This is a genomic window from Pedobacter sp. GSP4 (assembly GCF_051857575.1).
Classification (GTDB): Bacteria; Bacteroidota; Bacteroidia; order Sphingobacteriales; family Sphingobacteriaceae; genus Pedobacter.
Genome location: NZ_JBPZIR010000010.1, coordinates 194,031 through 250,520, shown reverse-complemented (window position 1 = coordinate 250,520; position 56,490 = coordinate 194,031). Strand labels below are relative to the sequence as shown.

Genomic DNA, 56,490 nt, shown 5'->3' with positions numbered 1-56,490 from the left:
ATGGACTATAATTACCATCGACCACACCAGGCATTGAACTTCAAATCTCCCATCGATTTATTGCAGGAAAGTTGAGGACAAAATTATACTTTTGAATGGTCTGAAAAACAGGGGAGCTTACACCTTGAAGATTGTATTTATGAAAGTGGAAAATATGTTTCAGGAAAGGAGTGGTACGCCAATGGGCAGTTGCGTTATGACAGTGCTATTGATAACGTTATTTGGGATGCTGACGGGTTATTAATTCGGAAAGATTGGATTTATTTTTATAAGAACGGTAATCCTATGACAAAAAGCGATGAACTTGGAAGTTATCGCCTTTCTCCTAATGGAGATGTTGTCATCTTTAATGCGGTTTTTTCAGAAGATAATTCTCCATGTAAAATTCAAACTATTTTTTTTGATAAAATCATTATAAGGTTTTTATCAGATTTATTTGAGAGAAAATACACCCGTTATGACGATAATCGTGACGCTACGAGCGGACTAGACCATCAGATTAGTCACTACACTATTTGTTTATATCTCGAAGGTTATAAGGATAAAGCAATTGCCGTAGCAGAAAAAATAATCAGTGATGCAATTAAGAGACAAAATGAAAATCGCGTAAGTATATCAGATGAATCAGTTTTAATTCATAACTATACCTCTCTTAAAAAGCACTTACAAGATGATAAAATAGTTGAATTATATGGTTATCACACAAATAAATGTGCGGAAATTAAATTTGACTAATGATATTGGCATTTGACACATTTTACTTTGAGGATAAGGCTCAAACTATTTGTTTAAGTTTTGCAGAATGGAAATCTGAACGAGAAACAGCTATCTATTCTGATATTGTTTTTGGGATTGAAGATTACATTTCAGGAGAATTCTACAAAAGGGAGTTGCCATGCATCTTAAATCTTATCACTAAAATTGATTTAACCCATGTGGAGTTTATAATAGTGGATGGGTTTGTTTATTTGGACGATGATAAAAGATTAGGATTAGGTGGTCATTTATATGAAAAACTGGGGCAAAAAATACCTGTTATAGGGGTTGCAAAATCAGATTTTGTGGCAATTCGTAATAATAAAAGCGCTGTTTTACGAGGGGAAAGTAAAAAACCTCTCTTCTTAACTTCTATAGGGATTGATTTACAAGAAGCTTCAAGTTTTATTAAGGAGATGCATGGTGAGTTTAGAATTCCTAAACTTCTAAAAGATTTGGATATTTTGACTAAAACCGTGTGATAACAATTGATTGCGTTCTCTCAAATGAGCAGTTAGAGTAATTTTATTAAAGGTAATCTCCAAGATATAATAAGTATTTTCAGTACTACATTTCGTACTAGTACTAAATTTTATATTCTTTTCTGAACAATCAGCTCATCTTTTTTGTTAGGTAAATAATTAACTTATCTTTGCCCAGCAATATTTAAAAGCACTATAACAAGTTTAATAAATATTTGCCGAAATAAAGTATGCCAGTTGCCGGTTAACACTGTTGAGGACGCATTAGAGTATTTACAATAAAATAATTTAAATGAATATTTCACCAAACTCTGTAGTAGCGTTAACTTACGAATTGCATACTACTAACGAAGAAGGACAACAAGTTTTTGTAGAAAAAGCTGATGAACAAAATCCTTTAGTATTTTTATATGGCGTTGGCATGATGTTGCCTAAATTTGAAGAGCATTTAACCGGTTTAAAAACTGGTGATGAGTATGGTTTCGAGCTATCTGCTGCAGATGGTTACGGAGACATTGATCCAGGTGCTTTTGCCGATCTTCCAAAAACGATGTTTACTGAAGCTGGTGGCGAGTTGCCTAATGTTGGTGATGTTATTCCTTTGCAGGATAATAACGGTAACCAGTTCAGAGCAGGTGTAACAGCTGTTCATGATGAAACCATCTCAGTAGATTTAAACCACCCAATGGCTGGTAAAAATTTAGTTTTCAACGGTGTAATCCTTAACGTGCGCGAAGCTACTCAAGATGAGCTGGCTCATGGTCATGCACATGGAGCTGATGGTCATTCAGGTCACTAATTAAGATATAAACTATCATTTTAAAGGAAGTCAAGTTTTATGGCAATATGCTTATAAACTTGGCTTCTTTTTTTATATCACTTTATATATCCTGAAAAACCTCTTCTAAAATAAGTTTGAACCCGGGCATAATCGATGTGCTTACCTCTTCGCCTTCGGTAAGCAGTTTGGTTGGCTGAAACTTCCCGTTATCATCAAGAATATACCTGAAAAAAGTTTTTTCCGAAGGGCTTACAATCCAATACTCTTTAACGCCTGCTTCTTCATAAACCTCATATTTGTTGATCAGCTCCTTTTTATTGTTGCCGGGTGATAAAATTTCGACAACAATATCCGGTGCGCCTATGCAGCCACGTTTATCGAGTTTACGATGATCGCAAACCACTACAATATCTGGCTGTACTACCGTAAAAACTTCTTTATCTTCTGGGCTTTTCTTCGTTAAGCGGACATCAAATGGCGCAGTATAAACATTGCATTGCTTCCCTTTGAGGATATTGTAAATAGGGCCAAAAATATTGGTTAAAACACCCTGATGAAGACGGGAAGGAGCCGGACTCATTTTAAACAAGTGGCCCTTGATGATTTCCAATCGTTCATCAAAAGTAAAGCGCATGTAATCTGCGTAACTGTAATATCCAGAAAAATCTACCTCATTAAGTGTTTTAATTGCAGGTAGCTCTTCTTCAGTTGGATACGGCTTGTTACTTTTCATAAAATTTATTCTAATCCTGAAAAACCTCTTCTAAAATAAGTTTGAACCCGGGCATAATCGGTGTGCTTACTTCTTCGCCTTCGGTAAGCAGTTTGGTTGGCTGAAACTTCCCGTTATCATCAAGAATATACCTGAAAAAAGTTTTTTCCGAAGAGCTTACAATCCAATACTCTTTAACGCCTGCTTCTTCATAAACCTCATATTTGTTGATCAGCTCCTTTTTATTGTTGCCGGGTGATAAAATTTCGACAACAATATCCGGTGCGCCTATGCAGCCACGTTTATCGAGCTTACGTTCATCGCAAACCACCACAATATCTGGCTGTACTACCGTAAAAACTTCTTTATCGTCTAGGCTTTTCTTCGCTAAGCGGACATCAAATGGCGCGGTATACACTTCACATTTATGGCCATTTAAGCTATTGTAAATGGGTACGTAAATTCTTCCCAGTAATTTTTGGTGGATTCTGGAAGGAGCGGGACTCATTTTAAACAAGTGGCCCTTGATAATTTCCAAACGCTCATCAAAAGCGAAACGCATGTAATCTGCATAACTGTAATAAGCAGAAAAATCTACCTCATTAAGTGTTTTAATTGGAGGTAGCTCTTCTTCAGTTGGATACGGCTTGATATTCTTCATATTAGGTATTTAACCAAATATAATAATTATCTAAATTATCCTAAAAATCAATTTTCAACCTTAGTCCACCATTGGTAAGGTTAAGGTTTTCTTTAGAAAAACTTTTCATCGGCAACCTTAAAAACGGCTCGATAGCAATGTTGTTCTTTTTCGATATTTTCTGCTTATAACCTAAAGAGAAATTGTAAAAACCAATGTACTTATCCGGATCAATATTGGTTTCTGGCTGTGGTTCGGTGGTTTTTTCCTGTACAATCAGCATTTTCTGATCGGCGATGCCGTTTGCTGAAGAATAAGACACATTTTGTACCTGGTTAACAATGTAGTTGTTCTCTTGCGAGTTATTTAAAACGGCCAATGCCGAAACTCCGATACCGGTATACAGTTTATCACTGATGTTATATTTTAATTCCAATGGGATGTTAATTCCGCGCACCTTAGCATCAACCGATGCGAGGTTCCTGCCTGTTAAAGTTTGTGGTGCAGAAGCATTTAAAGATTCGGTTGTACTTATTGAGGCGTAAGAAACCCCCGAGCTTATGGCCAGTTTGTTGGCTATGGCATACGATAATGAAAAACCATAGTTCATATTTACCTTATTATCATTTCCCATGGCGGGGGCAACGTATACATCAGGCTGCCATTTGGAAGGTTGGTTGGTTTTCGAAGCTGCAAGGCCTTGGTCTGCACGGCTATCATGGGCCAATAATTCCTCAAATGTTGTTTTTTTAATGGGTTGTGCCTGTTTCTTTTCCCTCCAAATATCAAAATCTTTTGGTACATAGTTAGAGTTAGAAAGTGCAATATTTTTCATGCTATTATCCAACATATTGGTGCTTGGTAAAACCTTTTCTTGAAACGCATTCGCAATGATATAACCGGTTTGCACTACGGTTGAAATTTTGGAGTTGGTACCATTTACCACTGACTTAGCCATTGCAAGTTCATTTGCCTTAATAATATCCACTTTTGATGTAGAAACCGCATCATTTTTGGTAATAAGGTCAGTATTTTTATCAATACCTGTAGTGGTTTGTTTCTCTTTCTGTTGTGTTTTGGTTTTATTGGCAACTATGTTGTTTTTTTGGTTATTGGTATTAAGGGCAAAAAACACCCCGCCAAATATTAAAATTAGGGCAGCCGCCGCCCATACAGGCCAAAAATGAATCCCCCGTTTTTTCTCTTCCTTTTCAGAAAAGCGCTCCCAGGCACCATTGGAGTATTGTTCCTCGTGGTTTTGAAGCTGCGATGTAATATGCTCAATTAATTCCTTATCCATTTTTTTCATATGAATTAACCAAGGTATTTAGGTAAAGGGTACGTAACTTATTTTTAGAGCGCGTAAGGTAAACGCGGCTCGAACTTTCGGGTATGTTCAGCATCTTCGAAATCTCATCGTGTGCAAATCCTTCAATCTCATATAAGTTAAACACCAGTCTCTGCGTATCTGGTAAGTAATTTAGTAAATTCAAAATATCGTTAACATGAAGTTCTGAGGCCACCGAAACCTGGGTAACCGGGTGTTCGTTTTCTGCCAGATCATCAACATAAAATTGAATTTTTGAACTCCGTATTTTATCTATAGCTGTTCTCGAAGCAATCTGAGCAATCCATCCCTTAAAAGAGCGCTGCAGCTCTTCGGGGTTTTTAGGCGGTTTAAAATTGCCAACGTGCTTAAAAATCTTGATAAAGCTGTCGTTTACAAGCTCTTCGCTATCTGAAGTGTTTTTGGTATACCTTAAAATAATGCCCATTAAATAGCCATAAAATGATTTGTACATCATTTCTTTACAGCCATTGTCGTTTTTTACACAGCCTTTTAAAATTTCCTCAAAACTGAGTATTTTTTTTGCCACCCCTGTAAAGGACTATTTATTAAAGGTTTATCATGATTAATTGCTTGCAAATTTACGAAAATAACACCACCCAATTTTTTGAGTGGTGTCAATTTTCAATCTCACAGGTAGAGTGATGTGCTATTTGTTTGTCATAACTGATAAGCCAAGTCCTGTACTATCTGTTTTACTTGATAATCCTTTTGCCCAAATGGTATAAATTTTTCCTTTTTCAATTTTAACTGCCGGCAAGCTAACTTTAACGGTACTGCCCTGTTTCAACTGGAAAGTATAGCTGTCGTTCGGTGCAATATTGCTAAAAGTGGTAAATTCTTTAAATGCTTTTGCTGGAAATAGTGGGGCCTCTGTTCCGGCAATAGCCAACTCGTAAGTTGCTGTTCCGGGGCTAAGGTTTACAAATCTTACTTTGGCTTTATCTGCATCTGGTGCTTTTAAATCATCTTGAAGCACTAACAGCTTGGTCGATTTTAAGGTATCTACCACAAAAACCGAATAAAAAGATCCAGAATTTAAGGTTGCGGTTGCAGTTGTTAAATATTTTAATGTATCTTTTTTAGCTACACCGATTAACCTTGTACCCGGATATGCAGCATAGTAGCCTAAATCTTTGGTATAGGTAAAGCTGTTTATTTTTTGGTTATCGAGTATAAAATCCAATGCAGCTGTTCCTGGTGAGGCGTGTACAAAACCAATTCCTGCAGCCTCTATCGGGTCATTATTAAAATCCTTTTTACAGGCAGTTATGGTTAATGTAATTGCTAGGAGAGAGAATATAATTTTTGTGGTGATGCTAAAGTTTTTCAAATTCGTTTTCATTTCAGTGTTTAAATCAATTTTTATGAACAAAATTGGTTAATGGCCATTAACACTTTTTTCTTCTAAAACGATTAATGAAATGAAAACGCTACAGCTGAAATTATTTTTTTGAAATTACTGTATATGATAAGGCTTTTTGGTCTAATCTACGGTGATATCGCCATTTACAATTAATTTGCTCTTTACGGCATGGCCGTTAACTTTTGCAGGTACAAAGGCAAGATCGTCGGGGTGCAATTTGGAAAGATCCATAATTTCAGCTTTGTTGTAAGATAAAGAAGAAATTTTTACCTCGAAGTTCGTCAGTTGACCGCTATCGCTGATCGTAAAAATATAGTTTAACTTATGAAAACCCTTGATGTTCTTTACTTCATTCGGAATACGAAAGCGTGAGGTTAAAAAGTACATCCCATATAAATGCCCGCCAATTTTGGCCGGATAGATAACTTTATCACCTTCTTTTAGTGAGTCGATTTCGAACGTTAACTCTTCAATTGGAGCGTTGTACTCAAGTTTTTTGGTAGAATAATTGTATATCTGCTCAAGTGTATCCAAGGGACAGAAAAAATGCCAGCGGCCTATCCGTTCATTGTTTTTATACATACCTGTGGCAAGTTTCTTTTTGCCCGAAAGGATTGTTGCTATGCCGTTTTTAACACCTCTTTGCGATTTCAATTCTGTAGAATGCTCAATAAAGCCGCCGCGTACATAGCGGTAATGTGTATGTGTAGAATCGGTTTTTTGGGCTGAAACAGAAAAACAGATCAAAGAAAGCAGGAGAGAGAGGAGCGTTTTCATCGTTTAAATTATGGTATAAAGAAAAAGAGTTTTGACATCATATCAAAACTCTTTTTCCATTTAAGATCTTATTGTATTAAGCGTACATTTCTTCGCGCAGTTTTGCAACATCTGAGCTGTTAATGTATTCATCATAAGTCATTAACTTATCAATAGTGCCTTTTGGTGTAATTTCTATAATGCGGTTGGCCACCGTTTCTGTTAACTGGTGATCTCGTGAAGTAAATAAAATGGCACCTTTAAAATCTTTCATACCATTGTTCAATGCCTCGATAGATTCCAGGTCCAAGTGGTTGGTTGGCTCATCAAACATCAATAGGTTGGCCTGTTGTAACATCATTCTAGAGAACATGCAGCGCATTTTTTCACCTCCAGAGAGCACCTTAACATTTTTAAGTACTTCTTCGCCCGAAAATAACATACGGCCCAAGAAACTGCGTACAAACTGCTCGTCGGCATCTGTTCCAGAATATTCGCGCAACCAATCTACCAGGTTTTCATCTTTACCTGCAAAATATTCAGAGTTATCGTTCGGAATATCGGCAGTACTGATGGTTACACCCCATTTAAATTCACCTTTATGGTCAGCATCGCGACCGGTTAGCACATCGTAAAATGCTGCGGTAGCCAAACTATTCTGCGATAAAACAGCAATTTTATCCCCTTTATTTACCATAAAAGTAACTTTATCGAATAAAATGCCATCGTTTCCGGTTTTACCTAAGTTTTCAACCTGTAAAATCTGGTCGCCAGCCTCACGGCCTGTATTGTTGAAAATAATTGCAGGATATTTACGGCTCGATGCCTTAATCTCAGTAATATCGATCTTATCTAAAGCTTTTTTACGCGAAGTAGCCTGTTTTGATTTTGAAGCATTGGCACTGAACCTTCGGATAAATTCCTGTAGTTCTTTTACCTTATCTTCCATTTTCTTGTTCTGGTCGCTACGCTGTTTTAAGGCCAGCTGACTAGATTCGTACCAGAAAGTGTAGTTACCGGTGTAGATACTCATTTTGGCGAAGTCGATATCTACAATATGCGTACAAACAGCATCCAAAAAGTGCCTATCGTGCGATACTACCAATACAATATTCTGGTAATCGGCCAAAAAGTTTTCCAACCAGGCAATGGTTTCGATGTCCAAATCGTTCGTAGGCTCATCCAGCAATAAAATATCCGGATTACCGAATAACGCCTGAGCCAATAACACACGTACTTTTTGTGTATTATCCAACTCCTTTAACAGTTTATAGTGGTTATCTTCAGTTATGCCCAGGTTGCTTAACATGGTTGCTGCGTTGCTTTCCATGTTCCAACCATCCATTTCTGCAAAAAGATTTTCCAGTTCTCCGGCACGTTCGCCATCTTTCTCGGTAAAATCTTCTTTCATGTAAATGGCATCTTTCTCTTTCATAATGGCATAAAGTTCCTTATGGCCAATCATTACCGTTTCCAATACCGAAAACTCATCAAATTCGTAATGGTTTTGCTTTAAAACGGCCATTCTTTCGCCAGGAGTAAAGGCTACACTGCCCGAAGTTTGGTTAACCTCTCCCGATAAAATTTTAAGGAAAGTAGATTTACCTGCACCATTAGCCCCAATTACACCATAGCAGTTGCCTTGGGTAAATTTTAGGTTAACATCTTCAAATAATGTGCGTTTGCCGTATCGTAACGATAAATTAGAAACTGAAATCATGCTATAATTGAAATAAGCCGCAAAGATAGGGAAAAAGGTTGAGGGTAGAAAGGCAGAAGGTTGTTGATTGTTGGAAAGTTGTGAGGTTTGAGGTTGAAAAGTTTGGGTGGAAAATGGAGGGTTCTGTTCTTTGTCGGGGGGGGGGTCCCGTTATTCGCTTTACTCCGTTGCACTGCGTGTTCGCTACTACCGGGTTTAGTTAACAAAGGTTGGTGCTTTTGGCCAATTTGTTAAAACCCACCGCTTAAAAATAATACCTGCCTAAATGGTCTTTTTAGCAGCATTATTTTGTATTTTAGGGCTACACACAAAATGAAATCAATATGAAAAAATTAACACTAGGCATTCTCATGTCTGCTTTTTCCGTCGTGGTTTACGGCCAAACTTCTCAGTATAAATACAAAGTAGACTTTTATGGCGATACCATACTGGTTGATGGAAAAGATAATCCCATTGGTAAACAAAAGAAAGATTTTTTTGGCAACACCATTGTTGTAGATAAGGATGGTAAGACTATTGCCAAGCAAAAGCAGGATTTTTTCGGCAATACCATTTTAGAAAATGAAGCCGGAAAAATGGTAGGCACACAAAAGAAAGACTTTTTTGGTAATACTGTATTAGAAACTGAAAAGGGGCAAAGCCTGGTAGAAAAGCCTTTAAGCGGTATAGTGCCCGGGGATGGAAAAACAGAAATAACCACTAAACAAAAGACCGATATTTTTGGCAATACCATTATTGAAGATGATCGTGGGCAAACCATAAGTGTTTATAAAAAAGATATTTCGGGCAACGTTGTAATAGAAGATGGTAAGGGACGCACCATTGGTAAACAGAAAACCGATATTTTTGGCGATACCGTTATCGTTGATGAAAGGGGCAACGTACTTACCAAACAAAAGAAAGATATTTTCGGTAATACTATAGTTGAAGATGGCAGCGGTAAGAAAATAGGGACTTATAAAACCGATATTTTTGGTAATAAAGTATTTGTTCCGGAACATTAAAACTTATTGATCACCTCGCAGTTTTTAAAAGCTGTGAGGTTTTTTTAACCAAAAGCTTATTTTAGCGGCATGCAAAACGGTATCCTGCTCGAAGCTATAAAAACAACACTCCAAAAAAGTAAGGTAGAAAAACTGGCTGCAATAGCCTCTGAAGAAACCTTTTCGGTAAAAGAACTGATTGATTTAAGTTTTTACCACGATGAGCAGATTGGCTTTAGATCGGCATGGATTTTAGAAAATGTTTATACCAACCATCAGCAAAGGTTTTTGCCTTATGCACTTTACTTTTTAGAAAAATTTGAGCATCAAGGCAATTTGTCGGCACTTAGGCACTATGTTAAAATCTTGGCGTTTATGACCAAGAAAAACGCATCGGCAGGGGTTAAGGAAATCATGGCAAATTATGATACCGATCATGTGGTTGAAATTGTTTTTGCCTGGCTTATTGATGATCACATTCCGGTGGCCGTAAAATCTCATTGCCTCAATATTTTAGCCAATTTAAATACTAAGCACAGCTGGATAAGGGAAGAATTGCTTCAGACCATGGATTTTTTGATAGATAAAGAAAGTATAGCGTTTTTTGCAAAGGTAAAGCAGATTAGGAAACAGCTCTCAGTTGGCAGTTAGCAGTTTTTCAGTTCTCAATTTTCATTTGGGAGTTTCATGCCTTCAGCCTTCAACCTTGTATCGGTTAGGATAAAGTCAAATCTTTCAGAAGAGATTAAATTTGTCTTTCCCTTTCAGCTTTAGTCTTTCAGCTTTTAGCTACTTTTACCAGATGAGTACAACATACGATATCGTTTCAAAAGTAATAAAAGAACGCCGCAGTATTTTTCCTGCTAGTTATATTAAAAAAGAAATCCCTGTTGAAGTGATTAACCAGATTTTAGAAACGGCTAATTACGCGCCAACACATAAATTAACAGAGCCCTGGCGTTTTGTGGTGATCAGAAAAGCAGGCTTAGCTAAGTTGGGCGAAGAGCTAGGTCGTTTGTATAAAGCATTGGTAAGTCCACAACAGTTTTTACAGAAGAAATACGATAGTTTTGCCGAAAAAACGAGTCAGGCAGATTGTATTATTGCCATCAATATGCAAGTAAGTGGTAAAATTCCTGAATGGGAAGAATTGGCTGCTGTAGCCTGTGCCGTGCAGAACATGGCGCTAACCGCCGAAAGTTTAAAGGTTGGTGCCTATTGGAGTTCGCCGCCATTGATTGATGATCTGGGCAGTTTTTTAAATTTAAAGGAAAACGAAAAATGCATCGGACTGTTTTACATGGGCTATCATAACGAAAAACCTTGGCAACCAAACCGTAAGCCGATTGAAGAAAAAGTAAGCTGGATAGAGGAGTAGTTTTTAGACTATGGTCCATAGTTCATAGTCTTGAGTCTGGTTTAGGCATTATTAGTTTGGAATTATTAACTTCGAACTGCCGTATTTGGGTAATTTATATCATTTGAAATTAAGAAGTTAAGCTGATTTAGAGTAACTTCAAAAACTTAATGTTCTTAATGCCTTAATGGTCCAAAAGATAGTAGTATTAAGCAGTTAAGGTTAAGATGATGTCGATGTTGCTATTGGTTAATATTCTTTCGACCATTAAGAAGTTAAGCTGACTAAGAGATAACTCCAAACTTAATGTTCTTAATGCCTTAATGGTCCAAAACATAATATTATTAAGGAGTTAAGGTTAAGATGATGTCGATGTTGCTATTGGTTAATATTCATTTGACCATTAAGAAGTTAAGCTGATTAAGGATTAACTTCCAAAACTTAATGCTCTTAATGCCTTAATGGTCCAAAACATAATATTATTAAGGAGTTAAGGTTAAGATGATGTCGATGTTGCTATTGGTTAATATTCATTTGACCATTAAGAAGTTAAGCTGATTAAGGATTAACTTCCAAAACTTAATGCTCTTAATGCCTTAATGGTCCAAAACATAATATTATTAAGCTGTTAAGGTTAAGATGATGTCGATGTTGCTATTGGTTAATATTTATTTGACCATTAAGAAGTTAAGCTGATTAAGGATTAACTTCCAAAACTTAATGCTCTTAATGCCTTAATGGTCCAAAACATAATATTATTAAGCAGTTAAGGTTAAGATGATGTCGATGTTGCTATTGGTTAATATTCTTTCGACCATTAAGAAGTTAAGCTGATTAAGGATTAACTTCCAAAACTTAATGCTCTTAATGCCTTAATGCCTTAATGGTCCAAAACATAATATTATTAAGGAGTTAAGGTTAAGATAATGTCGATGTTGCTATTGGTTAATATTCATTTGACCATTAAGAAGTTAAGCTGACTAAGAGATAACTCCAAACTTAATGTTCTTAATGCCTTAATCGTCAACAAACTAGTTGCTATGAAGAAGTTAAGAATTATCCATTTTACCAATTCCATCTTTAGGTATGCTAAACCCTCTTGATCACTATTTTGAACAAAAAGACGAGCCTATTAAAAGCTGTTTGGCATATTTAAGATCGTTTTTAATGGCCTATGCCGATATTACAGAGCATTGGAAATATGGAATGCCTATTTATTACCATAAAGGAAAAATGTTCTGTTATCTTTGGATCCACAAAAAGCTCCATCAGCCGTACATTGGTTTTGTTGATGGGAATAAAATTGAACACGAAGAGCTGTTGCAGGAGAAAAGAGCCAAAATGAAAATTCTATTGATTAACCACCTTGATGATATTCCGAAAAAGAAAATCGAGGCTATTTTAAAATTAGCTTTTGAGCTACGGAGTTCTCCTCCTTTGAAGGAGCGTCCGTAAGACGTGTAGCTATTATCCATCCAACATCTTCCATCACCCATTTTCCATTACATCATATGTCTACATTAAAAACCCAATTGTATCAGCTTTGCTTAAATTTTATCCAAAAAAGGATAGAAAATATAGAATACTCATTGCAGCAGGCCAGGCAAGCTTCGAACGATGATACAAAAAGCAGCGCAGGCGATAAATATGAAACCACGCGCGAAATGATGCAACAGGAAATGGACCGCAACAATAAGCTTTTGTACGAGGCAGGTCAGCAGAAAATTGCCCTGCAACAGATAGAAAATGTAGATGCGTCCAAAGTGGTTAAAAACGGAAGTTTGGTTTTAACTTCTGAAGGGAATTTCTACATCAGCATTAGTGCTGGCGAATTAAATGCCGATGGACAGCAATTCTTCGCTGTATCCCAGGCTTCACCAATTGGCCGGTTTTTAATCGGGAAAGCTAAAAATGAAAGTTTTAAGTTTAATGGCAAGGATTATTTAGTGAAAGAGATATTTTAAGTGCGGTTCTATAGATCACTGGTGCAATAATATAAATCTCGGGTGTAGTTCTAGATCGCGGGTACGTTAATGATAAACCGAGGTGCGTTAATGATAAACCAAGGTGCGTTAATGATAAACCGAGGTGCGATAATGATAAACCAAGGTGCATTAATGATAAACCAAGGTGCGATAATGATAAACCGAGGTGCGATAATGATAAACCAAGGTGCGATAATGATAAACCGAGGTGCATTAATGATAAACCAAGGTGCGATAATGATAAACCAAGGTGCGATAATGATAAACCGAGGTGCGTTAATGATAAACCGAGGTGCATTAATGATCAACCGGGGTGCGTTAATGATAAACTAAGGTACATTAAATGATAAACCGAGGTGACCCTTGCTAAAATAGCTTAAGGCTCTACTGATTATTTAATTCCATTTTAACACCCCGGTCTGCGATAACCCCTTCTAGTAGAGGAAATTACAAACGCTATTCTCCTCCTTCGGAAGAGTGCCAGATGGCCAGGAGCTTAAATAAACAATAGTTTTCAGTAGGCAATTTTCAATTTGCAGTTAGCATTTTCAGCTACTTAATCCCCATACGCTGTGCAAATTCGGGAACCAAAAAGGTTTTTAGCTCGGCAAAAGGTATAAAAACTACAATCTGTCCTTGGGCATAGCTCGCTACTTCGTAGGGGTTGTACATAAAGGCAAGTCCATTGGCATTGAAATAAAAATTCTTGTTCGGCTTTATAAAATTATCAAACAGCACAGTGCTTAAAGCATCTTTTGCCTTGATATTATAATCTTTGCGGAGATTACGTTCTAAAATTTTGGCTAAGCTATTGGTATCTATCTTTACAATATCGCTCAGCAACAGTTGCTTTTTGTTCTTCACATCTAAACAGTACATGGTACTGCCATAATTGCCATGCGCGCCACCAGTGTAAGCATCGGCTAAAAAATCGATCACTACGTAGCCATTATCGTTATAAGTGACTGATTGCTGGCTATTGTTGGTATAGTTCATCCAGGCCTGATAATCATCATCCCTGCCATTTTTTTGCTGTTCGGCAACTTGGGTTTTATAGTCTTTAAAATAAGCACTTGCAATGTTTTTAAAGCCCGTTTTACGGTCAACAGTTGGTTTAATACCTATTATTTTTTTTAGCTCTGTATTTAACCAGGTGCCAAATTCGTCTTTGCTGGTGCTTTCGAGGTACTCGAAGCTAATTTGAGCTACTGGCGATTTTGCCTGGTTGGGCAGAGCTTTAACCGAATCTTGGTAAATACCTGCATTGAAAGCGTAACTGTTTTCCGGATATTTTTCTGTCAAAGCAATCGGGAATTTTTTGGTTTTATCGCCACTTTCCCATGTTCCGTTAAAGCCGTTTCCATTCCACTTTAAAGCTAAATGGGGCGATTTAAAATCCTGGGTAAAGTACGATTCGTAAAAACTGTATTCCGTTAGCAGAATACTATCTTTTCCTACCAGGGTATCGGTTGATAAGTTGAGCCATGAACCATCATAATAATAAGTTCCGCTAACATCGTCATTTACTTTTTGCAGGTGTACCACCACCTTTTTGCCGGCAATTGTACCTTCCAATCTTTTGTAAAAACTTTCGGTAAGTTCTGTTTTTATATTGGCGGTGCTATCTGCTGTTTCGATAGTATTGCCCGTGTTTTTTGGATTGTTGCAGGCATTGAGCACAACCATTACGAAAACACATAGGAGAAGAGAATATTTCATAGGTTCAGGATGTTTTTTAAAGTTGAAATGTTTAAAGGCCGTAAAGTTGCAATATTTTATTTTCTGCTGACCTTAACCTTTAAACATTGCTCAATATTTAACCCCCAAAACTAAGATTTTGTTTTATTGAAGCTTTTGTTAATACTGTAATACAGGTTTTTTGCGGTGTATCTTCCCGGATCAATTATCCTTCTAATGGTGTAAAGCGGGTAGTTTTCGTCTCTTGCGGTTGATAGGATAAATGCGGCCTTAAAGCCATGTTCTTTTAACTTATGTAAGGTAGATGATTTTGAAACGCCGTAAGGAAAAGCAAAGTATTCTACCTTTTTGCCGGTAATCTGCGCTAGCTTTTTTGTAGGTTCATCAATCTGTGTTGTCCAATCGGCATCGGTAAAAGTTGCAAAATTTTTATGGTCGTAGGTATGACTGGCAATGGTATTCCCCTCATCAGCAAGTTGCTTAATCTGCTCCTTGGTCATGTAATTAATCCTGCCTTTTCGCCCAATGGATACTGTCATGATAAAATAAACCCCTTTAAAACCATATTTTTTCAACGTGGCATTTCCTATGGTAAATTGATCTTCGTCGGTATCATCAAAGGTAATCATAATAGGTTTTTCTGGCAGTTTGGCGCCATAAACCAGGTAATTGTACAACTGATCGGGCAGGATGGTATGGTAACCGCTATCGGCCAGCATTTTAATGTGTTCGCGAAATTTATCAGGGGCTATAATATCATCGTGCGCCCTTTTACTATCGCTGGCAATATTGTTCCTGATCTGGTGGTAACAGAGTACGGGAACTTCCCTGCGGGCCAATATGGTTTTGTTATCGGCAGGCTTGGTACTGGCTGAATCTGTTGTTACCTGATCGGCAGTTGTTGCTTTGGCCGTAGATTTTTGTTTCGAAGCCCCATTAGACTGGCAAGCGCCTAAAAACAAGCTAGAAATGGCACCAATAAGCAGAAAACTTTTCATAATCTTTCAACAATGTGTGATTTAAAAGCTGTTTTTAATGCTGTTGCTTAATGTTTTTGGCGACCAGTAACCACTCGCAATAATCCTACGGATGGTAAACAAAGGATCTTTTTCATCACGTTTGGTCGATAATTGGTAAGCCATTCTGAAACCGCGTTTTTTGAGTTCAGGTATACCTTCTGCATTCCACAAACCAAATGGATAAGCAAACTCGGTCATCTTTTTGCCGGTAATTTCTTCCAGTTTTTTGGTTGGTTTATCTAACTGCTCTTCCCAATCCTTACCCGCGTATTTTTTAAAGTTTTTATGGTCGTAAGTATGGCTGCCGATAATATTTCCTTCATCAGATAGTTGTTTAATCTGCTCTTTGGTCATGTAATCCACAAATTTGCCTTTTCTGCCGATAGAAACCGTCATGATAAAATAAACGGCTTTGAAGCCAAGTTTATCTAAAGTAGGGCGCACAATGGTAAACTGGTCCATGTCTGTATCATCAAAAGTAAGCATAATGGGCTTGCTCGGTAATGCAGCACCTGTATTAAGGTAGGCGTAAAGCTGATCGGGTAAAATGGTATGGTAACCGCTATCGGCCAGCATTTTCATCTGATCTTTAAAGTTCTGGATTTCTACAATATAATCTTTACCTACTTTTCCATCAGTTGGTTTCCAGTTCCTTACCTGGTGATAACATAAAATAGGCACCTGTTTTCTGGCGAGGATGGTTTTGGCATCAGCCACTTTTATTTTTGATACATCTACAGGGGTTCCGGTAGCTGCAGCGGTTTTGGTGCTTTGCCCGGCAGCATCTTTAGCGGTAGCACTTTCTGTTTGAGATTTAGATTGGCAGCTGGCAAATAAAATTATTCCGGCAGTTATAATGGTTAAAAAGTTGTATTTCATCGTTAGTATATATGGCTACAAAACTATAAAATCCATCAATTATTTAACCATCAAAATAAATTGTGTTAATAATTATTTTATGTAAAGAAAATAGCGCTAACTATCGCTTTTATTACATATTATTTCCTGCTTAATATGCTTTAATTAAATAATTTAGCGGTTCAAACAAATTTTAATGAATAAACTTTATAAACTCCTGCTCTGTGCGCAGTTTTTATGCTTAACTGTAGCTGCACAAAACAAAACATTTACCATAACCGAAAATATTCAGCCTCAGCCAAAGGCGAATTATCAGCTTGCTTCGCGTTTTTCGCCAAATAAACTGAAAAAAATGGTGTATTCTACTTCGGTAGATCCGCATTGGCTAAAGTTGAGTAACCGTTTTTGGTACACTTTCGAAAGTCCTAAAGGTAAGTTCTGGTACCTGGTTGATCCGGCCACCAAAAGCAAAAAAGTAATTTTCGATAATGCTAAGCTGGCATCTGATATTACCTTGGTTGTGCGCGATCCGTTTGATGCAGAGCACCTGCCTTTAGAAAACTTAAAATTTGCTGCTGATGAAAAAAGTATCTCTTTCGAGGTTAAAAGCAGTGTTGATGAATTAAAAAAGGATAGAAAAGATAAAAAAGCCGCAGATTCTATGCAGAAGAAAATATTTTCTTTCAAATATGAACTGGCAACAGCCAAATTAACCGAAGTGCCCAATTTTAGCAGGCCTAAACCTAAACCGGGCTGGGGTTCTGTGGCGCCAGATTCATCGGCCATTATCTTTTCGCGCAATTACAACCTGTACTGGATGGATAAGGAAAACTACAAAAAGGCTGTTAAAAACGAAGACGACAGTACTATTGTAGAACATCAACTGACCAAGGATGGTGTTAAGTTTTATTCGTACGGAAGTGATGGCGATGGCGAAAACAATGTAGAAAACGAAAAAAACAACAAAAAGCGCCGTGGTGCTTATGTGCTTTGGTCGCCCAATTCGAAATATTTTGTGTTGGATAGGACTGACTCGCGCAAGGTGAAGGATCTTTGGGTAATTAACAGTGTAACCCCGGGCCGTCCAACTTTAGAAACCTATAAATACCAAATGCCGGGCGAAACAGAAGCCCCGCAGGATGAGGTTTTACTGTTTGATTTTGCAGCCAAATCGTATAAAAAGCTAAATGTTGCAGCGTTTAAGGATCAAAGCGTTTCGGTATGGAGCAAACCATCTTTAAATAAAGACCGCGATAACGAATTCCGTCCTTCTATTTGGTTAGGTAACGATAGCCGTTTCTATTTCTCGCGTACCAGCCGCGATTTAAAGCGCATTGATATTGGTACGGTTGATATTGCTACCGGAAAAGTTAATCCTTTAATTGATGAGCGCTTTAATACCTATGTTGAGGTAAACCGTCCGGGTTTGGTAAACGATGGCAAAGAACTGATCCACTGGAGTGAAAGAGATGGTTGGGCGCATTTTTACCTTTTTGATGAAAACGGTAAACTTAAAAACCAGATTACCAAAGGAGCTTTCCACTGCGAAAGTATTGTAAATATCGACGAGAAAAAGCGCATACTTTATTTTACCGCAAATGGGCGCGAAGGTAAAGAAGACCCATATTACCTGCACCTCTACAGCATTAATTTTGACGGTTCGAACATGAAGCTTTTAAATGCAGGCGATTTTGATCATGCTTCGAACATGAACGATAACAATACTTTTTTTGTTGATAATTACTCGAGGGTAAATACTGCACCAAAAGCTACGCTTTACGATGGCAGCGGAAAAAAAGTAATGGATCTGGAAACCACTGATTTATCTTTGCTGGTAACTGCAGGTTATAAATTTCCTGAGCCCTTTAAAGTAAAGGCAGATGATGGAATAACCGATTTATATGGTGTGATGTACAAACCATTCGATTTCGATCCGAATAAAAAATACCCTATAATTGAGTATGTATATCCAGGTCCACAAACCGAGGCGGTAAACAAAGCCTTCAGCAAAAGCATGGACCGCACCGAGCGCCTGGCGCAATTTGGCTACATTGTAATTACAGTGGGTAACCGTGGTGGTAATCCTTCGCGTTCTAAATGGTACCACACTTATGGTTATGGAAACCTGCGCGATTACGGTTTGGCGGACAAGAAAACTGCAATTGAGCAATTGGCAGCTAAATACGCCTATATAGACGAATCGAGAGTAGGTATTACCGGGCACTCTGGAGGAGGTTTTATGTCTACAGCTGCAATGTTGGTTTACCCCGATTTCTTTAAAGCAGCGGTTTCGAACGCAGGTAACCACGATAACAGCATTTACAACCGCTGGTGGAGCGAAAAACACCATGGTGTAAAAGAAACCATTTCTTTAAAAGGCGATACCTCATTTAAATATAGCATTGATAAAAATCCAGATCTAGCGAAGAACCTAAAAGGACATTTGTTGTTGATGCATGGCGATGTTGATAACAATGTGCATCCTGCAAACTCTATCCGCGTGGCCAATGCGCTGATGAAAGCTGGCAAACGTTTCGATTTCCTAATTATTCCCGGTCAGCGCCATGCCTTTGGCGATATGACAGAATATGCTTTCTGGAAACTGGCAGATCATTTTAACAAATACCTAATCGGCGATTTTTCAACCCCAAGCGATGTAGATCTTGTTGAAATGGACAGGGATATTGAGCAGAACGGAAAATAAGCTGTATTAAAAAATTAAACCACAGATTAAAAGGGTAAACACAGATGCGTATAAAGCTGTGTTTACCCAATTGACGTGGTTGGTGCGCTCAAAAATCATAAAGAACGGATAAGCCTCTGCCGCCATGGTTCGTGTCCTCACGAACCGATTTAAAAGGTTGAACATCAATAATACACCTCAATCTGTAGTTATCTGTCTGCATCTGTGGCTAAAAAAGGAGAGAGCACTCCAACAGCCATGGTTCGTGTCCTCACGAACCATAATAAAATGATGCATATAAATAAGTCTTAAAATCTGTGTTTATCTGTGCGCATCTGTGGATAAAAAAAGAGGGGATTTGTTTTTCACCTTTCAACCGCCATGGTTTGTGTCCTCGCGAACCATTATCATTTAGAAAATAGGGTGTTGTAAATTATTATCTGATTAATATTTATTGAAAAGCAATCACTGTAGTACTTCGGTTATTCCAGTCCTGCTCTTGCCTATAGTCCCGATTGGAAGGAATCGGGAGCTATTCGGCGCGATCAGGTTTATTTAACTCCATGCAGCATTTCAAATTCAACAGCCATGGTTTGTGTCCTCACGAACCACTTCAAAAGGTTGAACATCAACAATGCACCTCAATCTGTGTGCATCTGTGGCTAAAAAAGGATAGAGCACTCCAACACCCATGGTTCGTGTCCTCACGAACCATAAAAAAAGGATTTATATAAATAAACCTTAAAATCTGTGCTTATCTGTGCGCATCTATGGCTAAAAAGGGAGAGGATTTGTTTTTCACCTTTCAACGCCTTGGTTCGTGTCCTCACGAACCATAAAAAGGGCGCATACATAAAAAGGGCGCATATAAATAAGCCTTAAAATCTGTGTTTATCTGTGCGCATCTGTGGCTAAAAAAGTAGGGAGCAAGCCAACAGCCATGGGTCGTGTCCTCACGAACCACAATTGGAAGATCTGCGTTAATCCGTGTCCACCTGTGAAAACAAGAAAGTCCTGAAATTATTCAGGACTTTCTTGTTAAGGTAATTCCGCTTAAATTTTATTTGTAAAGGTAGTTCACGGCAATTACGTCGTTTGCATTAAAGGTGCGGTTACCACCATTAGAGCATGCCAACATAAACGAAGCTGCATCAGGACTAGAAGGTGTGCCAGGAATCCTAACAGCACCTACGTTTGACTGGCCTTCATTGCCTGCACCGCTCGAACCACAGCTAAAAGCACGGTTCATGTAATCGGTATGGCGGAAACCAATACAGTGGCCTACTTCGTGCTGGATCACAGAAGCGAGGTACAATAAATTAGGATTGGCACCATAAGCTGCGGCATTGGTGTTCATTCTGATCTGATTAAATGGCTGGCCCGAAGAAGTAGGGAAGCCTGCAGAACCCAAGGTAATAAAACCGCCACTCGGACCTTCGTTAAAACCAACTACATTAATGTTTCCGGTTGTTCCGGCGCTGGCCCTTTGAAAGGTGATGCGCAGACCTAAAGAGTTGTATCTCGAAATCATGGTATTAACCGCATCGCTATACACTTGAGGCAAATTGGTTACCGATACTGTAATTACGCGTGGCAACGATTTAACAATATTTGTGGTTCTGTACTGTTCCGTTTCTGCGATATTTAGGTTTGCACCGGTAGAAATTTCGGTCAGGTTATCGTCTGTTAGCAGGATATCTCCTTCAACAAGATAACCCTCATCTATTTTACGGATGTTATCGGTACTAAAGCCTAATGATTTGATCTGTGAAAGAGTATTTACCGAAATATCAGTTTTGTTTTCCACTGCATTTTCTGTATTATTACTCTTACAAGAGTATAGTGTTGTGAACAGCATGCACACAGCGGCAGCTGATAAAAATTTTGTTTTTTTCATCTTGGTTAGATTTGAAAAGGGATGGTTGAATAAGTTAGTTAATAATAATTTGCGAATTACCTTATAAATACTAATTTAGAGAAGATTTATCATGTAAGCAAAATTTTACAACAAAATATTTTTTGAGAGTCACTAATGTATTTTTAGTTATATGTATATGTCTGTGTGTATTTCGTTTAAACGCACAGGTACAACCTGGTGGAATAGAAAAAAACTTTCAAAAATTTAGCTCATCGAAAGTTAATTTTAAAGAATTACAGCCTGCTGAACTGATATTGGTTAGGTTTAACCATGCCTTAACCGCTGATGAAATCCGTTCGCTGAACCCCAAAAAAAAGCTATCTGCCGATTACTTTATTGTAGAAAAAAAAGCAGTTTCAAACCTCAACGAAACTATTATTTACCAGGGCCAGGCGAGTGGGTTATGGAAAGCAAGCGATGGTTTAATCAAAGCACTTAATAAAAGCGGCAAAAAAAGTGATTCTTTACTGGTTCGATTGGTAGTTAAAAACATCGCTACTTTATCAAAGGCGCTTAAACATTTAAAAATGACTTCGAGCGACGTATCCAATAATATCTTTACGGCTTCTATTCCGATTATAGCGGTAAGTGATATACTGGAAGATGATAATGTTTTATATGCGGACATTATACCGCTGCCCAAAACCGAAGTGGTTATCAACGGACTCGATCTGGGTTTAAACCAGATTGCCAATGCCCGTAGCCTCTTTGATGGAATTGATGGTACTGGGGTAAATATTTCGCTTAAAGAGGAAATGTACGATCAGACGGACCTTGATCTTTTGGGTAAAACCGTGCCAGGTGCCAATACAAATGGCAAAATAACTTCGCATGCTACAACTATGGCTACACTTGCCATCGGGAGCGGCAATTCGTTTATCCGCGGACTTGGCGCAGCACCCAAAGCCAAAATTGCCTATTCTGATTTTATTAACCTCATGCCAGACCTGGCTACTGATTTAGGTAAACTTCAGATCAGGGTTCAAAATCACTCTTACGGTACCGATATCGATAATAATTATGGAATTGAAGCGGCGGCCTATGATAAGCAGGTATTTGAAACGGATACAATAATCCATGTTTTCTCTGCCGGAAATAAAGGCGTAGCTACCTCTGCAAGCGGGTTTTATCAGGGATTAGCAGAAAGAGCAAACCTTACCGGTAATTTTAAGCAAGCTAAAAACCTGCTGGTAATAGGGGGTATAAACAGGGAAAATGTTTCTGAACGGTTAAGCAGCAAGGGCCCAGCTTATGATGGACGAGTAAAACCCGAACTTGTGGCCTTGGGTGAGGATGGAACTTCGGGCTCTGCGGCCATTACCAGTGGCTCGGTTGCACTGGTTGAACAGTTATACCGGCGGAAATTTAACAGGGCACCTTCGGCAGCACTAATTAGGGCTACCTTGGTTAATTCAGCTGATGATTTAGGTACGCCACAGGTAGATTATGTGTACGGTTTTGGTAAACTGAACGTAGCACAATCGTTAAAAACAATTGATGAAAACAGGGTTGGTGTATATACGGTGGCCAAAGGGCAGGATTTGGTGCTTCCCTTAAATGTGCCTGCCAACGTAGCCGAAGTAAAATTAACCATATCGTGGAATGATCCTGCTGCGGCAGTAAATTCGGCGCAGAGCTTGGTAAATGGTTTGGATCTCAGTATCGAAAGCCCATCAGGAGAAATTACCCTGCCCTGGGTGTTAAACAGTGCTGCAAGTTTAAGTGCGCTTGCCGAACCTGCAGTGCGTAAATTAGATCTGATCAACAATACCCAGCAGGTCACTTTAGGAAACCCCTCAGCTGGGAGCTTTAAAATCCATGTAAAAGGAAACCGGATCACTCAGGGAACGCAGCAAAATTTTGCCTTAGCTTATCGTTATACCCTTAAAAATACTTTTTCTTTTATTACGCCCGAAAAGGAAGGCCATCTCTTTGCCCGAGAAACCAATTATATCAGGTGGGAGAATACCTATGCTTCCAAAACAGGTAATTTATCCATCAGTTACGATGATGGTAATACCTGGAAACTACTGGCCCAGGGGGTAGATTTAAGTACAGGCTTTTACAGTTGGAATGCCCCTGATCTATTTTCGAAAGCCGTTTTAAAAATGGAAGTAGAGGGAAATGTGATTTTAAGCCAAAATTTTGTGCTTTCTGCACCATTGAGTTTAAGGGTAGGTTACGCCTGTAAAGATGGTGTGGTGTTAAATTGGAGTCCACAACCGGACGCTAAAGATTATACCCTATACGGATTGGTTAATAACCAGTTGGCTCCCGTTTTAACAGTTACTGATACAATTGTGAAACTGGATCCAAGTAAAATTGCGGGTAAGTATTTTGCAGTAGGGGCAAATGGCACTGGTTTTACCGGTTTAAAGAGTTATACTATTGATTATACGCAACAAGGGATTTCCTGCTATGTAAGAAGTTTAACTGCTGCAACAACAGATGAAGGCAAAATAAAACTCGATCTGAGTATTGGTACTACGCTCGACATCAAAAACATCATGTGGGAAAAACAAACCGGTGTAAATACCTATACTGTTCTACAACAAACACCGCCTGTTCAAAATCAGCTCGATTACAGCATTTTCGATGAGAAACCAAAACTTGGCATCCAGTTTTACAGGGTAACTTTCGAAACAGCCAACGGAAGATACACCAGTGATCTGGTTTCGGCTGTGTTCCTTAAGGAAAGCGACTTTTCTTTTTATCCCAACCCGGTATCCGATTACCTTACTATTTTGAGTGGATCATTTGAGGATTACAGCCTATCTATATTTAATATGCTCGGACAGAAAGTTTTTGACGAGAAAGCCTCGGGTACCAACCGCTTTGCTTTGAATACTTTGGCCGGTGGTGTGTATGTGGGGGTAATTGTTAAAAACGGACAGCAGATGAAGAAATTTAAGCTGATCAAGAAATAAGGAATAAAACAAAAAGCGCCCCGATTTAAAACCGGGACGCTTTTCGAAAAAAAGTCATTAGTTAAATGCTTCCTGCCGGAAGTATTTAATTAAAAGTGAAACTGTACACCTAATTTTGGTGCGAAAGTATTAGCTTCTAAACCGAAAGAGTTGCTGGTAGTTTTAGCACCTGTAGCTTCTGCTTTGATTTGGTTGTTTGCATAACCTAAACCGTTAACTGATACTTCGATACCAATTCTTTTGGTTGGGAAGAAAGCAAAACCAGGAGCAACATTTACACCGATAGAAGTTGTTGTGCCTAATTTAGCACCTGTATCGCCATTAGCATCAACTGCCTTTACAGTACCAAAAGCCATAGGAACTGATAATTGTCCGAAAAATTTGAATTGCTCAGATAAACCAACATAATAACGGCCAAAAGGCGAAACCTGGAAAGCACCGATTTGGTTTGGCGTTGCGCCGCTTACGGTTTTAGAATAAGTATAACCTACACCAGTACCGATTGCAAAGTTGTTGCTTACAAAATAACCAACACTTGGTACTACGCTAAAGTCGATGTCTGATTTTGCTGCGCCTTCTACTTTTGTAGAATTGAAACCAACATTACCGCCTAAAATGAATTTTCCTTTTTCAGTTTGTGCCTGTGCGCCATAAACTAAACCTGCTACTGCTACTAAAGATAATAATAGTTTTTTCATTGTTTTATTAATTATATTTTGTGTTAAAACATAGTCATTTTTACTTTTTTAATATCTGACTATATTTGGCTAAAAGTCAACACTTGTGCCAAAAATCATTGTCTAAGTCATTAAAAAATCAGATTTTGGCCAACTGCTTAATTCATAAACAGATATAAAATTAAGGTTAACTCAATATTATTTTCGTGTGACCAAAAATCAATCGATTGATTAATTTTTTGAATATGACAAATTGACAATCTGACTTTTTTTGTATAAATGTCAGGTTTTTAAGCGGTATAATTGACAGGATTTAAGACGCAAAGCAACGTTGTATTTTGGCCTTAATGCGATGTAGATTTAAATGAATACGGTAGAATTAACTCGAAAAAAATGGGTTTAAATTAGAAAAAGGTTTGACTTTAACAAGGACAAGCTGTTCAACAGGAGAAAAATATAATTGTTATTTTTGGCCAATAAGCATTTGCCATGACCGAGAACACCTCCAATACTACAGCAATCATTGAGAAAACGGTATTTCCGATACTATTTGCATTAAGTTTTTCGCACTTATTAAATGATACCATACAATCTTTAATACCGGCAATTTATCCGATTATTAAAACCAGCTACCATTTAAGTTTTTCGCAGATCGGATTAATTACCCTAACCTTCCAGTTGGCCGCCTCCCTGCTCCAGCCTTTTGTTGGCTTATATACCGATAAAAAGCCCCAACCATATTCATTGGCGGTTGGAATGGGTTTTACATTGATTGGGCTGATCTCGCTTTCGCAGGCCACTCATTTTTATACCATATTGCTTTCTGTTTGCTTTATTGGCATAGGGTCCTCTATCTTTCATCCAGAAGCCTCACGTATGGCGCATGCCGCATCAGGTGGTAAACGGGGATTGGCACAGTCGGTTTTTCAGCTTGGGGGCAATGCAGGCAGCTCGTTGGGCCCTTTATTGGCCGCTTGGATTATAGTGCCCTATGGCCAGTTCAGTGTAATCTGGTTTTCGGTTATTGCACTTTTGGCCATTATTATTTTAAGCTATGTGGGCCGCTGGTATAAAGGCTTCATGCTGTCAAGAAGTAAAAAGATCAATATACAGAGTGTGGTTAATCAGTTTTCTAAAGGCAAGGTTATATTTTCTGTATGTATTTTATTGCTGTTAATCTTCTCCAAATATTTTTATATGGCGAGTTTAACCAATTACTTTACTTTTTATCTGATTGATAAATTTCATGTTTCAGTTCAAACCTCGCAGGTTTACCTGTTTGTATTCCTGTTTTCGGTTGCGGCTGGTACATTGTTGGGCGGACCGATTGGCGATAAAATAGGACGCAAATACGTAATATGGGCGTCTATATTGGGTACAGCACCATTCGCACTGTTATTGCCACATGCCAATCTGTTTTGGGTAGGTGTGCTTATTGTGCCGATAGGAATGATTTTGGCCTCAGCCTTTTCGGCCATATTGGTTTATGCACAAGAACTGATTCCGGGCAAAGTAGGTTTGGTTGCAGGCCTGTTTTTTGGATTTGCCTTTGGCATGGGCGGAATCGGATCGGCCTTATTGGGCAAACTGGCCGATTCTACCAGTATTGAATATGTTTTTAATGTATGTGCCTTTTTGCCCTTGATAGGCTTGCTCACAGGCTTTTTGCCAAATATTGAAACCAAAAAGAAATAAAAAAGAGGCTGCATCACATTGTAGGGTTGTCATCCTGAGCCTGCCGAAGCACATCATTAAATTAAGTGATAGCATTTCGACAAGCTCAATTTGACAATTTGAATAAGATTTATAGCTTATGATGCAGCCTTAAAACCTTACTGTTGAGGAGTTAAAATAGGATATAGATCTTAAAGCCAAGGTTGTTGATGAAACCTTGTGTATTTAAATTGAAATTTGTGGTTTCGTTTGAGTGGTAGTTTTGATTTGTAGATTCTGTTTGCTTTAATTTGCTATAACGAAAATCTGCGCTCAATAAAGAAGTTTCTAAGGCAAACCTTTGAGATATAAACCAGGTAATTCCACCATAAGCGCCAATACTATATTGATTATTTATGTCGGTGCTGGCTTGGGGATAATATGGTTCTATGTTTGAGTTTTTTATTTTGCTATAAGTATAACCAGCTCTACCGCCTGCATAGGCAAAAAGTGTTTTTACTATAGGGAAGTAATGTTGATAATTTAAATTTCCACCATAGCTTTTTTGCTGTTGCCCAGAATAGTTGTTGCTATATTTATCAAGTCCATAGGATAAATCCAGCTCAAATTTACTGTTGTCTTTAAAGAAATATCCATAGCCCAGCGTAAAAAAATTGTTTTGAGTTTTGTTCTCGTAATTGTTTCCCTGGGAACTATTGTCCCTGCCTTTGTTTGTGTAAGTGTTAACGCCGAAGCTCAGTGCATTTGTTCCTTTTGTTTGGGAAAACGCAGATAGCGACAATCCCGCTGCCATAGCAGCAAGTAATAATTGTTTTTTCATTTTCATTTGTGTTTTTGTGTATTCAATGATAAACTAAAAAATCCAAATAAAACTAATTTTTTAGTTAAATAATTGTTAAGATATTGATGTTCAGAAGATAAAAATAGGTGGCTTAGTGCTAGTCGGGATTCCTCAGTTGTTGGCGGTTAAGTTTTTCAATAAAGTAATAGCTATCTAAAGCATCTTCCGATGCTGAATCATCATTTTCATTCAGGATTGATTTTACTTTACCATCGCTTTTTTGAGAGCCGCTGTTATTGTACTCAAATTTGATATTGCCAATTGATTTGATTTTTCCATTTTCGGAGCTAAATACAGAATTATAATATTCAATTCTTATACCATCAATAGATTTGATTTTACCATTCTCTGAGGCGAATACACTATTATAATATTCTACTCTTTTATTGCCGATTGATTTTACCTTTCCATTTTCGGAACTAAATACAGAATTATAATATTCAATTGTAGTACCATCAATAGATTTGATTTTTCCGTCCTCAGAAGGGAACACACTGCTGAAGTATTCTATTTTGCCCCGAAATCGCTGCGCATTTGCCTGATTGTAAAAACCCAACAGAAATGGTAGGCATATAGCGGTTAGGTTTAAAATTTTGATTGATATATTTTTCATGAGACGTTAAGATTAAAAATGAATGTTGATGGTAAAAGTTGGTGTGAAATTCTGCAAAGCCAATCGGAGGTTGTTGGTTTTATCGTAATTGTACAGCGATTCGGAAGCGTAGTAATTCTGGTGAAAGAAAGTTACGATAGGGAATGAGAATTCGATGGTTGAATCGTTAGAAAGCAGGTAAGCAAAGCCTGGACTAATGCTAGCCCCAAAACCTTTTACCCTGGCATCGGTACGGATGAGGTAGCCCTCAGCATCAATCCGGTTAAAAGTATTTATCTGCATCAGCAGATTAGCTTGAGCGAAGAATTTAAAACGCTCTTTAACATCAACATATTTGCGGATAAAAGGGGAGAAGCCGAAACTGAATTCTTTAGGGCCGTAACGGTCTTCGTATCTGCCATCTTCTTCATCCCATGAGATATAGCTTTCGCCCCTGAGCTTGGATAGGTTTAAAGGGATTTCCAATCCAACGGCTAGGTTGTTGGCAAAGAAATAGCCTCCTCTGGGTGTAACTGTAAAAGTATTTAGGCTGTTGGATGAACTGTTTTGTTTGGAGGTTCCAAAACTGAGGCTTAAGCCGGCAAAGCCGGTTCTTTTTTCAGTTTGGGCATAGCAGCGCCAACTGACGGCACATAGCAATGCCATAACGATTAATTTAGGTTTCATTTTATTGTTATTTGTGTGTATTCAATAATAATGATTATTGATTTAAAAAACAAGAAAATGAACTATCGGATTAGTTACGTAAAGCTTTATTTTTAAGTGGATTGTAAATCCATAGTTTGGGGATCTGGATTGCAAATCCAGACCAACGGTGAAATGAACTATCAGATTAGTTACGTAAAGCGTTATTTTTAAGTGGATTATAAATCCACAATTCTAGGATCTGGATTTCAAATCCAGACCAACGGGGAAATGAACTATCAGGTTAGTTACGTAAAGCGTTATTTTTAAGTGGATTATAAATCCACAGTTCTAGGATCTGGATTTCAAATCCAGACCAACTGGAATCCAGACCAGCTGGGATCTATTGAAGCAGATCTCTGCATTTGACTTCTTTAAGTCCGATAGCTATCGGATCGAGATGATGACGACTGTTCTGAAGTTATAATTCTGAACAGCATTGGAAGATTAAACAAAAAAAATCCCATAGAAATTAATCTATGGGATTTCATTTAATTGTTATGTTTTAACCTGCATTTTGGTTCAGGAATACAAAATTATGATCAAACATATCTAACTTAATTTTACTGTCCTTATCTATCTTGCCCGCCAATATCTCTTTCGACAGTTCGTTTAAGATTCTTTTCTGGATAACTCTTTTTAACGGTCTGGCACCAAACTGCGGATCGTAACCCAATTGTGCTAACCAATCTAGAGCTTCATCACTTGCATCCATATCTATACCCATTTCGGCCAAAGTTTGCTGTACATGTTTAAACTGTAAGCTCACAATATTCCTGATTTCGCTGCGGTTTAAAGGGGTAAACATAATCAGCTCATCAATGCGGTTTAAAAACTCTGGGCGGATGGTTTGTTTCAATACCTCAAACAGTTCGTTTTTGGTTTTGGCAATTACTTCATCACGGTTTTCGTCGCTTAAATCTTTAAAATTATCCTGGATTAAATGCGCACCAATATTAGAGGTCATGATGATGATGGTATTTTTGAAATTTACCGTTCTGCCTTTATTATCGGTTAAACGGCCATCATCTAAAACCTGTAGTAAAATGTTAAATACATCTGGGTGGGCTTTCTCAATCTCATCAAGCAGTACAACCGAATATGGTTTACGCCTAACGGCTTCAGTTAACTGTCCACCTTCATCGTAACCTACATATCCTGGAGGCGCCCCAATCAAACGCGAAACAGCATGGCGTTCTTGATACTCACTCATGTCAATACGTGTTAAAGCATTTTCATCATTGAATAAAAATTCGGCCAGGGCTTTTGCCAGCTCGGTTTTACCCACACCTGTTGTGCCTAAAAAGATAAAAGAACCAATTGGTTTGCGTTTATCCTGCAAGCCTGCACGCGAGCGGCGTATGGCATCCGAAATGGCTTCGATGGCTTCATCCTGCCCGGCCACACGTTGGTGTAGCTCGTGCTCCAAATTCAATAATTTTTCGCGTTCGCTGGCAATTAATTTGGTAACGGGAATGCCGGTCCAACGGCCAACTACACCTGCAATATCATCAGCCGTAACTTCTTCTTTAAGCATACGGCTATCGGTTTGCTGGCTTTCCAGATCGGCTTTTAGTTTTTCTACCTTATCCTGTGCCTCTTTAATTTTTCCGTAGCGGATTTCGGCAACCTTACCATAATCTCCGGCACGTTCCGCCTGTTCTGCTTCCAGTTTAAAATGTTCAATCTGCTCTAACTGGTTGTTTACGGCATCTACCAAATCTTTTTCACCTTGCCACTTGGCTTTAAATTCGTCACGCTCGGCCGATAGGTTGGCGATTTCTTCTGATAACTCCTGAACTTTTCTGTCGTCCTTTTCGCGTTTAATGGCTTCGCGTTCAATTTCCAACCGCATAATTTCGCGGTCTAATGCATCTACATTCTCGGGCACACTATCCATTTCCATACGTAGTTTGGAAGCAGCCTCGTCCATTAAATCGATGGCTTTATCGGGTAAGAAACGGTCGGCAATGTACCGCTGACTCATTTCAACCGCTGCAATAATAGCTTCATCTTTAATCCGCACTTTGTGGTGTGTTTCATAACGTTCTTTCAATCCACGGAGGATAGAAATGGCATCCTGGGTATCAGGTTCTTCTACCATTACCTTTTGGAAACGGCGCTCCAAAGCTTTATCTTTTTCTAAATACTTTTGGTACTCATCCAAAGTTGTTGCACCAATGGCACGCAATTCTCCGCGGGCTAGGGCCGGTTTTAGGATGTTTGCGGCATCCATCGCGCCTTCGCCACCGCCTGCTCCAACCAAAGTATGTATCTCATCAATAAATAAAATGATATCCCCGTCGCTTTGGGTAACTTCTTTTACTACCGCTTTTAAACGTTCTTCAAACTCGCCTTTATATTTTGCACCGGCAATAAGTGCGCCCATATCCAGGGAGTAAACAGTTTTGCTTTTTAAGTTTTCGGGCACATCGCCTTTAATAATCCTAAAGGCAATTCCTTCGGCAATAGCTGTTTTACCTACACCCGGCTCACCGATCAGGATCGGATTATTTTTGGTACGGCGGGATAAGATCTGAATTACACGGCGGATTTCTTCGTCGCGGCCTATCACCGGATCTAATTTTCCACTTTCGGCATATTCATTTAAGTTCCGTGCATATTTGCTTAAGGCCTGATAGGTGGCTTCTGCATTCTGATCGGTTACACGGCTATCGCCACGGAGCGCTACTATTGCTTTTTTAAGGTCTTTTTCGTTAACACCCTGTTCTTTTAATAATTTAGAGGTGCTATCGTTAGCTGCCAAAATACCTAACAAAAGGTGTTCTACAGATACAAATTCATCTTTAAACTCTTTTAAAAATGTTTGCGCCTTTTGCAGTACGCTATTGGCATTTGATGACAGATAGACATTGCTTCCACTTACTTTCGGGAACCTGGCTATCTCGGCATCTAAGTTTTGATTTAACGAATTTAGGTTTACGTTTAATTTCTTCAATACATAAGAAACCACGTTTTCATCAACAGTAAGCAAACCTTTAAGCAGGTGTGCTGTTTCAATAGCCTGTTGCTGGTTGCCCTGGGCTATTTCAGAAGCCTGTTGAATTGCTTCCTGGGCTTTTATTGTAAAATTGTTGAAGTTCATATTCCCTTTAAGGTCAAAACAAATGCCACAGCGATTTTGATTTTTATAATCGGAAATTTTGTCGTGATGATTTGATTTGTAATGACTAAATTGCTGATTTTTAGTGTTTTGTGCTGAAAAAATGTCGTGTTGTTGGTCAAGACTCGTTAGGAATAAGGATTAGCGGATGTGTCGCAGTCAGACCTCGCAGGTTTTTAAAACCTGCGAGGTCTGTAAAGATTCTTCTCTACGTTCAGAATGACAGATCCGTTAAAACCTGAGAGGTCTGGATTAATTTTTTGCTTTATTTTCAATCACATACTTGCCGGCAGCCAATTCTATTTTACCGTCAGTATTAAGTTTTCCATTCACATAAACGTTCCTATCCCGGGTAAGCGGTAAGTTCATGCTGGCAGTAGAATTGGCCGGGATGGTGATATCGTATCTAATGCCGTTAGCCGTTTTTTTCCAGGCACTGGTAATCTTTCCATATGGGCCGATATGGCTGGCCTCAAAAGCATCCAAACCTTCCATTACATGCGGATCCAAGATGATGTGCTTAAAACCAGGCTGCTTTTCGTCTGGCCTGATCCCTCCAGGTGACTTATATAACCAGGCACCAATTTCGCCAAACATAATGTGGTTCATAGAAATATCAGATTTGGCATCGATCGGCCAGTTTTCGTATAAGGTTGTGGCGCCGTTTTCCATCCACCAGCCCCAGCTAGGGTAAGTTTTTTGTGCAGCAACTTTATAAGCCATATCGGCATATCCGTTTTCGCTCAGGGCATTTAAAATGGCTTTTGTGCCCAATAAACCAACATCTAGGTGAAAACCATCGGCTTCAACACGTTTGGCTAAATTTTCAGCCACTAAAGCAATTGATTCTTCGGGAACAATTTTCCAATACAGTGGAACGCTCATTTCTGTTTGTATGCCTGTACCATAAATTCCTTTTTCTTTGTTCAGGTATTTGGCATTGAATGCCTCTTTTATCTTTTTAACCAAAGCGGTATAACGCAGGTAATCGTCGTTCTTACCTAAAATTTTAGCGGCTTTTGCCAAAATTACAGCGTCGGCATAATAATAACAGGTTGAGGTTAGTTCTACAGGTGATTTAGATTTTACCGGAATCCAATCGCCCAAACCCCATGTGGTTAAGCCGGTAGGGTAGGTTTCGTCGATGTGGTTCACGTATTTTTTGATGTTTTCGTAGCAATCGGCCAATAGTTTTTTATCGCCATAAAACAGGTATACATTCCAAGGGATAATGGCAATGGTACTTGTCCAATCTGGTCCATTTCCCCATTCGTAGCCCCAGCCATCAGTAGGGATAATAGATGGCAGTACGCCGTTAGGCTGCTGCTCATCGCGGTGATCGGCCAACCACTTTTCGTAAATGGTAATCCCATCAAAGCCGTATAAACCAGTTTCAATGGCAATTTGTGCATCGCCTGTCCAACCGTTTTTTTCTCGCTGTGGACAATCGGTTGGGTAGCCAAATAGGTTGGATAGGTAAGAATTGTTGGTGGCGTAGTATATTTTATTGATAATCGGTTCAGAAGATTTTACCTCACCCAAAACAGGAACATCACTGTGCATAAAATAACCTACCAAATTTTCCTTTTTCAGATTGATAGGGGTTGAAGTGCTTACTTCTACATACTGAAAGCCCTTGTAGTTAAAGTGCGGCATAAAACTTTGTTCGCCTTTGCCATTCAGGATCAAAATATCGGTTTGAAAAGGATCGGTATTATCCGTTGGGCGGTAATGGGCATCAATATTCGAAATATCCAAGCGTCCGTTTGCATATAAACGTTCACCGTGTTTTAAGCGCACCGTTGTTCCGGCAGGCCCGTTGAGTGTAATTTTGCTAACGCCCGAAATATTTCTGCCCAGATCGAACAGATAGGTAGTGTCGTTAATTTTTTTAAGGGTTTTGGCCGCAATTTCTTCCACATTACGGATAGGATGCAAAGCCTGGGCAACAATATTTTTGGAAGGTGCCGAGCGGTACATCACATCTTTCCAGTCTTTATCGTCAAAGTTTATGGTGTTCCATCCGGGTTTTTCCATGCGGGCATCGTAATGCTCGGCAGTGTAAATGCTGTTAAACACAATCGGACTTAATGCTGTTTTCCAATTTTTGCCCGATTTGATAGTTTCAACAGTTCCATCTTCGTAGGTAATTCTAACATCCAGGCAGAAAGTTGGTCTGTTACGCCATGGAGCGCGGTCGAAATACCATACCGCGGTAGATTGGTGGTTGTACCAACCATTGCCCAACAGTACACCTATAGCATTTTTACCTTGATTGATTGCTTGGGTAACATCATAGGTTACATAAAGCGTCCGCCTATCAAAACGGGTATACATGGGGTCCATACGGTGGTTGCCAATCTTTTTTCCGTTGATAGAAAGTTCGTATAAACCAGCGGCTGCAATGTATGCCCTGACCGATTTAATTTTTTTATTGGTGGTAAAGGTATTTCTAAAATAGGGTGCGGGTTTTAGCTTGATGTTTTCGGTATCCGAAATCCAGGCACCCTGCCAATTGGCCATATTCATCATGCCCATTTCAAAGCCCGAAATTTTGCTGATGTTTTTTTTATTTCCGGTGCTGATATCGATGCGCCAGAAGTATTTGGTAAAAGGTTTTAGTAGTTGGCCCGAATAAGTCACAAGGTTCGCATCTGATTTGATCCAGCCGGTATTCCAGCTGTTTGCTTTTTCTTTAAGCAGGGCTGTAGAATCGGTATCGACCAGGATGCGGTAGGCAGTTTGTTTGGCATTTTGACTATTATCCTGCATTTGCCAGGTAAAACGTGGCTTAGGCGTATCCAAACCAATGGGGTTGATGAGGTATTCGGTTTTTAAGCCGGTGAGTGTTGATTGGGCAAAGGTGCCAGCGATAGGGAAAAGTGAAAAAAGTAAGGCTGATACCTTTAGAAATTTAAATTTCATTGTTTTCGGTTTATTGAAAACTAAGGTATCAAAATAATAGCTGTAAGGGCAAATAGCAATGGAATTTTTACGCATAAAAAAAAGCGAAGTTTTCGCTCCGCTTTAAATACTGATCTGCCGCCGTAATTAGGCTGGCCAGCTGTAGGGATTATCCCAATATTTCTTTCAACTGCTGTGTTTGATGGTCGGCCAGTTTTTGAAGTGGGCCTGAAGCCAACATTTTCATCATCATATTTAAATCTGCCGAAATAATGTGCTTTGCAGTTGTTGTGCCATTTCCATTATCTGTAACGGTCCATTTCAGTTCGACTTCAAAAGGAGCTTTTTCTGTCGGAATGGCTGTTAATTCTTGGTTTTCAATACGATTAGAAATTTTGATGGCCAGTTTTGCCATGTTTTGGATCGTAAAACGTGCTTCATCTTCTGTAGATTCCCAGTTGTAGATATTTTCTGGCATCAATTGCTGATGGTTGTTCATGTTGGAGAGAAATGCATAAACCTCTGCAACGGGCTTATTAACTTCTACAGCGCTTTCGATAATCGTCATTATATATTTTTTATAGGTTTTTACTCAAATCAGTTTATGATTCAGAACTTAAGGCCTGTCCCCACTCTGAAGGGTTTAAACGCCATTTTCCCAATAATTCCATATCGCTTTTTGCAATAATGCTGTGCTCAGAAGCATAATCAATTAAAGCGCTGTAATTAGATAATGTTAAGTAACGGCATTTCGCTGCTGCAAAATTCTCATCGGCCTTTTCAAAACCATAAGTAAAAATTGCGGCTAAACCAGCAACAGATAAACCGGCTGATCTTAATGCCTCAACAGCCTGTAAGCTGCTTTTTCCGGTCGAGATCAGATCTTCGATCACTACAACACGCTGTCCTTCCACTACTTCACCTTCTATTAAACTTCCGGTGCCATGTTCTTTAGCTTTTGCTCTTACATAGATAAAAGGTAGGCCAAGTTCTTGCGCTACTAAAACGCCCTGTGGAATTCCTGCAGTAGCAACTCCAGCAATAACATCTACCGAACCAAATTCTTCCTGAATGGCCTGGGCAAGTTTCTGGCGAATATAAGTTCGAACTTGAGGATGGGATAGGGTAATCCGGTTATCGCAATAAATTGGCGACTTCCAACCCGATGCCCAAGTAAAAGGATTATTAGGTTGTAATTTAATTGCCTTTATTTGTAATAAAAATTCCGCTACCTTTAATTCAATATCACTTTTATTATACATGGCCCAAAATTACAGAATTTATATTAACGATAACACCCTGTTTATCTCAGATGTTTTGCCAGAACAAAAAGAAAAGATTCAACAGCTTGAATTTCAGGATTTTGATTTGCAAACATTTTACAAAAAATTAAAAAATGGGTCTAAAAAGAGCTACATTTTCTTAACAAAGAATCCTAAAGAAACCTTTAAAAAGCTAAAAAAGGACTGTACCATAATCAAGGCCGCCGGAGGTTTGGTGGAGAGCGCGAACCATAATTACCTGTTTATTTTCAGAAATAAAAAATGGGACCTGCCCAAAGGAAAGCTGGAAGACGGTGAAAATATGAAAGAAACTGCTGTTCGCGAGGTGGAAGAGGAGTGCGGTATTAAGGTATTTAAGCGTGAAGAAAAGCTTTGCAAAACTTACCACGTTTATCCCATTGGATCAAAAATGGTGATCAAAAAAACAAACTGGTACAAAATGAAGGTAAAGGGCGAGCCGAAACTGGTTCCGCAAAAGGAAGAGGGAATTGATGAGGCTGTTTGGTTAGATAAAAATCACATCAACCCTGTGGTTAAAAACACTTTTCCATCAATTATGGATGTGTTGCGTGCAGGAGGAATTTTATAAGTGTATATGAACCGTCAGGTAGCTAACACCTGACGGCAATTTTTTCGGATAACTATTCATAATCCAGTTCATCGACCACTTTTTTAACGCGTTTTAGGTATTTACCGTAGTAAAACCAGGCCCATAGTTCGGTTATTGCTCCTATAATTAAAATGGTGATAAAGCAGTTTAAAAGGATATAGGTTGGAGAGAGTTTGGCTAAAATTTTATTTACCACCGAGGTTTTTTCAAGAAGCAGATAAACCGATATAAAACCGACCCAGATAAAGGCAACAATATAGGTTAGTGCTTTGTAAAGTTCAATATTCAGTTTCATTTCGTAAAAAAACCAGAGGATACTTTTTCGGCTATCCATACTCATATCGCACGAATTTTTATAAAACCTGAAAAATTTAATGAAGTAATAGGTTGTAAAGCCGCAGGTTATGGAATAGAAAGCTAAGTATACCAATTTCATCTGGGCAGAGAAATTAAAAAGGTAAGGCACTATTGCCATGATGATAAGTGCCACCACCTGATAAAAAAACTCATGTTTCATCTTTTTCCGGATGATATCAATAGGGGTATGGGCTTGTTTTATGCTAAGCATATCTGCAGAAATGTTGGTTTCTGCAATGGTTTCGGCATTCCATTCGTTTTTTAAATCGTCAAAATTCATAACCGTTTTTTTTTATAATGAATTGTAATTTTTCTTTAGTCCTGTTGAGTTTAACGCGGGCGTTTACCTCGCTAATGCCCAGGTTTTCGGCAATTTCCCGGTGCGATTGATTTTCGAGAAAAAGGAATATCAAGGCTTTTTCTACTGCATTTAATTCCTGAACTGCTTTGTACAGATAGGTTAACTTTTCTTCTTTTGTTTCACTTTCGTTGATATCAATAATATCGAAATTTTCGTCGAGCGGGGTTTTATCTACTTTCCGCTTACCTTTTTTGAAATAAACCAAGGCTGTATTTAAAGCAACGCGGTACATCCAGGTAGAGAATTTGCTGTTTCCTTTAAATGTTGGATAGGCTTTCCAAAGCTGCATCACAATTTCCTGAAACAGATCTTGCTGATCCTCCATATTGTTCATATACATTTTTGAAACTTTATGTATAATCGCTTTATGCTGATTAATCAGGGAGAGGAATATGTTTTCTGTTTCTTTCATTTAAAATATAACCCATTGGTAACGGATTTTGTAAAACGTTACAGGTTAATTAAAATTAATATTTAAATGATTGCATAAGGGATATTAATAGCTTACATAGTCCTTCGACAGGCTCAGGATGACAATTAACCACGGATAAAGAAGATAAACACAGATTGCTTTGTGGTATCAGATAATAGCTAACACAGTTAGAAACCTGTCGGATGGTAACACGCAACAGCAATAGGGTAAAACTATAAAAAACTAAGCGCTTCTTTAGGTACAAATGGACTCACATCGCCATGGTTTCTTAAAATGTCGCGTACAATGGTAGAACTGATGGCAGAGTATTCGGGTTTGCTTAACAATAAGATGGTTTCCACTTCGGGCATCATGGTCTGGTTAATCTGGGCAATGGCGCGTTCATATTCAAAATCTGCTGCCGACCGGATGCCCCGCACCATATAGGTTGCATTAATTTTCCTGCAGAAATCTACGGTTAAGCCCTCGTAGGTTTGAACTTCAATATTGTTATAACCTGCAAAAACGGTGTTTAAAATCTGTAAGCGCTGTTCGGCAGTAAGGAAATTCTGCTTTGAACTGTTTAGTCCAATGCCAATCACAATTTTATCAAATAGCGGGGTAGCACGTTGCAAAATGTTTACATGGGCAATGGTAATGGGATCAAATGAACCTGGAAATAGCGCTATTTTCATGCTTCAAATATAAATTTTTATGCTGAAAGGAAGAATAGTCCGGAATTGGAAGATAATTGCCAATAAATAACCAATATACAATAATCAATTACCAAAGACTTTGGAAAAGTGAAAGCTTATCTATGGGTATTGCTAATGAACAAATGACAAATGAACTAATGACCAATGAACCATTGAACAATTAAAACTCAAAAAAGCTAAACGATGAGTTGCCATATTTGCGTGTTTCCTGGTAGCCTGGTTGATTGTGTAGGCGCATATTGCTCTGGTGTTCTACCACCAATAAGCCGTTGGGTTTAAGCAATTGTTGTTCCTGCACCAAAATTGGCAATTGCGGAATGTTGGGCAGATTATATGGCGGATCGGCAAAGATTAAATCGTATGCGCCCGTCATCTGTTTAAGCAGCTTAAAAACATCACCTTTGCGCACATCAATCTGGTCGAATTCGTATTTTTTGGCAGTGCTTTTAACCCAGTTTACGCAACCATAATCCATATCTACGGCTAAAATACTTTCGGCACCGCGCGATGCAAATTCGAAGGTTAAATTGCCTGTACCGCAGAATAAATCCAGAACAGAGCAGTTTTCGAAATCGTATTTATTGTTCAGGATATTAAACAGGGCTTCTTTAGCCATATCTGTAGTTGGGCGCACAGGTAAATTTGCAGGAGGCTGCAAGCGGATGCCCTTTAATTTGCCACCAATTATTCGCATAGATCTAAAGCAAGCAAACCGCTGAAATAGTGTTTAGGCATATCAGCTAATAATTCGCTATTTTGTTTCCCCGCTGGGAGAAAGAAATAAAGTTGATTAAAATATTTTAAGAGGCAGTTATAATGTTCATCATCCTCGTTTATAATGCCCTGTATGTACACCGGAACGGCATCGTTTAAACCCAACTGTTCGATAATCAGCAAGAGGAAATAATTAAACTCCTCTGCATTTTCTGATTGGTAATGGTTTTGAAAAACTACCTTTTTATCTTTGGTATACAATACGTTGAACGATATGGCTGTGAAATCAATCAATAAAGATTCGCTGGCCAAATGGTCGAATAATACCATTAAAGGCTCGGATTGCGGGAATACATTTGCATTTTCGGGCAGTTGTGCTTTAACCTGATCGTTTAAACAGAAAATGGTATTGAACCCTAGTGCATCGTTATGTTTGGTGTAAATTTTGGCATCGGTGCCAAGATAATTAGAGTAAACAGCTAAGTTTTCGGCCTCAAACCATTCATCAGGAATAAAAATGAAATTTGAAGTATGAACAGCAGCCTTTACAGCTCCGTAATTTAAAGAGAGGTAACTATCTGTTTCGAATGCCGATTTTAACTCCTTTTCTACATCTTCACAGCCTTGTTTGTCGAAAATAACATTAATCTCCTCAGTATCTTTGCTAATCACGGCATAAGAAAAGCTGTCATTCGTTATTTTTAATAATAAATGGCAGTTTGCAGATGTATCAGCTTTAAAATTCGGGTCGATTAATAAAAGACTGTTGTTACTCATTGAAACAAAAATAGGTTTTTTTAGGAATTAACCGCAATTGAAAGTTTACAAAAGAATTAAACCCCAGATAAAAAGACTGAACACAGATAGTTTTTTTATCAATTTATTGTTCTTGTTCCAAATCTGTGTTTATCTGTGAAGATCTGTGGTTAAAATTGAACTAATCTTTTTACCAAAATCAAACCTTTCAGGTATCCTAAAATCAAAATATTCAGCTTAAATTCGGAACATGAGTTACAAGCCTACTTACAAAGCTGCAAACACCATTGCGGCTACAATTGAACAACATTTTGAAAAACTGCATAAAAATGCAATTGCACAGGGTGAAGTAGATTTGGCTACACAACCAGATAGAAAAGTAATTGAGGCGATAATAGATGTTGCTTTTTGGAGCAGTTTACGCAAGGAAGAAGGGCATTCGCCCCGCATTTCTATCGCGTTTTTGCCCCCATCGCAGGCATCAAAACCTTTGCATTTTGCCAAAAGGTTAGCTTTAAATGCAAATACCTTAACTAAAATAGCGCCGGGTATCGAACGTTCAGGCATTCATTTAGGGGTTTGGGAAGAAGATGGCGAACTGTATATCTGGGGGACAACTTTAAATATCCCTAATTTCTGTTTTGTTGTTGATGTTTCTGAACCAGGCTTAATTGTAATTAAACACCGCCGGATTTACGGTATCGGCAAATTTACCAATGTGGCCGTGCTAAAAGGAGAGCAGATTAGGATCGTTGATGATACGAGCTGCACCAACCGCGATTGTCCGCCGATTTTAAAAGCCCTGCTCGATTTAACTGTTTTGGCCAGTTGGAACGATCCGATCAATATCCTGATCCAGTTTGCGGTTTCTATGCGCGCGCATGGACGAGGCGGTGCCCTGTTAATTGTACCAAAAGGCGATACAAAATGGGAAGAATCAATTATCCATCCTATACAATACTTGGTTGAACCGCCTTTCTGCGGATTATCCAATCTGGCCAAGCAGAGCGGCAACCAGAGCGAAATCTTTTCGCAGGGTGCTGTAAGGCGTGAAGTTGAACATTTAGCCGGCTTAACCGCTGTAGATGGCGCAACCATTATCAACGAAGAGTTTGACCTGATTGCTTTCGGTGCTAAGATCGGTCGTGCAAAAGGGAAACCAACTGTAGAACAGATTGCATTTTCGGAACCGATTTTAGGTGGCGAGGATAAAATTTTATATCCGGGCCAACTTGGCGGAACCAGGCATTTTTCTGTAGCACAGTTTGTTAACGATCAGCCCGATGCGATTGGATTGGTTGCTTCTCAAGATGGCCATTTTACCATTTTCAGTCATAGCAAAAAGCAAAGTATGGTCATGGCACACCGCATTGAAACCTTACTCTTGTAAAAAAACTGTTTAACTGCCCAATTGTTTTATGGTTTGCGTGGGGGCTTAGAAAAGACCATTATCTTTGCCCTCTAAACCGTGTCCGATAGTTTGTCGGATGAAGCGGCATCCCAGGGTATAGACCATAATTTAAATTTTACAACAGATTTTAATTGGGTATGTAGCGGAAATAGGGGGTGCCGGAATAGATTGGCCATTTAATTGCTTCTCAAAAAAAATGCTTTTTTAATCACGGTAGCTGCAAACAGTTAACCAATTTACCATTAACCTTAAATGATCCAGGATAAAAGCCAACTTATTGCCGCTGCATACGAACATAGCCCAACCAAAGAGCAACTGCTTTTTTGCGAACGGATGTCGACGTTTTTGCAGGATGAGGATGAAGAGCGCTGTTTTGTTTTAAAAGGTTACGCGGGTACGGGTAAAACTACTTCTGTAGCGGCTTTGGTAAAGGTTTTGCCCCAGTTTAAGCTGCGCAGCGAACTGCTTGCACCAACCGGAAGGGCTGCAAAGGTGATGAGCCAGTATGCCAACCGCAGGGCATTAACCATCCATAAGCGGATTTACCGTAAACGTTCTGCGGCATCGCCCGAAATGCAGTTTCAACTGGCCCCAAACCTCTCGGAGAATACGGTTTTTATTATTGATGAGGCTTCGATGATTGCTGATGAGTTTAACGAAACTGGATCGTCTATACTGAGGGATTTGCTGGAGTTTGTATACAACAATAAAAACTGCTTTCTGCTTTTTGTGGGCGATACGGCCCAGTTGCCCCCTGTTGGCAGCTTAGATAGTCCGGCTTTAAATGAGCAGTATTTAAAAGATACTTTTTATCTGTCGGTTACCTCGGTCGAATTAAAGGAAGTGGTGCGACAGGAAAAAAAATCTGGTATTCTGGCCAATGCCACCATGCTGCGGAACCAGATTTCAAAGAACCCTGAAAATCCGATGCCTAAATTCCTCACCAAAAGTTACAAGGATATTTATAATATGCCGGGTGCCCGTTTGGTAGAGGGATTGGAGTATGCTTACCGGAAATTCGGAATAGAAAATACCCTAGTAGTTTGCCGCTCCAATAAAACAGCAAACGTATACAACCAGCAGATTAGGGCCAGGTTGCTGTACCGCGAAGAAGAACTAACAGGCGGCGATCAGATTATGGTGGTGCGCAACAATTATTTTTGGCTGCCAGAAAACGAGGATACGGCCTTTATTGCAAATGGCGATATGGCCAAAGTGATCCGCGTACGCGGAGAGGAGGAACGTTATGGTTTTAGGTTTGCCGATGCTACGTTGGAGTTTATGGATTTTCCGGCTGCTGGCCAAATTAGTTGTAAGGTTATGCTGGATACCCTGAATTTAGAAAGCGCCAACTTGCCCTACGAACAGAATAAAAAGCTTTTTGAAGGGCTTAATGAAGATTATGAACATATTGCCAATAAAAGGCAGCGGATGTTGGCCATTAAGGCCGACCCTTTTTATAACGCCCTGCAGATTAAATTTGCCTATGCCGTTACCTGCCATAAAGCTCAGGGTGGGCAATGGGATGCCGTTTTTGCCGATCAGGGCTATTTAACGGAGGAAATGATCGATCTTGATTTTCTTCGCTGGCTGTACACCGCAGTAACGCGGGCCAAAAAAGAGCTATATTTAGTCAATTTTGCTGCCCAGCTTTTCGGTAAGACGGCCCAGGAGGATTATTTTTGATAAGTAACATAGATTTTAATATTAACTAACAAGTCACGGAGACTAGAAGATTTTTTATTGGTGTTTTACCAAAATTAACCGCCTATATAAACATGAAATTATTTGCTTCCTGCCTTTGCGTCTTCGTGGTACATAAATAAGATAACCTTTAGCGTGTGAAGTTTTCCCTTATATTCTTCGCGTTTTGGTGAATATACTAACCAGATTATATGATGAAATTTGCCTTTAGCCTTAAAAATAAGCTGAAAATCGCTTTCTTGCTTTTCTGTATCATGTGCTGCACGCTGCTGATCCGTTTTTTGGAAGATAAAAGCGTAAAGAAAATTAACGAGTCGTTTATTTCGATGTATAACGATAGGTTGGTACCGGCCACTGATTTATATTTTATAGGCGAAAACCTTTATCATAAAAATACAATCCTTCAGGAAGCGCTGCTGCCGGATAATCCTGTTGATCCATCAGCTGGTAAGGCTAAAATTGATAAGCACAACCGTAAAATCGATTCGGTAATCAACAAATACGAACAAACCTTATTGGTGAAACAGGAGCAAAGCTTTTTAAACGAGCTTAAAAAGGCACTGCTTATCCAGCAGGATATAGAGCTGAAGGTATTGAACGCCGATGCAACACAGCGTAGGATGATTTACGAATCGATTGGGCGGGGGGCTGCCGATCAAACCTTAAACAAGCTTTCGGCACTGATTAAAATACAATCTAAAGTAGGCGATGAGCTGATTAAAGGATCTAAGATATTTGTTTCTGGTACCAAGGTCTATTCTACGCTGCAAATGATTTTGGCCATTGTAATCGGGATTATGATTGTGTCGATTATTTCTGCATCGAATGCGGTCAAGATCCAGCATGATAAATTTAATTTGAATTAGGTTTTACCGGTGGTTTTTTACCACGAAGCCACTAAGGCACTGAGAAAGTTTTTTCGTCACGATCCAATAGCTATCGGATGTAGCGGAGAGATCTATTAAGATAGATTTAGTTTATTGCCACGGAAACACGGAAAACCACGGATAGGTTTACCTGCATTACAAATGCAGTACTCGTAGAACCTTGTTACAAACGAGGACCATTTAGCAAATCACAGACAATAATCCGTGTAAATCTGAGCCTCTGTGGCTTCGTCATCTTAACCGCAGTGGATAGATCTATTAAGATAGATTTAGCTTATTGCCACAGAGGCACAGATTAACACGGAAAGGTTTATCTGCATTACAAATGCAGCACTCGTAGAACCTTGTTACAAATGAGGATCATTTAGTTTTTTTACCACTAAGGCACAAAGACACTGAGAAAGTTCCGTCGTCACGATCCGATAGCAATCGGATGTAGCGGAGAGATCTATTTAGGCAGATTTAGCTTATTGCCACGGGGGCACAGATTAACACGGAAAGGTTTATTTTTCTGTGATTTCAGTGTTTCCGTGGCAATTATCGTTTATTATTCAGCTTCCTCATCGTTAATCAATCTGATGGAATCATCAGAAAGCATGATTAAGCGCTCTTTGTACAATGAACCTATGGTTTTTTTAAAGGCACTTTTACTGATCTGGAAACGGTGATAAATATCTTCAGGAGAGCTTTTATCGCCCAATTCAATTACACCGCCACTCTTTTTCAGTTCTTTTAGCATCATTTCTTTCGAATCGAGGATATGGCCATAGCCACTAGGCTGTAAAGTTAAATCAATTTTACCCTCTACACGGATTTTCTTGATCCATCCTTTGCGTATTTCACCTGGTTGAACGTTATCGAAAACTTCATTATTGTACAGTAAACCAATGTAGGTGTTGTTAATAATAGCGTTATAACCTAAATCTGTTTCTTCGGTAATCAACAAACTTACTTCGTCTCCCTCTTCAAAATCGAAACCTTCCTCTTCAACAAAATCGTATAATTTTGAAGAAGCCAACAGGCGGTCGTTATTTTCGTCTAAATAAAGGTAAACCACATATTTATAGCCTTTTTGCATTGGCCTTTTTTGCTCACGGGCGGGTACGTAAACATCTTTATCGATACCAAGATCCATAAAAACACCGTCATCACCATCTGAAACAACCTTTAGAAAGGCAAAATCGCCCACCTCTGCATAAGCTTTTTGGGTAGTTCCGGTTAAACGGCCATCTTTCTGTATAAATACAAAAACATTAATATTGTCGCCAATTTCTACACCTTTTGGCACGTATTGGTAAGGCAGAATTACCAGTTTATCGCCGTCGGTTAAGTTTAATCCTGCTTCTGTTTTGCTTAAAATCCTTAACTCGTTGTATTTTCCTATTTCAATCATTTGCTTCGGGTTTAACCATTTTCTTCAATGGCTTTTGTGCAAAGTTAACAATCTTTAAATGAAAGGGAGCGTGATTGGATGATTGATTGAGAGAATGATTGATTGAGAGAATGATGCATTGAGCGATTGAATGATTGATGGATTGAATGATAGAGTTAATGATGGAGTGATGGATTGAATGGGGGAATTGAGATCTCTCGAATAAATTACATTCTCTAATTTAATAATTTGTCCATTAATCATTTCTTTGGACTAAATTTGGGATCCACAATTTAAGGTGTCTTCATTGATATGGAAAAACCCAAAGCGGCCAAAAAGCCAAGTATTTTTAGTTTACTTGGTAATTATAGGGGCCTTATTTTTATGCTTATCCTGTTTGCTCTGCTCAGTAACGGCATTAACCTGCTCTTACCTAAAATCATAGCAAAAGGTATTGATTCTTATACACACAAAACCTTTCACCTTCAAACCATTTTAATCCAGTTTTCGCTGGCCATAGTGCTGGTTTTTATTTTTACCTACCTGCAGAGTATTGTGCAAACCTATGCATCAGAACGGGTGGCGAGAGATTTAAGGACCAAGCTTTCTGATCAGATTTCGCGGCAGAGCCATGCGTATGTGATACAGGCTAATCCTTCCAAGCTGTTAACCAACCTTACATCGGATGTTGATTCGATAAAAATGTTTGTTTCGCAGGCCATTGTTTCTATCTGCTCATCCATCTTTTTAATTGTTGGTGCAAGCATTTTACTCTTAATCATCAATTGGAAACTGGCCCTTTGTGTTATTGCCATTGTACCGATTATCGGTGGGGCGTTTTTCTTTGTGCTGAGCAAAGTGCGCGTGCTTTTTAAAAAGAGCCGTGAAGTAATCGATTGGTTGAACAAAGTAATCAGCGAAAGTATTTTAGGTTCGGCCTTAATCCGGGTTATCAACTCGCAACAGCTGGAATACAATAAATTTTTAGATGCCAATGCCAAGGCAAGAGATTTAGGCTTATCCATTCTGCGACTTTTTGCCAGTCTTATTCCGATCATCATTTTTGTAGCCAATTTATCCGGTCTTTGTATTTTGGTTTTGGGCGGTCACTTTGTAATTACCGATGCCATGACATTGGGAGAGTTTACCGCATTTAGCAGTTACCTTACCCTAATTATCTTCCCGATTTTGGTAATCGGCTTCATGAGTAACGTAATTGCACAGGCTACCGCATCTTACCAAAGAATAGAAAGTGTATTGAATGCTGCAGAAATTGCACATTTGGGAACGGTTACCGAACCTTTAACCGGCACGGTAGCTGCGAATAATATTACGCTAAACTTAGGACAGAAACCAGTTTTAAGTTCAGTTTCTTTTGCTGCACAGGCAGGATCAAAAACAGCTATTATTGGACCTACTGCAGCTGGTAAAACGCAGTTGTTATATGTTTTGACGGGATTAATTGCCCCCGATGCCGGTGAAGTCCTTTTTGATGGAAAGGAAATTAAACATTACAATCAGGAAGCGTTTTATAAGCAAGTGGGCTTTGTATTTCAGGATAGCATTATGTTTAACATGAGCATTAGGGAGAATATTGCCTTTAGCGATACGGTTACCGACGAGTTTCTGGCCAAAGCCATTGCTACCGCCGAACTAAAAGATTTTGTAGATGCTTTGCCCGAGCAGTTGAATACCATTGTTTCGGAACGGGGAAGTAGTTTATCTGGCGGACAAAAGCAGCGCATTATGCTGGCAAGGGCCTTGGCCGTAAACCCTAAGATTTTATTGCTCGATGATTTTACTGCACGTGTTGATACCAATACCGAAAAACGCATATTGGAAAACATTCAGCAAAATTACCCCGGCTTAACCTTAATTTCAGTTACCCAAAAAATAGCTTCTGTTGAACATTATGATAAAGTAATCTTGCTGATGCAGGGCGAAATTATTGCAGAAGGAACCCATCAGGAATTGCTGAAAAGCAGTCCTGAATATGTTCAGATTTACAATTCACAACAGAGCACAAGTAATTATGAACTACAATCTTAACCAGCTTCTAAACAAGCAGGAGAAGCAGTCTACCTATAAAGCGCTTAAAAGTCTGCTAAAACTGATATCTGCCGAACGGCGGAACCTGTGGTTGGCACTGGTTACCATTTTGGTTAACTCAGGCCTATTGCTATTGGGGCCATTGTTAATTGGCCACACGGTTGATACCTATATCCGCACCAAACAGTTTCATGGCGTACTTGTATTTGGCGGTATTTTGCTGGTTATTTACCTTATTGCCATGGTTACTGGCTATACCCAAACCAAATTAATGGGTGGTATTGGCCAAAGGATGCTCTATACCTTGCGCAATGCTGTTTTTAATAAATTACAGGAGCTGCCGGTTTCATTTTTTAACCAAAACAAGGCAGGCGATCTGATTTCGAGGGTAAACAACGATACCGATAAGTTAAACCAGTTTTTCTCGCAATCCTTAATGCAGTTTATCGGCAGTATTGTAACCATGATTGGGGCTGGCTTTTTTCTGCTCTCTATCAATACCGAACTCGGCGCTGCAACTTTGGCCCCGGCAGTTGGCATTATCCTGTTTACGGTAACGCTATCGCCATGGGTAAAAAGAAAAAATGCAAAGAACTTAAAAAGTGTGGGCGGCATGAGTGCCGAAATTCAGGAAAGCCTGAACAACTTTAAGGTAATTATTGCTTTTAACCGCAGGGATTATTTTAGAAAACGCTTTGATGAAGCCAATAAGGAAAACTATAAAACAGCCATTGGTGCAGGTTTGGCCAACAATATTTTTGTGCCTGTTTATGGCTTATTATCGAGTATAGCACAGCTGATTACTTTGCTGTTCGGTATTTATTTAATTTCTCAGGGTAGCTTTACGCTGGGCCTATTGGTAAGTTATATTGCCTACACCACAAATTTTTATAATCCTTTAAGGCAATTGGCAGCATTGTGGACGAGTTTTCAGGTAGCCATGGCGGGCTGGGACAGAATATCTCAGATTTTACTTTTAGAAAGCGACTTAAAACAGATCAATACCGAAACGGCTCTTGCTTCTGATGCTTTATTGGAATTTAAAAACGTCCATTTTTCTTACGATGATTCGAAAGAAATCCTGCATAACGTTAACCTGCGTTTCGAAAAGGGTAAAACCTATGCGTTAATTGGTCCAACGGGTGGGGGTAAAACCACTACGGCCTCGCTTATTGCCCGGCTCTACGATGCCACCAAAGGAACTGTTTTATTAAATGGCAAAGATATCCGTTCATTTTCGGCCGAAGAAAGAACACAGCAGGTTGGCTTTATTTTACAAGAACCTTTTTTGTTTACCGGTACAGTAAAAGATAATATTCTGTATGGCAATAGCCAGTACAAAGAGGTTAGTGATGAGGCATTGGAGAAAATAATTGAAGAGGCCAATTTAAATGCGCTATTGGCCATTTTTGATGAGGGTTTAAATACACCGATCACTTCTGGCTCGGATAGTATAAGTTTAGGTCAAAAGCAGTTAATTGCCTTTATGAGAGCCGTTTTGCGCAATCCCGAACTGTTGATATTGGATGAGGCTACTGCTAACATTGATACGATAACTGAACAGCTTTTGGGCAGTATTTTAAATAAACTATCGAAAGAAACAACATTGGTAATTATTGCCCACCGTTTAAATACCATTGAAAATGCTGACGAAATTTATTTTGTAAATGAAGGCGAAGTACAAAAAGCCGGAACATTGAATGATGCATTGGATATGTTATTGAAAGGGAAGCGGGTAAGTTAATGCGGATTGGTCGAGATTTACAATCTCGGCTTTATGTGCTGTGGATTTTTAATCCACGTAAAGGATTACAAATCTTTGGCTCAATAGACGGGATTACAAATCCCGACTGGCAGATATTGAAAGGGAAGCGGGTAAGTTAGCAGACGTTGGTCGAGATTTACAATCTCGGCTTTATGTGCTGTGGATTTTTAATCCACGTAAAGGATTACAAATCTTTGTCTCCATAGACGGGATTGCAAATCCCGACTAGCAGATATTGAAAGGGAAGCGGGTAAGTTAGCAGACGTTGGTCGAGATTTACAATCTCGGCTTTATGTGCTGTGGATTTTAAATCCACGTAAAGGATTACAAATCTTTGGCTCCAAAGACGGGATTACAAATCCCGACTAGCAGATATTGAAAGGGAAGCGGGTAAGTTAGCAGACGTTGGTCGAGATTTACAATCTCGGCTTTATGTGCTGTGGATTTTTAATCCACGTAAAGGATTACAAATCCTTGGCTCCATAGACGGGATTACAAATCCCGACTAGCTTAAACAAGATGCATTAAATATGTTACTAAAAGGGAAGCGGGTAAGTTAATATCTTTACAAACCTCGTAGGTTAAAAAACCTGCAGGGTCTGATCAAATCAACATACATGAAAAAATACTTCTTCTTTTGGGCATTTTCGGCCCTTAGCCTAGGCACTTTTGCGCAGAGTGCAGAGCAAAACCTTTTTGTTCAGGATAGTTTAAAGCTAATTTCTTCTCAGTTTAAGTTTACCGAAGGTGCGTCCGTTGATAAGCAGGGCAATGTTTTTTTTACCGATCAGCCAAATGATAAAATATGGAAGTATAGTGTAGATGGTAAACTGAGCCTGTACATGGATAAATCGGGCCGCGCAAACGGGACATATTTTGATAAGAAAGGCAACCTTATTGTTTGCGCAGATGAAAATAACCAGATCTGGTCTATCGATAAAAACAAGAAAATAAAAGTGCTTTTTACTGATTATGAAGGTAAAAAGGTAAATGGACCGAACGATATCTGGTTAGATGCCAAAGGCGGTATTTATTTTACCGATCCTTATTATCAGCGTAATTATTGGACAAGGCAAGCGCCCGAGCTTCAAAAGCAAAGGGTGTATTATCTTCCCAAAGGTAAAAAAGAAGCTATTGTTGTGGCCGATGATGTGGTTAAACCAAACGGTATTGTGGGTACTCCAGATGGGAAATATCTTTACGTGGCCGATATGGGGGCGAATAAAACATACCGTTACGCCATTAATGCCGATGCAAAATTAACTGATCAACAGTTGGTGCTTAATCAGCACTCTGATGGAATGACTTTAGATAGCCAGGGAAATATTTATGTAACTGGAAAGGGCGTGAACATTTACAAACCAACAGGCGAAAAAATTGGCCATATTGATGTGCCTGAAGAATGGTGCGGTAACATTTGTTTCGGCGGAAAAGAAAAAAATATTTTGTTTATTACCGCATCAAAATCACTTTATATTATTCCAACAACAGCAAAAGGGGTAGAATAATACTTGCCAGTATAGCTTTAAATGGCATTTGGTGCATAAAAACAGGTGTGAATTAAGGCTGAAATTTTTTCTGTTCAGTTTATTCAAACCCAAAAAATATTAAACGTATTAATTAGTTTTGAACTTCCTACTTATAGGGATAGACGACTATGAAAAAGCCCTCTCAGGATTGAAGGGCTTTTTTAATTTATCCTGCTATTAAGATTTTAACTGCTGCATGTAGCCGGTTGGGGTGATACCAAATTCTTTCTTAAAAGCTTTAGTAAAATAAGATTGTGTTTGTATCCCGATGCGGTACATCACTTCTGTCATCAGCACATCTTCAGTTTTCATAATCTCAATAGCTTTTCTAAGCCTTGCCGAACGTACAAATTCGCCGATAGACTGTCCGGTAATGGATTTTATCTTCTGGTAGAGCTTGGTACGGCTCATGCCAATTTCTTTGCAAAGGTAATCGATATCCATTTCGGGGTTGATCATTTCTGCATCGATAATGGCCAGCAGTTTTGTTAAAAAGGCCTTATCTTTTTCTGAGTGTGCCAAGGCCTTAGGCTCGGTATCTTTGTTCTTTAAATAATGATCTTTAAGCTTTTGTCTCTGCTCAAAAATATTTTTAATGGTCAGCTCCAGTAAGTTGGTATTAATGGGCTTGGTAAAATAAAAATCGGCACCAGAGGCAGCACCTTCAATTTCGGCTTCTATACTGTTTTTGGCTGTAAGCATCAAAAAGGGAATATGGCTCGTTTCAATATCGTCTTTAATGGTTCTGCAAAATTCGGTCCCGCTCATTCCGGGCATCATTACATCGCTGATAATTAAATCTGGCACTTCTTTCCGTGCCTGTTCAAGTCCTGAATAACCATCGGCAGCTTCAATAACCTGGTAATGCAGGCTGAGGGTTTCCTTTAAAAATGTTCTGAGTTCATCATTGTCATCCACAATAAGAATGCTGGCTTCGGTTTCCACAGGGCGCTGTTCGGCTATGGGTTGCGGTATATCTGTTTCGGTACGGTAGTTAATGCTTTCCAAACGTGTTCCCCCAGCTTCGCTGTTTTGGCTAAACTGCTCATTTAAACTATAATCTGTTTTACTGCGCGGAATGCCGATTATAATTTCTGTCCCCTCATTGCGTTCGCTCGATACGTATATTAAGCCTTTATGGAGTAATGTTAAGCTTTTTACGAAGGCCAAACCAACCCCCGATCCCAGGTGCGTTTCGGTTATCCGGTAATACCGCTCAAATAGGTGCTGGATAGAATCTTTCGAGATGCCTATTCCATTATCTATCACTCGGAAGTAGATATAGGCATCGGCTTCATAACCGCTTTTAATAACCAATTGGTTCCCGAATAGTGGGGTATAGGTTGTTAAATCGGTAAAAACCTGAAGTTGAAGCGTTCCACCCGTTTTGGTGTATTTGATGGAGTTGTTAACCAGGTTCAGGATAATTTTTTCGATCACCTGCCTGTCAAACCAGATATCGGCAGGCAGATTTTCCTTTTCTACCGTAAAGCTGATTTCTTTTTCGGCAGCCATTTCCGAAAATTCTTCTGCAACTTCATCAATAAACAGGTTGAGGTTACCATTTACCACGTTTAATTTTAAGGCACCGGAGGCGGTTTTCCTAAAATCCATCAGTTCGTTAATGAGCCTTAACAAACGGTTTGCATTTCGGTGTATGGTGTTGTAATAACTTTGAAAGCTTTCTTGTGTATCTTCCCTCAACAGGCGCTCTATGGGGCCCAATATCAACGAAAGTGGTGTCCGGAACTCATGTGAAATATTGGTGAAAAACTGAAGCTGTGTTTGGTGTATTTCTTCTCTTTTTTCTTCTTCTATCTTCCTAATTTCCAGCCGGCGTTTAAAACTGAGAGCTAAATAGGTTAAATACAGGGCAGTGGCAATAACCAATAGCCTAAACCACCAGGTTGCCCAAAACGGTGGAGAAATTACGATTTTTAAAGTAGTACCTGTGGTATTCCAAACATTATCGTTGTTTGATGCCCTTATCCTAAAGGTATATTCGCCCGGATCGAGGTTGGTGTAAAATGCCTGCTTAATGTGGCCGGCAAAAATCCAGTCTTTATCTTCACCTTCCAACCGGTAGGCGTAATTGTTGTTTTCGTTGGCCACATAGTTTAAGGCAGCAAAACGGAAAGATATGCTCGCCTGATCATAATCCAGCTGAAGTTCTTTGGTATAGCTGATATCGTTTTCGAGTACTGAACCTTCGGTATTGGGCGTTATTTTTTGGTTGAATATCTGAAACTCTGTAAGGTAAACAGGAGGAATGAATTTGTTGGTCTGGATATCATCGGGAAAAAACGAATTGAAACCATTAACGCCCCCAAAAAACATTTCGCCGCTCCGTGTTTTTAAATAGGCATTGGCTTCAAATTCAAGTCCCTGCAAACCATCGGCCGTATTGTATTTTTTAAAAGTATGGTGCTGCGGATTAAAACGCGTTAATCCGTGGGCTGTAGAGATCCAGAAATTGCCTTCATCATCTTCGGTAATTCCTTTTATAAATTCTGTTGATAAACTTGCTTTGGTGGTATAAAGATCAAATTTGTTTCTGGCGCGGTCAAAACGGTAAAGTCCGGCCTGTCCAATCCATAAATTTCCTTTGCTGTCGATAAAAATCACCCTCAGGTCTGGCCGTTTTCCACTGCCCATAAAATAATGGGTAAACACCTGGGTGTTTAAGTTGTAACAGTTTAAGCCCCCATCGTCTGTACCGATCCAAAGGTTTTTGTATTGGTCTTCATTAATAGAAACAATGTTGTTGCCCGTTAATTTGCTTCCGTTTTTGCCTTCGGTAATGCGTTTAAACTGTTTGGTTTGTGCATTAAACAGGTTTAGTCCGCCATAGTAGGTGCCTATCCAGATATTTCCATTGCTATCTTCAAACGACTTTTGCACATAATCAGAAGAAATGCTATTTGGATCGGCATTATGGTTAAAGCGGGTAAAAGAGCCATCGCTGTGCATCAGGTTTAAGCCGCCTGCCCATGTGCCGATTAACAGCGTGCCATTGCGTGTTTCAGTGATATCGAGAACGGCATCTGCACCGATACTGTTAGGGTTAAAAGGATTATAACGGTGGTGGATAAAGGTTTTTGACGTTTTGTTGTAGATATCGAGTCCGCCACCATCTGTTCCGATGTAAATGTTGCCCGCTTTATCTTCGTGGAAAGCCTTAACATCGCTATAACTTAAACTGTTTTTATTGGGCTCTTGGCGTATCAGTTTAAATTTCTCTGCCTGCGGACTGTATAAATTTACACCTCCACGGTGGGTGCCAATCAATAGGTTTCCCTGTTTATCGACAAAAAGTGCCGAAACGGTACGCTGCGACAAACTAGAAACATTGCCAGGTTCGTTTTGATAATGCGTAAAGGTTTCGGTTTTTGGATTAAAAAGGTTCAGGCCGCCATTAATTCCGCCTATCCACAGGTTTTTCTGCTTATCAAAAACGATTGCCCTAACCAGGTTGCTGCCAATGCTATTGCTGTTCTTCTCCTCGTGGCGGTATGTTTTGATTTTGTTATTGGCTGGATTGAAATGGATTAAACCATTTTCTTCTGTTCCAAACCAAAAAGAACCGTCTGTATCTTTTTTAATTACCCTAAAGGTTTCATTTTCTAACGTTTTAACAGCAGTTGAAGTGCCCGATTTCAGGTTTAAAATATGGATACCGGCATCGGTTGCCATCCAGATATTTCCGGCAGCATCGCAGTACAAATCATTTATGTAATCTTTCCGGTTGGTTTTCCCGTCCTGTTGCAGGTATTTAAAGGGACTAAATGTGGTTGATGTTGTATCCAATAAATTTAAACCGCCACCATATGTTCCTATCCAAATTCCTTTTTGGGTTTCTTTTATAGAAGTGATAATGTTGCTGCTTTGGCTGTGCTTGCCTTTAGGCGCATAGGTAGTGAAGTTGTTCTTTTCTGCATTGAACCTGTTCAAACCGTCTGAAGTGCCGATCCAAAGGGTATGGTGCTGATCTTCGAAGATGCACCTGATAAAATTATCGCTAATGCTGTTTGGGTTTTTACTGTGCTTGTAAACGGTGAGCTGACTGCCATCGTATTTGTTTAAACCATCGCGCGTGCCAAACCAGATAAAGCCCCGGTGATCTTGAAAAATGCATTCGATGGTGCTGTTTGATAAACCATCTTCTACTGTTACATGCTTAAACTTTAAGTTTTGGGCATGTACATTTTCCAAAGAAAAGACAATAAGCAGCAGGAAAATGGTTCTGGCTAAAATAGTCATTGTTGTTTGGTGGGACAATTCTGAGGGGATAAAGATAGTTGATTTTTTTTCAACCACAGAATAAAGGATAGGTTAGGATACATGACAGAGAACTTCATATTTTGTATTAATTGAATTCGATCATTTGGGCATGCCCCAAGCTGCGCAAGGGTCGGGCTATCCGTTACATTCCAGATGAATCGGGAGATTTCCACTGCTATCCCTCAAGCAAAAAAAAAACAGTGCCTCAGTGTCTTTGTGGTTAATCAAAAAGGTCTGCGAGGACACAGACCTTGGCAGTAGATGAAAAATCAAAAAAGGATTTCCACTGCTATCCCTCATGCAAAGAAACAGTGCCTTGGTGTCTTGATGGTTAATAAAAAGGTCTGTGAGGACACAGACCTTGGCGGGAGGCCAAAATCCGTCTGGCAAGGTGCTATAAGCAATAATATGTCTGTTAGCACAAAATAAATGAACAATAGCACAAGGTGGCTAATTGGATAAATACTTCTTTTGTGTCTCATCCCTAACCAATATATTTTATGCACATTTTTACATCTTTCTTCAAGGGTAACAAGCGAATGCTAATGCTTTTACTATTGATTTTTACCCATGGATATCTTTTTGCACAGCAAGCAACCATTACTGGGGTTGTTAAATCTGCACCCGATAACCTGGGAATGCCCGGCGTAAGTGTCCGTTTAAAAGGAACAGTAATTGCGACCTCTACCGATGCAAATGGTAATTTTAGTATTAAGATACCTGCAAAAGCCGGAATCCTCGAATTTACCTCCGTAGGTTATAAAGTTCAGGAAGTAGCGGTTGCAAAAACTACCACCTTAAATATTACTTTACAGGAAGACGCCTCTACATTAAGCGATGTAGTGGTTGTTGGATATGGAACAACACGGAAACAGGATCTTACTGGTTCTGTAGCAGTTGTAGGCGTAAAAGATTTCCAAAAAGGGAGCATCAGTACGCCTGAGCAAATGCTGTCCGGTAAGGTGTCGGGTGTTGCCATTACTTCCAATAGTGGTCAACCAGGCAGTGGCAGTACCATCCGTATCCGTGGCGGTTCATCGTTAAACGCCAGTAACGATCCATTATTTGTTATAGATGGTGTGCCTTTAGAGAGCGGTGGCGTTTCTGGTGCATCAAATCCCTTAAGTTTTATCAATCCGAACGATATTGAAACCTTTACAGTTTTAAAAGATGCGTCAGCAGCGGCTATTTATGGGGCAAGGGCTTCAAATGGTGTAATCATCATTACCACCAAAAAGGGACTTGGCGATGCTCTGAAAGTAACCTTCAACTCGGTAAATTCTGTTTCCAAACTAACCAAACAGTTGGATGTATTAAGTGCCGATGAAATTCGCGCTATTGTGAATTCAAAGGGAACTTCGGCCCAAAAAGCACTGTTGGGTACCTTTAATACCAATTGGCAGGATTTGATTTATCAGGATGGTTTTTCTTCAGATAACAACATCAGCATCAGCGGCGGTATTAAAAAACTGCCTTACCGTTTATCTCTTGGCTACCAAAACCAAACAGGTGTGTTAAGAACAGATCAGTTGGAGAAAACTTCGGCTGCCCTTGTTTTTAACCCAAGGTTTTTCGATAATCACCTAAAGCTGGATGTTAACCTGAAAGGAAGCATGCAGAAAACGCGTTTCGCCAATACTTCGGCCATTGGTGGTGCGGTAAGTTTCGATCCTACGCAGGCTACCTACACCAACCGCTCGGTTTATAACGGTTATTGGGAATGGCTCACTAACTCAGGTACCGATTTGGTTAACCTGGTAGGCCGTAATCCGGTTGG

45 protein-coding genes (1 of these 45 cut by a window edge) are annotated in these 56,490 nt (G+C 39.2%); 19 read left to right on the top strand and 26 right to left on the bottom strand.

The window, feature by feature from the left end:
- Positions 1-285 precede the first annotated feature (285 nt).
- The 3 genes from ACS5PU_RS21700 to ACS5PU_RS21690 all read left to right on the top strand — a co-directional run bounded on the left by ACS5PU_RS21700 (position 286) and on the right by ACS5PU_RS21690 (position 2,037).
- A complete protein-coding gene (locus ACS5PU_RS21700; protein WP_439461267.1) occupies positions 286-735 on the top strand; it encodes a hypothetical protein in 450 nt (149 codons plus the stop codon).
- Positions 735-1,238: an endonuclease V gene (locus ACS5PU_RS21695; RefSeq protein WP_439461266.1), complete on the top strand. Its 504-nt coding sequence runs from the start codon at positions 735-737 to the stop codon at positions 1,236-1,238. The genes ACS5PU_RS21700 and ACS5PU_RS21695 overlap by 1 nt, the downstream gene beginning before the upstream one ends.
- Positions 1,239-1,530: 292 nt before the next feature.
- Complete coding sequence (locus ACS5PU_RS21690) at positions 1,531-2,037, top strand: FKBP-type peptidyl-prolyl cis-trans isomerase (protein WP_029280752.1); 507 nt, start codon at positions 1,531-1,533, stop codon at positions 2,035-2,037.
- A gap of 82 nt (positions 2,038-2,119) precedes the next feature.
- Here the strand turns inward: ACS5PU_RS21690 and ACS5PU_RS21685 are convergent, their stop codons facing one another.
- The 7 genes from ACS5PU_RS21685 to ACS5PU_RS21655 all read right to left on the bottom strand — a co-directional run bounded on the left by ACS5PU_RS21685 (position 2,120) and on the right by ACS5PU_RS21655 (position 8,561).
- A complete protein-coding gene (locus ACS5PU_RS21685) occupies positions 2,120-2,752 on the bottom strand; it encodes a Uma2 family endonuclease (RefSeq protein WP_439461265.1) in 633 nt (210 codons plus the stop codon).
- A gap of 10 nt (positions 2,753-2,762) precedes the next feature.
- Positions 2,763-3,392 carry a Uma2 family endonuclease gene (locus tag ACS5PU_RS21680; protein WP_439461264.1) on the bottom strand — a complete coding sequence of 210 codons (630 nt, stop codon included), beginning with the start codon at positions 3,390-3,392 and terminating at the stop codon, positions 2,763-2,765.
- Positions 3,393-3,432: 40 nt separating this feature from the next.
- Complete coding sequence (locus tag ACS5PU_RS21675) at positions 3,433-4,671, bottom strand: hypothetical protein (protein WP_439461263.1); 1,239 nt, start codon at positions 4,669-4,671, stop codon at positions 3,433-3,435.
- A complete protein-coding gene (locus tag ACS5PU_RS21670) occupies positions 4,664-5,248 on the bottom strand; it encodes an RNA polymerase sigma factor (protein WP_439461262.1) in 585 nt (194 codons plus the stop codon). Before ACS5PU_RS21670 ends, ACS5PU_RS21675 begins: the two co-directional genes overlap by 8 nt.
- 120 nt (positions 5,249-5,368) lie before the next feature.
- A complete protein-coding gene (locus ACS5PU_RS21665) occupies positions 5,369-6,064 on the bottom strand; it encodes a DUF4397 domain-containing protein (RefSeq protein ID WP_439461261.1) in 696 nt (231 codons plus the stop codon).
- 141 nt (positions 6,065-6,205) lie between these two features.
- Complete coding sequence (locus tag ACS5PU_RS21660) at positions 6,206-6,862, bottom strand: hypothetical protein (RefSeq protein WP_439461260.1); 657 nt, start codon at positions 6,860-6,862, stop codon at positions 6,206-6,208.
- 76 nt (positions 6,863-6,938) lie between these two features.
- Entirely contained in the window at positions 6,939-8,561 is a 1,623-nt protein-coding gene (locus tag ACS5PU_RS21655; protein ID WP_439461259.1) for an ABC-F family ATP-binding cassette domain-containing protein, read from the bottom strand.
- Positions 8,562-8,884: 323 nt separating this feature from the next.
- Between ACS5PU_RS21655 and ACS5PU_RS21650 the strand changes: the two genes are divergently transcribed.
- From ACS5PU_RS21650 to ACS5PU_RS21630, 5 genes are all read left to right on the top strand, one after another.
- Positions 8,885-9,565, top strand: a complete 681-nt coding sequence (locus tag ACS5PU_RS21650; RefSeq protein WP_439461258.1) for a hypothetical protein — start codon at positions 8,885-8,887, stop codon at positions 9,563-9,565.
- A 69-nt stretch (positions 9,566-9,634) separates the two neighbouring features.
- Positions 9,635-10,195 (top strand): hypothetical protein, encoded by a 561-nt coding sequence (locus ACS5PU_RS21645; RefSeq protein ID WP_439461257.1) that lies wholly within the window; start codon positions 9,635-9,637, stop codon positions 10,193-10,195.
- Between the two features lie 151 nt (positions 10,196-10,346).
- Positions 10,347-10,922, top strand: a complete 576-nt coding sequence (locus tag ACS5PU_RS21640; protein WP_439461256.1) for a nitroreductase family protein — start codon at positions 10,347-10,349, stop codon at positions 10,920-10,922.
- Between the two features lie 1,122 nt (positions 10,923-12,044).
- Positions 12,045-12,356, top strand: a complete 312-nt coding sequence (locus ACS5PU_RS21635) for a DUF1801 domain-containing protein (protein WP_439461255.1) — start codon at positions 12,045-12,047, stop codon at positions 12,354-12,356.
- Between the two features lie 56 nt (positions 12,357-12,412).
- Complete coding sequence (locus ACS5PU_RS21630) at positions 12,413-12,865, top strand: 3-oxoacyl-ACP synthase (protein WP_439461254.1); 453 nt, start codon at positions 12,413-12,415, stop codon at positions 12,863-12,865.
- A gap of 573 nt (positions 12,866-13,438) precedes the next feature.
- Here ACS5PU_RS21630 and ACS5PU_RS21625 read toward each other — a convergent pair.
- The 3 genes from ACS5PU_RS21625 to ACS5PU_RS21615 form a co-directional block, all read right to left on the bottom strand.
- The gene (locus ACS5PU_RS21625) at positions 13,439-14,605 is read right to left on the bottom strand and encodes a DUF3298 domain-containing protein (protein WP_439461253.1); all 1,167 of its coding nucleotides are present in this window, start codon (positions 14,603-14,605) and stop codon (positions 13,439-13,441) included.
- 110 nt (positions 14,606-14,715) lie between these two features.
- Positions 14,716-15,582 carry a polysaccharide deacetylase family protein gene (locus ACS5PU_RS21620; protein ID WP_439461252.1) on the bottom strand — a complete coding sequence of 289 codons (867 nt, stop codon included), beginning with the start codon at positions 15,580-15,582 and terminating at the stop codon, positions 14,716-14,718.
- A gap of 21 nt (positions 15,583-15,603) precedes the next feature.
- On the bottom strand, positions 15,604-16,482 hold the full coding sequence (locus ACS5PU_RS21615; RefSeq protein WP_439461251.1) for a polysaccharide deacetylase family protein: 879 nt from the start codon (positions 16,480-16,482) through the stop codon (positions 15,604-15,606).
- 175 nt (positions 16,483-16,657) lie between these two features.
- On the opposite strand from ACS5PU_RS21615, the gene ACS5PU_RS21610 reads away from it, so the two are divergent.
- Positions 16,658-19,165: a DPP IV N-terminal domain-containing protein gene (locus ACS5PU_RS21610; RefSeq protein ID WP_439461250.1), complete on the top strand. Its 2,508-nt coding sequence runs from the start codon at positions 16,658-16,660 to the stop codon at positions 19,163-19,165.
- Between the two features lie 1,039 nt (positions 19,166-20,204).
- On the opposite strand, the gene ACS5PU_RS21605 is transcribed toward ACS5PU_RS21610, so the two are convergent.
- Positions 20,205-21,041, bottom strand: a complete 837-nt coding sequence (locus tag ACS5PU_RS21605) for a M57 family metalloprotease (RefSeq protein ID WP_439461249.1) — start codon at positions 21,039-21,041, stop codon at positions 20,205-20,207.
- Positions 21,042-21,163: 122 nt separating this feature from the next.
- Here ACS5PU_RS21605 and ACS5PU_RS21600 point away from each other — a divergent pair, with 122 nt between their 5' ends.
- Positions 21,164-23,989 (top strand): S8 family peptidase, encoded by a 2,826-nt coding sequence (locus ACS5PU_RS21600; RefSeq protein ID WP_439461248.1) that lies wholly within the window; start codon positions 21,164-21,166, stop codon positions 23,987-23,989.
- 89 nt (positions 23,990-24,078) lie between these two features.
- Here ACS5PU_RS21600 and ACS5PU_RS21595 read toward each other — a convergent pair whose 3' ends face one another.
- Positions 24,079-24,687 carry an outer membrane beta-barrel protein gene (locus ACS5PU_RS21595; RefSeq protein ID WP_439461247.1) on the bottom strand — a complete coding sequence of 203 codons (609 nt, stop codon included), beginning with the start codon at positions 24,685-24,687 and terminating at the stop codon, positions 24,079-24,081.
- 468 nt (positions 24,688-25,155) lie between these two features.
- On the opposite strand from ACS5PU_RS21595, the gene ACS5PU_RS21590 reads away from it, so the two are divergent.
- Entirely contained in the window at positions 25,156-26,361 is a 1,206-nt protein-coding gene (locus ACS5PU_RS21590; protein ID WP_439461246.1) for an MFS transporter, read from the top strand.
- 151 nt (positions 26,362-26,512) lie between these two features.
- On the opposite strand, the gene ACS5PU_RS21585 is transcribed toward ACS5PU_RS21590, so the two are convergent.
- The 7 genes from ACS5PU_RS21585 to pyrE all read right to left on the bottom strand — a co-directional run bounded on the left by ACS5PU_RS21585 (position 26,513) and on the right by pyrE (position 35,768).
- Complete coding sequence (locus tag ACS5PU_RS21585; RefSeq protein WP_439461245.1) at positions 26,513-27,166, bottom strand: hypothetical protein; 654 nt, start codon at positions 27,164-27,166, stop codon at positions 26,513-26,515.
- Between the two features lie 112 nt (positions 27,167-27,278).
- Positions 27,279-27,794, bottom strand: a complete 516-nt coding sequence (locus tag ACS5PU_RS21580) for a hypothetical protein (protein WP_439461244.1) — start codon at positions 27,792-27,794, stop codon at positions 27,279-27,281.
- Between the two features lie 12 nt (positions 27,795-27,806).
- Positions 27,807-28,460: a hypothetical protein gene (locus tag ACS5PU_RS21575; RefSeq protein ID WP_439461243.1), complete on the bottom strand. Its 654-nt coding sequence runs from the start codon at positions 28,458-28,460 to the stop codon at positions 27,807-27,809.
- A 523-nt stretch (positions 28,461-28,983) separates the two neighbouring features.
- Positions 28,984-31,584, bottom strand: a complete 2,601-nt coding sequence (gene clpB, locus ACS5PU_RS21570) for an ATP-dependent chaperone ClpB (protein WP_439461242.1) — start codon at positions 31,582-31,584, stop codon at positions 28,984-28,986.
- 270 nt (positions 31,585-31,854) lie between these two features.
- A complete protein-coding gene (locus ACS5PU_RS21565) occupies positions 31,855-34,527 on the bottom strand; it encodes a family 78 glycoside hydrolase catalytic domain (RefSeq protein WP_439461241.1) in 2,673 nt (890 codons plus the stop codon).
- Between the two features lie 148 nt (positions 34,528-34,675).
- Positions 34,676-35,074, bottom strand: a complete 399-nt coding sequence (locus ACS5PU_RS21560) for an SRPBCC family protein (RefSeq protein ID WP_439461240.1) — start codon at positions 35,072-35,074, stop codon at positions 34,676-34,678.
- A 34-nt stretch (positions 35,075-35,108) separates the two neighbouring features.
- Positions 35,109-35,768: an orotate phosphoribosyltransferase gene (gene pyrE, locus ACS5PU_RS21555; protein ID WP_439461239.1), complete on the bottom strand. Its 660-nt coding sequence runs from the start codon at positions 35,766-35,768 to the stop codon at positions 35,109-35,111.
- On the opposite strand from pyrE, the gene ACS5PU_RS21550 reads away from it, so the two are divergent.
- Positions 35,767-36,378 carry an NUDIX hydrolase gene (locus ACS5PU_RS21550; RefSeq protein WP_439461238.1) on the top strand — a complete coding sequence of 204 codons (612 nt, stop codon included), beginning with the start codon at positions 35,767-35,769 and terminating at the stop codon, positions 36,376-36,378. The genes pyrE and ACS5PU_RS21550 overlap by 2 nt on opposite strands.
- 52 nt (positions 36,379-36,430) lie before the next feature.
- On the opposite strand, the gene ACS5PU_RS21545 is transcribed toward ACS5PU_RS21550, so the two are convergent.
- From ACS5PU_RS21545 to ACS5PU_RS21525, 5 genes are all read right to left on the bottom strand, one after another.
- Positions 36,431-37,036, bottom strand: a complete 606-nt coding sequence (locus tag ACS5PU_RS21545; protein ID WP_439461237.1) for a hypothetical protein — start codon at positions 37,034-37,036, stop codon at positions 36,431-36,433.
- Complete coding sequence (locus tag ACS5PU_RS21540; protein WP_439461236.1) at positions 37,026-37,529, bottom strand: RNA polymerase sigma factor; 504 nt, start codon at positions 37,527-37,529, stop codon at positions 37,026-37,028. Before ACS5PU_RS21540 ends, ACS5PU_RS21545 begins: the two co-directional genes overlap by 11 nt.
- Positions 37,530-37,762: 233 nt before the next feature.
- Complete coding sequence (gene coaD, locus ACS5PU_RS21535) at positions 37,763-38,224, bottom strand: pantetheine-phosphate adenylyltransferase (protein WP_439461235.1); 462 nt, start codon at positions 38,222-38,224, stop codon at positions 37,763-37,765.
- Between the two features lie 181 nt (positions 38,225-38,405).
- Positions 38,406-38,939, bottom strand: a complete 534-nt coding sequence (gene rsmD / locus ACS5PU_RS21530; protein WP_439461234.1) for a 16S rRNA (guanine(966)-N(2))-methyltransferase RsmD — start codon at positions 38,937-38,939, stop codon at positions 38,406-38,408.
- The gene (locus tag ACS5PU_RS21525) at positions 38,930-39,736 is read right to left on the bottom strand and encodes a DUF3822 family protein (RefSeq protein WP_439461233.1); all 807 of its coding nucleotides are present in this window, start codon (positions 39,734-39,736) and stop codon (positions 38,930-38,932) included. The genes rsmD and ACS5PU_RS21525 overlap by 10 nt, the downstream gene beginning before the upstream one ends.
- A gap of 229 nt (positions 39,737-39,965) precedes the next feature.
- Here ACS5PU_RS21525 and ACS5PU_RS21520 point away from each other — a divergent pair, with 229 nt between their 5' ends.
- From ACS5PU_RS21520 to ACS5PU_RS21510, 3 genes are all read left to right on the top strand, one after another.
- Positions 39,966-41,105 (top strand): putative sensor domain DACNV-containing protein, encoded by a 1,140-nt coding sequence (locus ACS5PU_RS21520; RefSeq protein ID WP_439461232.1) that lies wholly within the window; start codon positions 39,966-39,968, stop codon positions 41,103-41,105.
- 273 nt (positions 41,106-41,378) lie between these two features.
- Positions 41,379-42,812: an ATP-dependent DNA helicase gene (locus tag ACS5PU_RS21515; RefSeq protein ID WP_439461231.1), complete on the top strand. Its 1,434-nt coding sequence runs from the start codon at positions 41,379-41,381 to the stop codon at positions 42,810-42,812.
- Positions 42,813-43,021: 209 nt separating this feature from the next.
- Positions 43,022-43,696, top strand: a complete 675-nt coding sequence (locus tag ACS5PU_RS21510) for an MCP four helix bundle domain-containing protein (protein ID WP_439461230.1) — start codon at positions 43,022-43,024, stop codon at positions 43,694-43,696.
- A 568-nt stretch (positions 43,697-44,264) separates the two neighbouring features.
- Here the strand turns inward: ACS5PU_RS21510 and ACS5PU_RS21505 are convergent.
- Positions 44,265-45,110 (bottom strand): CvfB family protein, encoded by an 846-nt coding sequence (locus tag ACS5PU_RS21505; RefSeq protein WP_439461229.1) that lies wholly within the window; start codon positions 45,108-45,110, stop codon positions 44,265-44,267.
- A 291-nt stretch (positions 45,111-45,401) separates the two neighbouring features.
- Here ACS5PU_RS21505 and ACS5PU_RS21500 point away from each other — a divergent pair, with 291 nt between their 5' ends.
- The 3 genes from ACS5PU_RS21500 (at position 45,402) to ACS5PU_RS21490 (ending at position 50,411) form a co-directional block, all read left to right on the top strand.
- Positions 45,402-47,138: an ABC transporter ATP-binding protein gene (locus tag ACS5PU_RS21500; protein WP_439461228.1), complete on the top strand. Its 1,737-nt coding sequence runs from the start codon at positions 45,402-45,404 to the stop codon at positions 47,136-47,138.
- On the top strand, positions 47,122-48,882 hold the full coding sequence (locus ACS5PU_RS21495) for an ABC transporter ATP-binding protein (RefSeq protein WP_439461227.1): 1,761 nt from the start codon (positions 47,122-47,124) through the stop codon (positions 48,880-48,882). The genes ACS5PU_RS21500 and ACS5PU_RS21495 overlap by 17 nt, the downstream gene beginning before the upstream one ends.
- 638 nt (positions 48,883-49,520) lie before the next feature.
- A complete protein-coding gene (locus ACS5PU_RS21490) occupies positions 49,521-50,411 on the top strand; it encodes an SMP-30/gluconolactonase/LRE family protein (RefSeq protein WP_439461226.1) in 891 nt (296 codons plus the stop codon).
- A gap of 198 nt (positions 50,412-50,609) precedes the next feature.
- Here the strand turns inward: ACS5PU_RS21490 and ACS5PU_RS21485 are convergent, their stop codons facing one another.
- A complete protein-coding gene (locus tag ACS5PU_RS21485; protein ID WP_439461225.1) occupies positions 50,610-54,692 on the bottom strand; it encodes a hybrid sensor histidine kinase/response regulator transcription factor in 4,083 nt (1,360 codons plus the stop codon).
- 566 nt (positions 54,693-55,258) lie between these two features.
- Between ACS5PU_RS21485 and ACS5PU_RS21480 the strand changes: the two genes are divergently transcribed.
- Positions 55,259-56,490: the beginning of a SusC/RagA family TonB-linked outer membrane protein gene (locus tag ACS5PU_RS21480; RefSeq protein WP_439461224.1), read on the top strand. 1,705 nt of this gene lie beyond the right edge of the window; only the first 1,232 of its 2,937 coding nucleotides appear in the window; the start codon lies at positions 55,259-55,261; the stop codon falls past the right edge of the window.

Excerpts from the sequence above, each read along its gene's own strand:
- ACS5PU_RS21700 (WP_439461267.1), top strand. The coding sequence starts at position 286 with ATGACAAAAAGCGATGAACTTGGAAGTTATCGCCTTTCTCCTAATGGA.
- ACS5PU_RS21695 (WP_439461266.1), top strand. The coding sequence starts at position 735 with ATGATATTGGCATTTGACACATTTTACTTTGAGGATAAGGCTCAAACT.
- ACS5PU_RS21690 (WP_029280752.1), top strand. The coding sequence starts at position 1,531 with ATGAATATTTCACCAAACTCTGTAGTAGCGTTAACTTACGAATTGCAT.
- ACS5PU_RS21685 (WP_439461265.1), bottom strand. The coding sequence starts at position 2,752 with ATGAAAAGTAACAAGCCGTATCCAACTGAAGAAGAGCTACCTGCAATT.
- ACS5PU_RS21680 (WP_439461264.1), bottom strand. The coding sequence starts at position 3,392 with ATGAAGAATATCAAGCCGTATCCAACTGAAGAAGAGCTACCTCCAATT.
- ACS5PU_RS21675 (WP_439461263.1), bottom strand. The coding sequence starts at position 4,671 with ATGGATAAGGAATTAATTGAGCATATTACATCGCAGCTTCAAAACCAC.
- ACS5PU_RS21665 (WP_439461261.1), bottom strand. The coding sequence starts at position 6,064 with ATGAAAACGAATTTGAAAAACTTTAGCATCACCACAAAAATTATATTC.
- ACS5PU_RS21660 (WP_439461260.1), bottom strand. The coding sequence starts at position 6,862 with ATGAAAACGCTCCTCTCTCTCCTGCTTTCTTTGATCTGTTTTTCTGTT.
- ACS5PU_RS21655 (WP_439461259.1), bottom strand. The coding sequence starts at position 8,561 with ATGATTTCAGTTTCTAATTTATCGTTACGATACGGCAAACGCACATTA.
- ACS5PU_RS21650 (WP_439461258.1), top strand. The coding sequence starts at position 8,885 with ATGAAAAAATTAACACTAGGCATTCTCATGTCTGCTTTTTCCGTCGTG.
- ACS5PU_RS21645 (WP_439461257.1), top strand. The coding sequence starts at position 9,635 with ATGCAAAACGGTATCCTGCTCGAAGCTATAAAAACAACACTCCAAAAA.
- ACS5PU_RS21640 (WP_439461256.1), top strand. The coding sequence starts at position 10,347 with ATGAGTACAACATACGATATCGTTTCAAAAGTAATAAAAGAACGCCGC.
- ACS5PU_RS21630 (WP_439461254.1), top strand. The coding sequence starts at position 12,413 with ATGTCTACATTAAAAACCCAATTGTATCAGCTTTGCTTAAATTTTATC.
- ACS5PU_RS21625 (WP_439461253.1), bottom strand. The coding sequence starts at position 14,605 with ATGAAATATTCTCTTCTCCTATGTGTTTTCGTAATGGTTGTGCTCAAT.
- ACS5PU_RS21620 (WP_439461252.1), bottom strand. The coding sequence starts at position 15,582 with ATGAAAAGTTTTCTGCTTATTGGTGCCATTTCTAGCTTGTTTTTAGGC.
- ACS5PU_RS21615 (WP_439461251.1), bottom strand. The coding sequence starts at position 16,482 with ATGAAATACAACTTTTTAACCATTATAACTGCCGGAATAATTTTATTT.
- ACS5PU_RS21610 (WP_439461250.1), top strand. The coding sequence starts at position 16,658 with ATGAATAAACTTTATAAACTCCTGCTCTGTGCGCAGTTTTTATGCTTA.
- ACS5PU_RS21605 (WP_439461249.1), bottom strand. The coding sequence starts at position 21,041 with ATGAAAAAAACAAAATTTTTATCAGCTGCCGCTGTGTGCATGCTGTTC.
- ACS5PU_RS21595 (WP_439461247.1), bottom strand. The coding sequence starts at position 24,687 with ATGAAAAAACTATTATTATCTTTAGTAGCAGTAGCAGGTTTAGTTTAT.
- ACS5PU_RS21590 (WP_439461246.1), top strand. The coding sequence starts at position 25,156 with ATGACCGAGAACACCTCCAATACTACAGCAATCATTGAGAAAACGGTA.
- ACS5PU_RS21585 (WP_439461245.1), bottom strand. The coding sequence starts at position 27,166 with ATGAAAATGAAAAAACAATTATTACTTGCTGCTATGGCAGCGGGATTG.
- ACS5PU_RS21580 (WP_439461244.1), bottom strand. The coding sequence starts at position 27,794 with ATGAAAAATATATCAATCAAAATTTTAAACCTAACCGCTATATGCCTA.
- ACS5PU_RS21575 (WP_439461243.1), bottom strand. The coding sequence starts at position 28,460 with ATGAAACCTAAATTAATCGTTATGGCATTGCTATGTGCCGTCAGTTGG.
- clpB (WP_439461242.1), bottom strand. The coding sequence starts at position 31,584 with ATGAACTTCAACAATTTTACAATAAAAGCCCAGGAAGCAATTCAACAG.
- ACS5PU_RS21565 (WP_439461241.1), bottom strand. The coding sequence starts at position 34,527 with ATGAAATTTAAATTTCTAAAGGTATCAGCCTTACTTTTTTCACTTTTC.
- ACS5PU_RS21560 (WP_439461240.1), bottom strand. The coding sequence starts at position 35,074 with ATGACGATTATCGAAAGCGCTGTAGAAGTTAATAAGCCCGTTGCAGAG.
- ACS5PU_RS21550 (WP_439461238.1), top strand. The coding sequence starts at position 35,767 with ATGGCCCAAAATTACAGAATTTATATTAACGATAACACCCTGTTTATC.
- pyrE (WP_439461239.1), bottom strand. The coding sequence starts at position 35,768 with ATGTATAATAAAAGTGATATTGAATTAAAGGTAGCGGAATTTTTATTA.
- ACS5PU_RS21545 (WP_439461237.1), bottom strand. The coding sequence starts at position 37,036 with ATGAATTTTGACGATTTAAAAAACGAATGGAATGCCGAAACCATTGCA.
- ACS5PU_RS21540 (WP_439461236.1), bottom strand. The coding sequence starts at position 37,529 with ATGAAAGAAACAGAAAACATATTCCTCTCCCTGATTAATCAGCATAAA.
- coaD (WP_439461235.1), bottom strand. The coding sequence starts at position 38,224 with ATGAAAATAGCGCTATTTCCAGGTTCATTTGATCCCATTACCATTGCC.
- rsmD (WP_439461234.1), bottom strand. The coding sequence starts at position 38,939 with ATGCGAATAATTGGTGGCAAATTAAAGGGCATCCGCTTGCAGCCTCCT.
- ACS5PU_RS21525 (WP_439461233.1), bottom strand. The coding sequence starts at position 39,736 with ATGAGTAACAACAGTCTTTTATTAATCGACCCGAATTTTAAAGCTGAT.
- ACS5PU_RS21520 (WP_439461232.1), top strand. The coding sequence starts at position 39,966 with ATGAGTTACAAGCCTACTTACAAAGCTGCAAACACCATTGCGGCTACA.
- ACS5PU_RS21515 (WP_439461231.1), top strand. The coding sequence starts at position 41,379 with ATGATCCAGGATAAAAGCCAACTTATTGCCGCTGCATACGAACATAGC.
- ACS5PU_RS21510 (WP_439461230.1), top strand. The coding sequence starts at position 43,022 with ATGATGAAATTTGCCTTTAGCCTTAAAAATAAGCTGAAAATCGCTTTC.
- ACS5PU_RS21505 (WP_439461229.1), bottom strand. The coding sequence starts at position 45,110 with ATGATTGAAATAGGAAAATACAACGAGTTAAGGATTTTAAGCAAAACA.
- ACS5PU_RS21500 (WP_439461228.1), top strand. The coding sequence starts at position 45,402 with ATGGAAAAACCCAAAGCGGCCAAAAAGCCAAGTATTTTTAGTTTACTT.
- ACS5PU_RS21495 (WP_439461227.1), top strand. The coding sequence starts at position 47,122 with ATGAACTACAATCTTAACCAGCTTCTAAACAAGCAGGAGAAGCAGTCT.
- ACS5PU_RS21490 (WP_439461226.1), top strand. The coding sequence starts at position 49,521 with ATGAAAAAATACTTCTTCTTTTGGGCATTTTCGGCCCTTAGCCTAGGC.
- ACS5PU_RS21485 (WP_439461225.1), bottom strand. The coding sequence starts at position 54,692 with ATGACTATTTTAGCCAGAACCATTTTCCTGCTGCTTATTGTCTTTTCT.